Source organism: Oscillospiraceae bacterium (genome assembly GCA_031265355.1).
GTDB lineage: Bacteria > Bacillota > Clostridia > Oscillospirales > UBA929 > JAIRTA01.
Genome location: JAISCT010000002.1, coordinates 1 through 57,671, shown reverse-complemented (window position 1 = coordinate 57,671; position 57,671 = coordinate 1). Strand labels below are relative to the sequence as shown.

Here is a 57,671-nt window from a genome sequence, read left to right as displayed (position 1 = left end):
AGCGAGCCGGCGGACACGGTGGACGATGCCCACACCCCTGCCGCGGTCTTTCTGGCGCTGCTTGAGGCCTGTCGCAGCGAGGCCGACGACACAACACGCGGCGAAACCCTGCTGCTCGCCCTGCGACCCTACCTGCGCCCGGAGAGACGGGCTCAAGTGGAGCGGATTGCCGAGCTCGTCCGGCTCGCCCGTGCGGTGTACACCGGATACCAGACGACGTCTGGAGGCGAGAAGCATGCATAGCCGCTACCCCGAGACGCCCGTGCGGGACGCGGCGCCTGCCGCCGAAGCGCATCCGGCGCCGCCGAAACGCGCCCTGTCCGCGCAAAAAACACATGCCCCGGCGCCTAAGGCCCTTACCGGGCGGGACGCCGGGGATATCCTGCTGCTGCTTGTCACGCTGTTTCTGTGCCTTGAGAGCGAGGACGATGAAACCCTCGTCCTACTCGCGCTTCTCCTGTTCGCCGGACTTTGACTCTTGAACCATCAGTCTAGATTCATGGCAAGTTGTGCGTCCGGCAGCCGAAATACTTCGTCGGACGGCCGGTACGGCTCCACGGACTGAAGCACGCAGCTGTATTTCAAAATCCCGTCCAGCCTCTTCTCCATGCGGAGCAGAAAGCCGTTTTCCAAGGAGATCCACCAGGCATGCACATATTTGGACTTGGCCGCCTGCGACTCCACGAAGATACAGGGCTTGTTCTCCCACACGAGGTAGGAGGCGGAGAGGATCTCCGCCGGATCACAGGCAAGCAGCGGCCCATAGGCGGCCAAACCAGCCTCGTCCTCGATGGCGATGCTGCCACGCGCTGTCGGGTGGTACGGGCTCCCCTGCGACGCCCAGAGGAAGACGCGGGTCCGGCCCGTGAGCAAATTGGCGGACAACTGATGCTCGGCGTCGTAGATCTCCGCCCGAGTGTAGCCGTCCACCGCGAACACGCGCCGCTCCATCGGCCCCGAGCTGCCGCCTTCCCAGAACCACTCTACCTGCCAGACGCTGCTGTACTCGGGCGGTTGTTTCAGCTCGGAGAGGATCTGCTGGGCGTTGGTGCGGTCGATGTCCGCTACAAAGGCGGGCGGGGAGACGGGCGTCGGCAGAGAGAGCGTCGGCGAAACCCCGGGCGAGGACGGCGCCGGCTGCCACGTCGGCGAGGGGGACGGCAGGACAATCTCCGGCCCTACCGTCGTCGGAGCACGAAACAAGTACAGCGTAACAGACATCAGGACCACCACGACGATCACCGTGGGCAGCAATACAGTCAACATCCCTTTCCGGGTTCGGGACCTCCTTCGTCTCAACTCGATACTCCTCCCTTCGACGTTCCTCCCGCATCAAACACATCCGGCGGCGCGGCGCGCAGGCCATAGTGATACAAGACGGCCTCGACAATCCGCCGGCAAGCCTCACCGTCGCCGTAGGGGTTCACGGCTTTTGCCATTTTCGTGTACTCCGCCGCATTGTCCAGCAGTGTCGCCGCCATGGCCACGATGTCGCGCCGGTCCGCGCCCGCCATGCGTACGGTCCCCGCCTCCACCGCCTCGGGACGTTCCGTCTCACGGCGCATCACCAGCACGGGGCAGCCCAGCGCGGGCGCTTCCTCCTGGAGCCCCCCCGAATCGGTGAGGACGAAGTAGCAGCGCGCCATAAGGTTGTGCAGTTCATCCACCGGCAGCGGATCGATCAGATGGATGCGCGGTACATGGTCGAGGATCCGGTTCGCCGTCTCTCGGACCGCCGGATTCAAATGCACTGGCAACACGATGTGAATGTCCTGGTAACAGGTGACCAGATCGCGCAGCGCCCAGAAAATGTTGACAAACCCTTCGCCGTAGTTCTCCCGCCGGTGGGCGGTGACCAGAAGCACGCGCGCGTCCGACGGCAGGGCGGCCAACGCCGGTGTCCGGAAGCCGTAGTCGTCCCGCACCGTCAGCCGCAGGGCGTCTATGACCGTGTTGCCCGTGACAAAGACACCCTCCGTGACGCCCTCCCGGCGGAGATTCTCCCGGTTTTGCGCCGTGGGGCAGAAATGCAGATCGGCCAGCACGCCGACTAGGCGGCGATTGGCTTCCTCTGGGTAGGGGGCATACTTGTCGCCCGTGCGCAGACCCGCCTCAACGTGCCCGATCTTCACTTTGTGGTAAAAGGCCGACAGCGCGCCGGCCAAGGTGGTTGAGGTGTCGCCGTGTACCAAGACGAGGTCGGGACACACTTCGGCCAACAGCGCGTCCATGCCGGTAAGCGCTTTGGTCGTGATGGTGGAGAGGCTCTGGCTCTCCTCCATGATGTTCAGATCATAGTCCGGGGTAAGCGAAAACAGCGCCAACACGCCGTCCAGCATCTCCCTGTGTTGCGCGGTCACGGCGCAGCATGTCTCCACGCCGGGGGTCCGGCGCAGCGCCAGCACCAGCGGCGCCATCTTCACCGCCTCGGGACGGGTCCCGAAGACAGTCATCACCTTCAAGGGTGGCATAAAACGATCTCCTTCAAGTCTTCGAATTCGGGGGAGGCGGAGGGGACGCGGCAGAGGAGGCGCCGCCGCCCGCCGCCCGATCGTCTTCCGACGGTGCGGCCGGGGGAACGCCCTTTCGGTTCATACGGAACAGCCGGGCGCCCACGAGGACGGCGACGATGACCGCCAGCAGGAAATACATGGCCTTGAGCTCGCCCGACGTGGTGAGCAGCACGGCCGCGAGGCCCAAAATGGCAGACAGCGTATACAAAATAGCCACCGACTGTTTCTGCGAAAATCCCATGTCGATCAGCCGGTGATGGACATGACTCCTGTCCGGCGCGATGGGGCTCTGTCCGCTGGACAGCCGGCGCACAACGGCCATTACCGTGTCGAAGATGGGCAGCCCCAAAATCAAAAACGGCACGGCGAACGAGATGATCGTATAAAATTTGAACAGGCCCAGGATGGAGACACAGGCCAGCACATAACCGAGGAAAGTGGCGCCGGTGTCGCCCATGAACATCTTGGCGGGGTTTATGTTGTACGGCATAAATCCGACGCAGGCGCCGGCAAGCGCCGCCATGATGACGGCCACCTCGGGCTGGGCCAGCAGCAGGGCTATCACGAGCAGCGTAAGAGACGAGATAGCCGACACACCGACCGCCAGACCGTCCAGCCCATCGATGAGATTCACGGAGTTTGTGATGGCAACGATCCACAACACGGTGAGCGGCCAGGACAGCGCGCCCAGATCGATGTAGGAGGCGTCGCTGAAAAAGATCGGGTTTGAGAGAAACTCAACGACTACGCCGTGAAACACCGGGACCAGCGCAGCCACAATCTGCACAATCAGTTTGATCCAGGCCTTGAGACGCACGACGTCGTCGATGACGCCGAGCACAACGACAATGACAGAGCCAAGCAAAATCCCGCGCACGGGCCGGGAGACCTCATAAAATACCAAGATCGCCGCCAGTGTACCCGCAAAAATGGCGAGCCCTCCCAACCGGGGAACCGGCGTCTTGTGGATCCGCCGCCCGTCCCTCGGCACGTCGATGGCTCCGATGATGTGGGCAAACCGGCGCACGGCCGGGGAGGCGGCAAACGAAACCACGCCGCCCATTGCGAAAGTAAGCAGCGCCAGCAGCGGCACGGAGAGTTCCACCGGATATCACCCCTTCGGCAGAAACCCGACGGCGTGACGCACGTCGGCCATAGTCTTCTCCGCGATGGCGTATGCCCGTTCCCGGCCGCGCGCCATCTCGGCTTCCAAAAAACCAGGGTCCCGCAGCAACGCCTCCACCCGTTCGCGCACCGGGCGCAACAGCTCGGCGACGGCCTCTCCCACCGCCGGCTTAAAGACCCCGTACCCCTGCCCCTCGAACTTCTTCTCCGTCTCTTCGAGGGAGAGACCGGTGGCCAGCGCGTAAATGGCCATGAGGTTGGAGACGCCGGGTTTTTGGACTGTATCGTAGCGGACCTGCGCATCCGAATCGGTCACCGCTTTTTTGAACTTCTTCATGATGGCGTCCGGGGACTCCGTGAGCAAGACGTGGGACGCCGGATTGGGGTCGGATTTGTCCATCTTCCGCGTCGGGTCCGTGAGGCTCATGATGCGCGCACCCACCGGCGGGATGTAGGGCTCCGGCAATGTGAACACATCGGGGTGGACGCCGTTGAAGCGCACGGCGATGTCCCGCGTGAGCTCCACATGCTGCTTCTGGTCGCCGCCCACCGGCACGAGATGCGCCTGGTAGAGCAGGATGTCGGCGGCCATGAGCACGGGGTAGTCAAACAGCCCGGCGTTGATGTTGTCGGGGTGTCTGGCCGATTTTTCTTTAAACTGTGTCATGCGTGAGAGCTCGCCGAACATCGTGTAGCAGTTCAGCACCCAGGTGAGCTCCGCGTGCTGGGGCACCTGACTCTGTATAAACAAAACGTTCCTCTGGGGGTCGAGGCCGATCGCCAGCAGCAGCGCATAGAGCTCCCGCGTCTGACGGCGCAGTTCCTCTCTGTCCCGCCGGATCGTGATGGCGTGCATGTCGACCACGCAGTATACGCTCTCGTACTGCGGGTCGTCCTGCAAGGCGACCCAACTGCGAAACGCGCCAAGATAATTGCCAAGGGTCGGCGTACCGCTCGGCTGCACACCGCTCAAAATTCTCCTCTTCATCATATGCAAAAACCACGCCTTTTCTCATATCATCCCCGCCGCGCGGGGTCCGGTTCAGCCGCGCCCGGTCAGCAGCTCGTCCAGGGCCTCGCCGAAGAGCACCATACCGCGGTCGATCTGCTCGGGCGTGGGCATGGAAAAGTTGAGGCGAAACCCGGGAGAGGATCTCTGGTCGTCCACGGCGAAGGTCTGACCCGGCACAGCCGCCACTTTGCGCCGGCCCCCCAACCGGCACAGCGCCATGCCGTCGTACCCGTCCGGCAGTTCGCACCACAGGAAGAGCCCGCCGTCCGGGCAGACACTGCGCACCCGGTCGCCCCAGCCGCGCACATGGGCAAACATGCGGTCACGGCGCTGGACATACAAACGGCGGCAGTCCGCAATGTGGGCGTCCAGGTCGCACCGCTGCAAATACTCCGAAACCACCATCTGAAAGAACAGGTTGGTGTGTACATCAGAGACCTGTTTGGCCACGGTCATCTTGGCGACAATCTCGCGCGGAGCGCACACGAAACCCACCCGCATGCCGGGCGAGATCACTTTGGAATACGAACCGAGATAAATAACGCGGCCATCGGTGTCCAAGCTCTTAACGGCCGGCACGGGCACGCCCGAATAGCGCAGTTCAAAGTAGGGATCGTCCTCCACAATCAGCACATTGTACCGGTGTGCGAGCGCGAGCATCCGCGCCCGCCGGTCGGCCGGCAGCGTAGCGCCGCTGGGGTTTTGAAATGTCGGGATTGTATAGATAAATTTGGCCCGTGGCGTGTCCCGCAGCGTGCGCTCCAGGGCCTCCACGTCCATGCCCTGCGCGTCCATCGGCACGCCCACAAGTTTCGCGTTATACGCGCGCAGGGCGTTCAGCGCGCCGATGAAGCTTGGGTCCTCGCAGATGACGACATCGCCCTCATTGAGCAGCACCCGCGCCGCCAGATCCAACCCCTGCTGGCCGCCGCTGGTGATGATCAGGTCGTCGTCTGGGCCACCGACACCGCTACGCGCGCGCAGCCGGGCGGCCGTCTGCTCGCGCAGAGGCCCGTACCCCTCTGTGATGCCGTACTGCAGCGCCGGTCCGGGGCGGTCTCGAAAGAGGTCGGAGGCGATCCGCGCCATGTCATTGGCCGGAAACGTCTCGGGCGAGGGATTGCCCGCAGCCAGCGAGATGACGGTCGGGTCCTCTAGCACTTTAAAAATTTCCCGAATGGCCGAGGGCTGCACCCCCGAGATTCGGTCTGAAAATGTGTACTCCATACCGCGCCTCCCACCTGTCCTATCGTTTCAAACAAGACGCCCGCACCACCGCCGTCCCGCGCCCCCAACGTCACCATATCTGGCAGAAAACCCAAGATATGCAGACAAAATATGACCGTTCAGGCCCCGTGATCCCGCGTCCGGCATGTGCTATCTTTTGTATCATAGCACAAACCGATGCGGCTGGCAATCGTATCGGTGTGAATTTTTTGTACAAGCGGGCGGCGCTCATCGCGTTCTCAAGCGCGCCGCACGAAAACAAGGAGGGATCCGCATAGGGAAACCCTCCTTGTTTTCGTTCATATCACGCGGCGCTCATACGCTGCGCGGGCCGCCTCACTCGTGCGTGGATGTCGGCTCGGCGCGCCGGTCTTGTCGGCCGCGCCGCCGGCCCAGCAGGGCCAACACGCCGCCGCCGCCGGTCAACAACACCCCGAGGACCAGGAGTCCGCCCGCGACGTTCGCGCCGCCTGTGTACGGCATGCCTGTCGCGCGGCCGGCCGGCGGTGATGCGGCGCCTCCGTCGCCGGAAGGCGGCGCGCCGTCCTCATCGCCGTACCCGGGCGGGACGCCGTCGCCGGCGTCGTGGGGAGAAGGCGGAACGCCGCCGGACTCACCCGGCTCGCCTGGCGCGCCCGGTTCGTCGGGTGGCGGGGTGGTCTGGGCCGTCGGCGGCGGAGACGGGGTTCTGGACGTGTCGCCGGATGGGCCGCTAGGTGGGCTGTAGATGTTTCGGAACAGCGGCGGCGCCGCGGCCGAAACATCGGGGCGGTCGATCCAGGCAATCTCCACGGCGCCCTCGGCGCTTACGAGAACCCGCGCCACATAGGCGGTGCTGTCATAGGTCCACCGCGCGGTAGCGCCGGGCTCCTCTGTGAGCTTGAGATAATAAACGCCGGATACAAGGTTCTCGATCACGGGGAAGGTGAATGTCTGCGGCACATCTGCGGCGATCGCCCCCGCCGTTGAAGCTCTGCGGGTCGCTATCAGCCGTAAATCGCTCGGGCCTAGCGGCGTCCCAGCGGTATCGCGCACCTGAGTGAGCGTAAAGTTGAACACTTCCTGCGTGTCATGGCTGACGTTTTTGCGCCCCTGAATCTCGACGGAGTACAGCGGCCGATAAATGTTGTTGAACAGCGGCGGCACATTCTCCGAATACCGGGCGTCCAGCCAATCGATGCCGACGCCTCCGCCTGCGTTCACCGTGACCCGCGCAATGTGGACCGCGCTGTCGTAGATCCACCCGGAGACGTCTCCCACATCCTCGGTGAGCTTGAAATAGTAGGTGCCCGCGGTGACATTTTCGATCGCGGGGAAGGTGAACATTTGCGGCGTGCCGGCGGCGATCGTCCCCACCGTCGCGGCTTTGAGGGTCGCTGTCAACCGATCGTTCGGACCCATCGGCGTTCCCGCGTCGTCGCGCACCTGATCGAGCGCAAACCCAAACCGCTGGCTCGTGCTGCTCACGCCGCTGATAGACTTTCGTCCATGGAAAATTATGGAATATTGAGGGCGATAGACATTGACAAACACCGGCGGTACGTCGCTTGAGAAGTCTGTCCCCGGCCAACTGACCGCCGCGAGGCCTGTAGTGGGATCCACATCCACCCGCGCCACATAGGAGGTGCTGTCGTAGACCCAATCCGAGGCGGAGCCAACGTCTTCGGTGAGTTTGAAGTAGTAAGCGCCCGACGCACCCTCCGGGAAGACGAGCTCCTCGAAGACGAAGGTCTGGGGTACGCCGGCGGTGAGTGTCTCGCGGGTCTGCGCCTTTCTTTCGTCAAACAGCGGCGGCCCGTCCAGCGGCGTCCCCTGAAGATCGGCCACCTGTGTGAGCGAGAAACCAAACTGCTCCTCGGTGTTGCTCACGCCGCGGACGTCCTTGCGCCCGTGAATACGCACGGTGGAAGGCGGCTGATGATACACGTCAGTAATCGTGACCGTGACGGCGTCTGTCCCCAAACCCTCCGCACTCACCAGGGCTTTGTCGGCCTCGGCCGGCACGATGTCCGTGATCCGCCCGTCCGGCGCGATCTCCAGCGCGACCGGCGCGGTCAGGAGATCATGCCGGCTGTCCGGCACAGATTCCTCCGTCAGGTAATAGGTCCCCACAAACTGCGGGTAACTCGGCAGCCCGGCAAATGTGATACCCCCTTGGGCGTTTGTCCGAACAGAGCCGGAATCGTAATCGCCGCCCTCCCGGCGAAGCGAGAATTCGGCGCCCTCGATCAACGGGTTCCCAGGCGCCCCGCTCCGCTTGCGGATCGAGACGGACGGCGCGTTGGGGACATTGGAGAAAGTCACCGACTGCGAGGTCCCCGCCTGCGTCAGCAGTACGGGCGCCGTCCGTCCGAGCGTGAATACACCGCCCTCTGTGTTCTGATACAAAACCGTGTTGGTCACCCCAACCTCCGTCACCTGGTACTCGCTCAGGCGGAGGCCTCCGATGGCGAGGGGCAAACCGGCGGACAGGGTGAAGAGCCCCTCTCCGGCATTGTGGATCTGGTTCGGATCGATCCCCGTCAGGGCACCCAAATTCACGGGATTGCCGCGGCCGTCAGTCAGTCGGAAGACAAACGGCCCCGTGCTCTCGATCCCTTCCACTGTTTTTAAGATCGTCAGCGTGCCGTGGTCGACGTCCTGCAGAGGGCGCAATGCCTCGCCGTAGACGCTGGCCGTCACACCGTGGGCCAGGCCAATGAACGCCTGTACCGTCTGCCAGTCCTGCACCCCATCGGAACCCTGATGTACCAGGACCATCGGCATGTTCGTCACTGTGGCTTCCGTCCGCGCGAACGCGTGGAGAACCAGTCCTGCCAGGGAGTACCCCGCCGGCACACGCAGATAAAACGGCTCGCCGCGGACCACGTAGGGGCCCTCGTCGCTGCTCCCATACAGGGTGTCGTTCCTCACCCACGTATTGTCGAGACCGCTTGTAATTCCGATGCCGGCCGCGTCGATGCCGCCGCTCAGATCCAGAAAGATCTTGTCGTCGTCTTGCAGCGCGGCCCCCGACACGGTGAACGGGCCGTAATAGGTAGTTCCGTTCACTGCCGTTCCCTCATCCAACGCTCCCTCAATGGCAATCTCCAGGCGCGTGTCATTGAGGGGGGTGGGATTCGCGGCGTAGGCGTCCGCCGCTGCGATGAGCCGAGCCATCAGGGCCGCAAACTGCCTGTGCTGGATCCCTTTCGCGCTGAGAGGATTGCCGCCGCTGGCATCGAGGAAACTTGTGCTGAAATACACAACGTCCGGGTTTGTATAGTGCCAGATGGCCGCCTTCGTCGCCATGACCGCCGTTTCCATTTTGATGCCCGTCAGCGGCCCCAAGCTGTCCGCCAGGTCGTCAAACCTGCTGTTCAAAGCCGCCACGCTTTCCGACGTACCGGCGTACCCGTTGACCACCAGCCACAAGAGCTCGTTCCAGTGTACCTTGAGGGCGTTCGGGATCTGTTCCGGCGAGGCTGACACATAACCGGGCACTCTGTCGGTGGTGTACCCGCTCTCATACCTGGACGACCCGCCGGCGTCTGTATTGACCGTACCCGTGGCGTAGGAATGGAACGGTACTGCCGCATCCACGCAGTAAATCTGCCCGATGACTGTCTGGCCATTCAGCTCGACGCCGCCCAGCGGAATGTCTCCCCGGCCTGTCCACCAGTCGTCCAGCCCGGCGCCTGCCCGGTGACTGTAGAGAATCTGGATCTTGTCGTCGTAACGCAGCACAGCCGTGTAGTCGTTGGCGTCCGGCGCAGCCTCCGCGGGGAGAATCATCTGCGACAAGAGCAGAAATACCGCGAGCGCGCACGCGGCCGGCGTTTTCCCTGTTTGTTTCACAGTCGCTGTTCCTCCTTTTTTCGGAGCGTCGGGGAAACGACGCCCCTGTAGCCCATAATGGCGACCGTCCACATGAACGGCAATTCAGTGAATTACCATTATTATACTCCTAAAAAGCCGTGACGTCAATATATGTAAAAATTTGTATGTTCCTCTCCGATCGCGTCACTTTGCGTCGCAAACGAGTGTATCACGACTCAGCATTTAGGTGTGCATTTTGGGCGCCATTTATCTGTTAAATTTGTCACATTTTTACAATGCTGCAAAAGTGACTTGACAGGACTGCCACTTGAGTATATACTGTATATGTTTATTATATAACAGTTCGCGGAGGTGGTAGATTGCACGTAATCATATCGAACTGCTCTCCTCTGCCGATCTACGAACAGATCAAGGAGCAAGTGAAGGCGCAGATTCTATCGGGTGAACTGCCGGCGGACGAGATGCTCCCGTCGCTCCGGGGGTTGGCGAAAGATTTGAAAATCAGTGTGCTGACCACAACCCGGGCTTATAACGAACTGGAGCAAGAGGGATTTATCACCAGCCGTCAGGGCAAGGGGTTTTTTGTGATGCCCAGCGGCTCCATGCTCATCCACGAGCAGCTTGTGCGCGAAGTCGAACAATGCCTTACCGACGCGATCCAGGCGGCGCAGAGAGCTCGCCTGTCGGAAGAGGAAATCGTCAGTCTGCTGCGGCTTTTACTGGAGGTGTCAAATGGTGAATGAGATGTTGGAACTCAGAGGCGTTTGCAAGCAATTTCCCGGCTTTTTGCTGAACAATATCAGTTTTTCTTTGCCGAAAGGCTACATCATGGGACTTGTCGGCCCGAATGGTGCGGGCAAAACAACGACCATTCAACTGATCCTCAATATGTTTACACGGGACAGCGGCGAAATCTTGATGTTCGGCCAAGACAATATCCAAAATGAACATGCCATTAAGCAAGCGGTTGGCGTTGTATTTGATAGCAGTATCTATGTGGACACATGGACGGTACGCGACACTGAAAAAGCGGTGTCTATCTTCTATGACGACTGGAAACACGACGTCTTTGTGGATATGGCGCGCCGCTTTACCCTGCCGCTCCGCCAAAAAGTGAGGGATCTGTCGCGTGGTATGCAGATGAAGTTGATGTTGGCTTGCGCGTTTTCTCACGGCGCGAAACTGCTGATCTTCGACGAGCCGACCAGCGGGCGATCATTGATTTACGGTGTTTTATTCGCTTCTGTTATGTTCTCAGTGAGGATCGTTCCATTGCCATTTAAGGTTCTCAATCAAAATGAATCGTCGAAAAACACATACACCATGTTGCCTGTCCCTCTAAACAATATAATTATTGCTCGCTATTTGTCAATTTTCTTCGTGGGCAGTGCAGGGATTATCATAAGTACTGTAATCGCACAAGTTGCTTCGTTTTTTCTTCTTAAAGCCAGCATGAATATTGGCGAAATTGTTATAGGCATTGTTGTGGGTTGTGCTTGTGTTTTGATTTTATTGACATTACAGATTCCGTTTATATACAAGCAGGGAGTGATTCAGGGGCGAACCTCCGCACCCATTGTAATTGCATCAATTTTCCTCTTTGTATTTGGTTTCGGATATCGGAAATTGATCCAGCTATCGTTGGACAGGCTGCAGTTTGCAGTTGCATTTTGTATGCTTGCTGTTTTATTATCCATCGTCTCCATATCCATTTCAATTGACATTGCAAAAAAGGAAAAATGAGTGACGGCCGCAATCGAGGCACATCCTACTTGTAGGGCGAACCTATTAAGCAAATTTTAAGTGTATGGTATTGACACGGCACATAATTTTATGCTATTATGCGTATAGCAAGTAGCAAATGGTTTTAATGCGTAAATGACCGCGCGGAATTGTTGTGCACCATCGAACCCGTGCACTACACGGACACGTATACCCCCGTCCTCGTACGGGGCGGCGTCCCCGACGTCCCGCCACATCTCTCCGCGGACTTGTTCTGAAACCAACATGGAGGTCCACATATGCACCCGTATGAAACACCCGAAGTACAGGCAAAATTAAACGCCATCAAAGACGCGGTGTTACGCGCCGCACCTGATACAGAGGCGATTTATTTGTTCGGCTCATATGTCAACGGAACGCCGCACAAGGACAGCGACCTTGACATTTATGTCATTGTGCCGGACAGCGACACAAATCCGTTAGACACCGAAGTCGCCATAACAGGATTCCTGTACAGCGGTAGTTTTCGTATGCCTGTGGACTTAATCGTGAAACATTCTGGAAAGTTCAACCGCAGCAAGGAATACGCCACATTTGAGAAAGTCGTGGCAAGAACCCCTCGGCGTGTTCCCTTTTGGGAGTGCGCCGGGGGCGTTGTTGGACATGTGCGCCCTGCATACAGTAGCCTGTAAACTTATCTTTACACAGGGGGCTGCGGACAAAACTGTCCGCAGCCCCCTGTGTCGTTTAGGCATTACGCACCCAATAGATCCAAAAGCTGTGCCACCGTCTTTTTCCCAAAAGAGACCGTACCGCCGTCCAGCACAAGACAAGGGACACTCATGACCTTGTATTCGTCCTTTAGCGCGGAGAAGTGGTTGATGTCGTAAACCTCGGCGGCAACCTGCGGGTTCTCCGCAGCAATGCGCTGCGCCGCCATGACGAGTTCGGGACACATGGTACAGGAGAGAGAGACGAGGATCCGCATATGCACCGGACGGCGCAGGGCGCGGATCCGTGCCAGTGTGTCCGCCTCAAGCGCCTGCCCCGGCCCCGCCGCATTGTAAAGACCGACGACAAAAGAGTTGAATTCGTGCCCGCCCGGCACACCGTGGAAGGCAAGACCGGTGTCTGTACCGTCAGACTGGCAGATTCTTACAACGGGCGGTTCCGCTTCTTCCGCGGCCGCGAGGGAGAGCTTGTCCGTCAGCCCGGTCAGTTCCTGTAAAAAGCCGCGCAGTTCCTCCGACACGGGGCGATCGTCCAGCGCGGCCCGCAGGAGAAGCGGCCGCTCCATCCGCTCGAACACCCCGGCGAGCTGGGCGACGACCTCCGGTGTGAAGAAGCTCTCCGACACCGTGTCCGCCGCCGGCTCAGCCGCGCCGCGCGCCGGCGCCACACGCGAGACCGGCTGGCGGGGTACGCGGCCTGTCTCTTTTTGCAGACGAGCCACATAGCGCTCCAACTCGGTGGCCGCGACCGCGCCGTCCCCGGTGGCCGTCACCATTTGCCGCAAGTTTTTGACGCAGACGTCGCCCGCGGCGTATACGCCCTCCAAATTGGTCTTGCGGTTCGCATCGGTAGTGATATAACCGCGTTCATCCAACGTCACGACGCCCTTTACCAGCGCGGTGGCCGGCTCGTACCCGGCGAACACAAACAGACCGAAGGTCTCCCCCGCAGGCGGGCTGTACTCCCATACTTTGCCCGTGTCCAGGTTTTTCATCCGGGCGCGGCGCAGCGCCGTGTCCCCAAAGACTTCCTCCACAACGGTTCGATAGCGGACCTCGATGTTCTCGTTTTCCTTGACCGCATCGGCGGTCGCCTTGGCGCAGGTGAAATCCGCCTCCCGCACCAACACGGTCACCTTGCGCGCGTACTTGGTGAGAAAGACCGACTCCTCCGCCGCCGCAAACCCGCCGCCGACGACAAAGACGTCGAGACCGGTGAAAAATTCCCCGTCGCAGGTGGCGCAATAGGCTACCCCGCGCCCTTTGAACTCCGCTTCGCCCTGAAAACCCACCATGCGCGGGTGCGCGCCAGTGGCAAGGACCACACCGAACGCCTCCCGCGCGCCGCGCGAGGTGCGGACCGTCTTGACCGGCCCGTCCAATGAGAACCCCTCGGCCTCGGCGAGCAGAAACTCCGCTCCGAAGCGTTGCGCCTGCCGGCGCATGGCCAGTGTGATCTCCTCGCCGCTGCCGCGCTCGACACCCGGATAATTGACCACCTCCGACGTGATCGTGATCTGCCCGCCGAAACGCTCCTTCTCCACCACAAGCACCCGATACCGCGCTCGGGCCAGGTAGAGCGCAGCGGTCAGACCCGCCGGTCCGCCGCCAACGACGATCACATCGTAAAAATTGTCATCCATCAAAGCAGCCCTACGAGGTCCAGACTCGGTTTGAGGGTCTTCGCGCCGGGCTGCCACTTGGCCGGACAGACCTGATCGTCGTGCTCGGCCACAAACTGGGAGGCCTGCACCCGACGGAACAACTCGTCCGCATTGCGGCCGACGTTACCCGCGATGACCTCGTAGGCGACGACCTTACCCTCCGGATTCACGATAAAGCTGCCGCGCTCGGCAAGGCCCGCCTCCTCGATCAATACCTCAAAATTCCGCGCCAGCTGCCCGGTCGGGTCGGCCAGCATCGGGTAGTCAATCTTCTGGATGGTCTTGGATGTGTCGTGCCAGGCCTTGTGTACAAAATGCGTGTCGCAGGAGACGGAATGGATCTCGCAGCCGATTTTCTGGAATTCCTCATACTTGTTCGCGAGATCTTCGAGCTCGGTGGGGCAAACGAAGGTGAAGTCGGCCGGATAGAAGAAAAACACGGCCCACTTGCCCAGTACGTCCGCCTTGGTGATGGTCTTGAACGCGCCCCGGTGGAATGCCTGTACCGAAAAATCGCCGATTTCCCTGTTGATGAGTGACATAGAATATGACCTCCTTCAAAAATTTGGGATTTCTGTTTCTGTAGCTAGCGTACCATTCTTCTCTCTCCCTGTCAAGATTTCGCGGTGGTCCGGATAAAATAATGCAAAAATCTTCGGAAATATTACCTGACATCCCGCCCAGCGCGCGGCAAAACGCACAGAATTTCCAAAGGCGCCCAAATGAGCGATTACAAAAATCGCCACGGTAAATCCTCGCCAGAAGTAATTTATGTCAAAAAAGTGTCGATATTATCATTAGGGCACTTTTAACAACGTGGTGCTTGGTACTACATGGTTAAAAGCGGTAAAATTAACCAGTTTTGAGGGAGTTGACATCCATGAGAATATTGCAACCGAGGCAAACTCGGCGACTTTTGGCCATGGCGCTGGCCGCCCTGTTGGGGCTTTCCCTCCTCGCCGTCTACTCCGTGCAGGCAACAGGAGAGGACGGAAAGGATGGGGACATCCTCTCCGCCGGGTGGCTGGGCGAGGCGGGGCTGCACACGGAGACGGACGTTGACCTAGGTCAGAGCACCACATACCAGCTGGTCGTCAACCTGGCGCAGATCGCGAACGCCGGTGAAGAGGCCTTGTACACACTGGTGATCCACTATGAAAACCCCACCCCCGACGAAGGATCCGGTTTTGCCGTCGACACCTTGCCGGCCCCGCCGGAAGTGGTGACGGCGGACCCTGTCCAAAACCTCGAACACGGTACCGTCAGCTACACGCTCAGATGGGACGCACAGACGACTTCCTGCAACATACAACTGGTGTTCACCCCGCGCATTGGGGCCGCCGGCGGCCACCCCGGCGCCTATCCGGGCGAACAAATAAAGGTCTGGGCGGCGCTGTACCCGGCGTTGCCGGACAGCGATGCCATAACACAAACCGTGCCCGCCACGGCTGTCGCCCGGATGGGCTGTTTGCGCATAGATCCCACCATTCCTCCGGATACCTTGCCGCGTCTATATGCGGGCCAAGAAAACGAGGTCCTCATTGACTTCAGTTTCGTCAAAAGCACGGCCGTATATGTACGCCCGGTGGGAGCCGCCAGCACTCAACTGAGTTATGGCGGTTACGCGGCGGCCGGCTTGGTCCTGACGGATACAGAGGTCACTGTCGACTTCTCCGGCCTCAAACTCACCATCGGCTCCGAGACAAAGACATATGCGCAGTGGCGCGCGGACTGGGGGAGTCACCCACTGTTTACCATCCTGCGCGCCGCGCGGTATGACGACGTAAACGGCGCCGCCGCGTTGTCCGACGGCGCCTCTTGTACACTGCGCTGGGCCTCCGATATGCCGACCCACAGCAGCCATAACAACAACACGCCCGAGAGCGGATACGACCCCTTCCACGCCGCCTTTGTTCTGACGACAACCGCCGATTTTTCCCCGACCGACAATCCCTCTACCGCAAACATCGACCTGAGCGGCGTGCACATGTCCGGCCGGGCTCGGATAAATGGGCGGGGGCCTCATCTCCCATTTGGCTACGGCGCCAATCCGGCGCTCGCATCGGACGCGCTGATCTATCTCAAAGATACGACGACCCAGATCACCGCCAGTCCCCCGATCCTTGAGCTCCTGCTGGTTCGCTCGATCTCGGGGTCCGACCCCTCCACCCCCTATCTACAGCCGGATTCTGTCCAATATGCGCAGCAATACCAAAGCAAAGTGGACAAGGACTATCTCTACTTACAGGAACTCTGTAAGGTGGGCTTTCGCGTGCCGTCGGGGGTGGACGGAGATTTCACATGCCGGCTCAATGTGCCCCGCGGCGTAACCGTCACCGCAGTGCGCCTGCCGGCGAAAACCTTCGGCGGTGTCGTATACGCCGATTACGACACCCTGACTTACAATACAAAATCAGGCGACCAAAAGTCCTACGGCAGCGTCGCCGCTCGGCTGATCGACGACATTCAGCAGACGCCCTATGCCCTCCACACGCCCCATTATGAGCAGGGCTATGGCGGGTACGTCGACCTCACCTTCCACGGAATGCGGAAGGTGGACTTCATGGCCAACAACGCCATGATCCTGAGCAACTTTCTCTTCCAATTCGTGGGTATGACGGCGGGTATTACAGAGGATACGGTGTCCTTCGGTATAGAGGCGTATCGCGCCCATGACGACGACTGCCTCCTTGGCAAAGACTATCTGGTGACGCTGAACGGCGCCGCCAAGGCGGGCGAAAAAAATACCATCGAAGTCAAGGTGAATGAAAAATATTGGGCCGATATCAACCTCTCGCTGCCGGGCGATTACAACAATAAATTTCTCTTTGCGGATCGCAACGGCAGCCCCGTCATGGACAATGTCCCACTGACCGCCGCGTTTCTGGAGGACTGTTTCTGGCTGATGCAGCGAATCGGCCCCAGTGGATTCCCCTACTATGCCGTACAGACGCGCGTCCATTCCAATGTCTCCGTCCCCACTGTGGCAGGCGGGTTAATCCTGCAGGCGCCCGTCCTCTATGTGCCTGTCCCGAACGGGCTGCGGGTGGCGGATGTGAGACTCTACCGTTCCGCCGCATCGGGCGGCGCCCTCCAGATTCCGTCGTTTGACCCTCCAGTGGACGCCTACGGAAATGAGATCGCCCTCACCGCACGGACGCTTGCGGCCTTTGACGGAGAGCAATACCTTGAAATCAAGCTGCACAAAGCCCATGAGCCGGAGGCAGAGGTTGTTTTGCAGCGCAATTCCACCCTGCAGGGCGATGTCTACGTCGGTGTCCGCTATCAAATCCCGGCCGATTATCCGGGGACCTCCGTCTCTCTGAACGGAAGTCGCGTACTGGCCTCTTCCTGGAGCGCCGAGTTGCTCGGCGTGTCCTCCGGCAGCTCCTATGGAAGCGCCGTGAACGACGGTCTCAGCCATCTTTCCGACGCCGCGGCCCTGCCCGCGGCCGTAAACAGGGCCCGCGCGGTGCGCCGTCAGAACGTCTCCACCGAGACCCTCGCGCTGACCGGCGCCTCGCATGTCGCGGTCTATTCGGCGGTACGTACGGACGCGGGCACGGACGCGGAGAGCGACGCGGACGATCTCTACGCCTCTTACGACCCCAACAGGGGGGTGGATGATGTCACTTGGACCCTGCGGGCAGGAAGCACGGGCGAGCAGTTCCGCCTCGTCGTCTCCAACGGGACGGGCGGGGCCATTTCGGGGCACAACGTCGTGTACTTCATCCTCCCGCATGGGGTCGGCTGGCGCACCGCTCTGACAGATCGGCCCACCTTCCGGGGCACCGTGACGCCGGAGCTGAGCTGGGTCGGCGCCAGCTTTGACCCACATAAGCTCACCGCCAAGCCAGGCACCGCCGACGGTCTGTATACACTGGCGGAGATGGCGGCCTTCACGTGGGACGCCACGCCCCCGGCCGATTGGCGCAGCGTCACGGCGCTGCGCCTGACCTTCCCTGTACTGCCGGCGGGGGCGCTGCTCGCCATGTACGCGCCTTTTTCCATTCCGGCCATTCACTCTCTCGGCCAGGATACCCCGCGATATGACGACAAATCCTTTGGGCAGACGTTATATCACTTTGGCGACACCGGTTTTACCGGTCAGTTCGTCCGGACGGCCGCTCTCAAAATCCGCCGGACTGATCCGCCCGCCGTGCGCGATGTCCTCTCTCCGTCCGACGGTCTCGACGCCGACATCCCCACCGCACTCCAGCAGGCGGCTCAAACCGACCCTATCCCCGCCTGGTACGATGTGGCCGTGTACGATGACTTCACCGACGGACTCTCTCTCACGGAGATCCGAGTGGCGCACCTGCCCCATGGGGCGGACGATACGGAGAGCAATTGGGTCTCTTTGTCCATTGCCCCGCAGGAACTGCGTACGGAGCCCTATCAAACCGACCGGCGTGTCCCGGCGCTAGACGTCAAACACCGGCCCGGCCGCCGCATTGCAGTGACAAACCCGAGCGGTTACGTGCGCCAAGACAAACCCGGCCGTTACCAAATCACTTACGTGACCGGCCACGATGCCGATTTACAAAGGACAGAAGTGACGCGCCAGTTTGTTTTGCTGCCCCCCAACAAACCTTTGTTCCACATCGTCAACTATACGACACTGCCGGCCGACCCGCCGGCGGTCGATTCAGACACGGCGATTCCGGGTGTCGTCTACACTGTGTCTGTCCAGATGCCGGTCCGCGCCGAATACTGTTTTGACGGCTGGCTTCTCACCGCCGGGGCCGTCTCCGCGCGCAGTCCCGCCGAAGGCCTCTTCCCAGGCGGCACGGCAGCATCCAATCCCGGCCACTTCATCCCAATCTCCGATGTCACACTCACAGCCATCTGGCACGCGCTGACCGACGACGACGACGATGACGGCGATAACGACAGCGACAGCGATGATGATGGTAACAACGGCGACAGTGACAGCAACAACAACGATAACAACAACAATAACAGCAACAGCAACAGCGATAACAATAATAATAACAATAATAATAACAATAATAATAACAATAATAATAACAATAATAATAACAATAGCAATAGCAATAACAGCGGTCTCGATGGCGACAGCTCTGGCGGCGGCAACGACGGCGGGTCTGGCGACACCCCCGACACAGACGACGGTACAACCAGTGGTGAACCCGACAACGACGACACGGGCGGCCATGACGGCGGAGAGAGCGGCGGCGGTTCCGGGGATGGAACCGACGGCGCGCCGTATCAACCGGGTGGCACAGACCCGGAAGTTCCGCCCGCGCCGATCGTGCCCGGTCATGAACTGATTTTGCGTGACGACGGAGTCTATACGGAGTTCGACGACGCCGGTGTTCCCCTGGGCGAGTGGCACTGGGATGAACAACTGGATACGTGGATCTTTGAAAAATACCCACCCACCGCCATGCCCATTACCAGCGGCCGCAACCCGACGCTCCTTCTCTTCCCTGGCCTGCTTCTGGTCGGCATCGGGCTTGTGAGCGCGGTTTGGCCGGCCAATCGGAGACGAATCGGCACACACGGGCGGTAAACAATCCGGCCGTCCACAGGGCATCTCCCCGAAGACGACGGCGTCTCTGACAGCTTTGGATACACCGCGGCGGCGGATCGGTTCTCCCCTGGGACCGATCCGCCGCCATTTTTTGATGCTTTGCGCCGTATTTTTTATATATTCTGCCGACATCAGTTCCAAATGTCGCCGCACAGTGGGCAGGCTGTCCGAACCTGCCCGTATTTTTGATCACATTTTTGATCCGATTCTAGAAATTGAAATTTTTTCTTTAAATTGGTTTTTTATTCCTTTTTAAGTTCGATATTAGATATGTGGGGAGAGCGTATGCATCTCCCTGCCGTCGGTTGAGGCGCACGCCGCCCAAACCCTGTGTCGTTTGGATCGTGACAGGTACTTCAGATTGTGAATATGCATGGTTCAGGTGTCACTTGGACAGAGGAGATTTAAACATGTCGAATGCGATAAGGAAAGCCATTGGCGCCCTTTTGGCGCTCGCCTTTCTGGCGGTACTGATCCTGCCGGCCGCCGTGGCGGAGGGTGATGTAAAACCCCATGCGAATGAGCTCCAGCAGGTCGTCTCTCAGGGCGGACTGGACGGCGATGGCGGCTGGCAGGGCGACAGCACCGACGGCGTCTGGTTCCGTGAGACCATCGCGCCTGTCGTCGAAGAGGGCCATACGCTGGAAAATGTCTTTGATGTGACAGCTGAGGTCGTGACGAAAGAAGAAGTTGAAATGGTGACGACCGCGCAGCACGCGGCGGTGGTCATCAGCCTCGATCTGTCCGCCAGCATGAACACAGGCACCCGTATCGCCGATATGAAAACGGCAGTTCGAGGCTTTATCGAAACATATGCAAACAGCGCCAAGGACGATGAATGCAGGTACCTGGCCATCGTCATATTTGGCCAATATGCATACAGAATCGTCGATTGGACAGATGTAAGCGATGAAACAAATAGGACGACAGTTTTAGGTGCTCTTACAGGGGTTAACACCGCTTTTGCGCTTCCTTCTGGAGTTGGAGGCTCTTTCCCGCGTAATGACGGCGGTTATACAAACCTCTCCGGTGCTTTGCTTCTCAGCCATAACTTACTGGGCAACCTGCCGACCGAGATCTCTTTTTCCGCTCACAGCGGCGACAAAAACATCTATAATATTGTCTTTACAGACGGTCTGCCAACCGCAAAGTTTGGCAGGAGTAATGGTAATCACACATCTCCACTAGACTATAGCTCCAGCACGGAATGGATCGACTATGGTTCACTGGCCGCAAATCCCACAATCCCCGGCACAAATTACACAAGCGGCAACACCGAAGTCCAAATCATCGGCGCAGCCATTGAAAGCACGCACGGCGCCACCAATATGGCCGTTGCTTACGACTCAAGTACAGAGGTACTCAAAAAATTTGTCACCGATGCGCATCTCAAACAGGCAAATGACGCGGACGCGCTCAAATTGGTCTTCGAGCATTTTAGCGACACCGTTACGACGTCTTCCGAACCGTGGAGCGCCTCGTTCCCGTTGTGCACACCGTATCAATTCGTCTGTTTTACAGACACAGACGGTCCGCACAGCGCAATCATCGAATACAAAGACAATAAAATCAATTGGGATCTTTTGTCAGAACCCATTCCAACGCCCACGCCTGCCCCTCCTGAGGGGATCAACGATACCCCGGACGGCGGAACAACTTACTACTCTTACAGCAGAACATTCCGCGTGACCCTCGACACTTTGGCGGTGGGTTTTGTACAGGAAACATCTTTCGATGTGACGCAAGAAGGTACGGACTTGACTTCCTCTTATCTCTTTTACAAACCCTTCAGCTCAAACATTGACAACGTCAATTTTCAATACGGCTATTTCGAAGTCCCTTCCACCAAAGGGTACGCGGCTGATCTCACTTTTACAAAAATCATCTCCGGTTCCGAAGACGACGCGGCGTCCCCCGCGGGGTTCGTTTTCAGTCTCACACACAGTGAAGATTGCGAGGAGCCCGGCTGCAACCACGCGGACGCTTGGTTTGTAGAGGAGATCTCCGATAAGGCGGGCGCCGTGACGTTTACCGACATCCCTTCCGGGCACACATACACCATCACCGAGGTGCTCACAGAGGAGCAGGCGCCTCTTTATACCGAGCCCGACTCCGTCGCCGCAGGCGTACATTGGGGGACAAGCACGACGGACGGTCTCACAAATGGGACTTCTTTTGTCAACACCGTGAAACGCACTCATGGTTCAACTCCACCCCCTGAATCAACGCCCACTCAAAGTCCCGAACCTACTCTCACTCCTGAGCCCACTCCCACTTCGAGCCCTGAGCCTACTCCCACTGCAAGCCCCGAGCCCACTCCCACTTCGAGCCCCGAGCCCACTCCCACTTCGAGTCCCGAGCCCACTCCCACTTCGAGTCCTGAGCCCACTCCGACCGGCAGCAGCAGTAGCGGCGGCACGTCTCCGCGCACAAGTCCAGCGCCCTCTCCTTCTCCAACGCCAACGTCAACGCCGCCACCGCCGGACGACGCGGGCAACGGCCCCGACAGAACCGAGGAACCACCCGCGCCGCCCGAGGAGACCGGCCTCGAAGGCAGAGCCGTGGAACCGGCGCCGCCGGATGAACTCTCGGCCGCGCCGGAACCGATTCCGACCATACCCAGCAACACATTGGTCCAAGTGGACGACGCGTATGTGGAATACGACGGAGAAGGCGTCCCGCTGGGCGAGTGGCACTGGGATGAAGAACTGGAGGACTGGGTCTTCGACGAATACCCGCCTCTCGACGCGCCCATGCCCTTCACCGGCGGCGGCGGTGTGGACGCCTTCCTCTTCATCGGCCTTCTGCTGCTCGGCATCGGCCTCATACTCGCGGCCTGGAAACCGGGAGCCCCCCACGATAAGCATCCCCCGCTGCTTTGACGAAGGCACATCAAAACCTTACCGAGGGTTGGAACCCACAGAAGGGTTCCAACCCTCTTTGACGCCCGCTTGTCAATCTCAGGATTTTACGGTATAATTTGAGGCATCATAAGAAGAGAAACTGACAGGGGGGCCAACCGATGCCACGCATATTTCTGGTTGAGGACGACAGGGCAATCGCCAAAAATCTCATTCGACTGCTCCGCTCCGAGGATTTTACCGTCACCCATACGGTCACGCAGCAAGAGGCCCTGGCCGCGCTGGGCAGCGGCCAATTTGACCTGGCGCTGATTGACGTGTCCCTGCCCGACGGCAACGGCTTTGCGGTGTGTACGGCAATCAAAGAACAGCAGGATATTCCGGTGATCTTTCTGACTGCTTCCGGCGATGAGGCGAGCGTCGTCACCGGGTTAAACATAGGTGCGGACGACTACATCACCAAACCCTTTCGCCCACGGGAATTGATCGCCAGAATCGGCACTGCCCTGCGAAAGAGCGGACGCGCTAAGGCCACCTTTGAAATCGACGCCCTCCACGTCGATACGGCAAGCGGTCTTGTAAAAAAACACAGCAAAGAGATCTTTCTTTCCGCCTTGGAATACCGTCTTCTGCTGGTGTTTTTGAGCAATCAGGGCAACATCATTACCCGCAATCAGCTGTTGGACGAACTCTGGGACGCGGCCGGAGAATTTGTCAATGACAACACACTGACCGTATACGTCAAACATCTTCGCGAGAAAATTGAGGACGACCCCGCAAATCCGCAGATCATCCTGACCGTTCGCGGCGTTGGCTACAAGTTGGGAGGCCGGCATGTTTCGGAATAAAGAGTTTCGTCAGTTTGCCGCTCTGTTCCTTGTGCTGGCCGCCGCCGGGGTCACAGCTGGCTTCATCCTCCACACAGCGGCCGGTGTTCTTGTTATGACGAACGCCGTCGTCTTCGGAGTCGTTTTTTTTGTCTTCACCCGCGCGCGGTACCGCAGCCTTGCGCGGATTTCCCAGCAGATCGACCTCGTGCTTCACAACGCGGACCGCTTGGCGCTCGGCGATTTTGACGAGGGCGAACTCGCCGTCTTATACAGTGAAATCACCAAAATGACTTTGCGCATTCGAGAGCAGAACGAGGCGCTGACCCGGGACAAACAATACCTCGCCGATTCTTTGACCGATATTGCCCACCAACTGCGAACCCCGCTCACCTCCGTGAACCTTGTCTTGTCTTTTTTGGCAAAAGCCGACGACGAAAAAGAACGGCAGACCTTTGTCCGCGAAGCGGAGGAACTGCTTGTGCGCATGGACTGGCTGATCACCTCCCTGCTCAAACTCTCCCGCCTGGACGCGGGCGTGGTGATGTTTCAACGCGAGCCCATCCGCGTGGCCGAACTGGTCCAATCCGCGCTGCGCCCGTTGGCCATTCCCATGGAACTGCGCGGCATCGATTTGCAAACGGATGTGCCGGAAGACGCCACGATACAGGGCGACCGGGGCTGGCTCTCCGAGGCCGTGCAAAATATCTTGAAAAATTGTATGGAAAGTGCGGGCGAAAACGGCAAGATCGAGATCACTTGTGCAGACAACACCCTATTTACCGAACTTGTTATTCGCGACAGCGGTGCAGGGTTTGAAAAAGAGGATCTACCGCGCTTATTTGACCGATTTTATCGCGGAAAAAGTACAAATACAATGGGGTATGGGATTGGATTGGCCCTGTGCAAAATGATCATCACACGGCAGGATGGGACGATCGCCGCCAAAAACCACCCGCGGGGCGGCGCGGTGTTTGCCATACGGTTTCCCAAAGTGACGGATGTGTCATCTGAAAGTCACCGCCGTGTCATTTGACAGTGGTATAGTACTTGCATGGGCGCCTCTCACACCACTCGCCCGGCGCGGCGCCGGACTCTTTCGGCAGATGCGATGAAGGCGCCCGGATTCAGAAAGGCGGGGTATCTCTATGGAACTTTTGAAGATTGAAAATTTGTGCAAGATCTACGGCAATGGCGAAAATCAAGTCGCAGCGCTCGACCATGTTTCGCTCACGGTGGAAAAAGGGGAATTTGCGGCGATCATCGGGTCGAGCGGATCTGGAAAATCCACCCTGCTGCACATCATTGGCGGCGTGGACGTACCGACCAGCGGCAAGGTGTACCTTGACGGCCAGGATATATACGCCCAGAACAGCGAGAAACTGGCTATATTCCGCAGGCGACAGGTGGGGCTCATCTATCAGTTTTACAATCTTATTCCAACCTTGAACGTGGTGGAAAACATCACATTGCCCGTACTGATGGACCAGCGTGAAGTCAATCAGGAGCGGCTAAACGAGCTTTTGCGACTGCTCAGTTTGTCCGAGCGCCGCACACATCTCCCAAATCAGCTCTCGGGCGGCCAACAACAGCGCGTGTCCATTGGCCGGGCACTGATGAACGCCCCCATGGTCATGTTGGCCGACGAACCCACTGGAAATTTAGACAGTCAAAATAGGCAGGAAATCATCAATTTGCTAAAACTTAGCAATCAAAAATACAATCAAACTCTGATCATCGTCACGCACGATGAAAACATCGCCTTGCAGGCCGACCGCATCATCGGCATTTCAGACGGCAAAATTGTGCGGGATGAGAGGATACGGTCATGAATATTTTTAACAAAATCACCTTACAAAGTCTAAAAAAGAACCGTACGCGGACGGTTGTCACGATTGTCGGCGTCATCCTGTCCGTCACCATGATTGCGGGGGTAACGACGTTCATCTCCTCTTTGCAAAACTATTTGATTCAAGAAAAAATTGTGCAAAGCGGAGACTGGCACATCAAATTCACAGACGTAGACTTTGCTTTCTCGCAGAAAATAACCACAGACAGCAGGGTTAAAACCGCCGCGGTCGCGCAGAATGTGGGATACGCTCTGCTCCCGGGCGGTCAAAATCCGCTCAAGCCTTATCTCTTCCTCTCGGGGGTAGACGACACGGCCTTCAGCGCGCTCCCGATCCACATCAAGGCCGGGCAGCGTCCGCGAAACAGCGGCGAGATCTTGATTCCTAAACACGTTGAAACAAACGGCGGCGTCAGCTACAAGATCGGCGATAAAGTGACGCTGTCGGTGGGAAATCGCCTGCTCGGCGACAAAAAACTCGGCCAGCAGCATCCGTTTCAGAGTGGTGAAGCGGAAGACGCCACAGCGGAAATCTTTCTGCCCGAAACGACCAAAACGTACACCGTCGTCGGCATTTATGAAAGGCCGGGTTTTGAGGCATACCCCGCGCCCGGCTATACGGCGATCACAAAAATGGACTCCGCCTCCGTGGCCGAATCCGACAGTTTCACCGTCTTTACCGCGCTCAAAAGGCCCGGCCAAGTATATGACTTTGCCGAAAAGACGGCGGATGGCCGCAACTATGAATTGAATCAGATGTTGCTGCGGCTTATGGGCATTTCAAACAGCGACAATTTCAACAGAGTTCTGTATTCTTTCGCCGGCTTTTTAATTGTCATGATTATGGCGGGCTCCATTCTACTGATTTACAATTCATTTGCCATCTCAGTCAGTGAGCGCTCGCGCCAATTCGGTGTGCTTTCTTCTGTGGGCGCGACCAAAAAACAGCTGCGAAAGTCCGTGCTGTTTGAAGGCATTTGTATCGGGAGCATCGGCATTCCTATTGGGCTCCTCGCAGGTGTAGGCGGCATCGGCCTCACACTCCGGTTTATCGGCGGTATTTTCAAAAGCATCAGCCGTAGTACCACTTCCTTCTCCCTCTCTTTGTCCGTCCCCGCCCTTGTAACAGCGGCGGCGCTGGGCATTGTCACCATCCTGCTTTCCGCCTATATCCCGGCCAAAAGAGCTGTGAAGCAATCCGCCATCGAGACAATCCGACAGACAAATAATGTAAAAATCAATGCTAAATCTGTGAAAACCCCCGCAATAATCGGTCTTTTGTTTGGATTGGAAGGAACGCTTGCGTTCAAAAATCTCAAGCGGAACAAAAAACGCTATCGCAGCACCGTCATCTCGCTTTTCGTCAGCGTGGTGTTGTTCATTTCCACAAGTGCACTCGGATTATACCTCAAACAGAGCAGTGAAATTACAATCTCAGATTATGGATACGATCTCTCTCTCGACCCCTCTTTGCCGTCCGCTTACCGCGTGAAAACCGAGGATTTTCTGCGACTGTATGAAAACTTGAAACATGTCAATGAGGTGTATGACAGCAGCTATTATATCAACGCTGTTTATGACTGTAAAATTCCGGTGCACTTCTTTGAACAGAAAGACAATACGACGGACGAATCATATGATTCCGCGCTTCCCATCTTTTTCATCGAGGATTCCGTCTATTTGCGCTATCTGAGGGACCTGGGGCTTCCCGCGGAGGAATATACAGACGGACAGACCAAACTTCCGGCTGTCGCAAGTCTTACAACGTACAATCCAGCCAACAAACACTACGAGACATCCAACCTCTTTAACGCCGACGCCGTATCCATAGAAATTGTGCATGGCGAACATTCTGTCGGAGAACCACGCGCACCATACCCTGTCACCCTGACAATCGTGGATCAACTGCCCAAAGAGGTACCCCCCTCCATGTCCTTCGACTTTTGCGCCTTCGCACCCTATTCGTTGAAAGGCAGTCTGGATGGGCTGCAAGAGCCCGACAGCAATGGGCTGCACATGATCTTTTTGTCAAATGATCCGACGAAATCGGCGAATGAGATGGAAACGATCGTGAGTGAGGACGACCGTGTCTCGGGATACACGCTTTTGAATGTGGATGAAAGGCTGGCACAAAACCGAAATGCCATTCTGATCATCAACATCTTCACATATGGTTTTGTGATTTTAATCTCTCTCATCACGATTGCCAATGTGTTCAACACCATCTCCACCGGAATCCGCTTGCGCAGGCGCGAGTTTGCCATGCTCCGCTCCATGGGACTCGGCGATCGCAGCTTTGATAAGATGATGAACTTTGAGTGTATCTTCTATGGTCTCAAAGCTTTGCTGTATGGTCTCCCCGCCTCCGCAGTCATGACGTGGCTGATTTACAAGATTATTTCCATCGGTGTATCCCTTCCTTTTATCTTGCCATGGAGCGGCATTGCCATCAGTGTATTCAGCGTGTTTTTTGTGGTGTTTGTCACCATGATATACGCGGTGAACCAGATGAAAAACGTCAACGTCATTGACGCGCTGCGGGACGAAGTCATATAAAACCTGACACCTGAACCCCTATATCTCAATGCGCCTCTCTGGGCGACATACCTTTACACAGGCCGCACCCTTCGGGGTGCGGCCTGTGTTGTCTCCCCCCGCGCATCTCCCCACATACCTCCCTGCGCCCGTCTTCCTGTGACCAGTCACAAAATTGTGCCTACTTTACAGGCAGTACACACTGTACTTATAATGGATATTGCACAGAAGCGCGGCTGTCTCCGGCGGGTCCGGGCCTGCCGACCTTCTTGCATCCCGCGGCGCTGTGCGCCGCCGTACCCAGCCGGGTCAGAAGGGAGTTTTTATATGTCAAAAATTGTCACACTGGGTGAGCTTATGCTGCGCCTCGCACCCAAGGATTGTTTGCGTTTTTTCCAAGAACCGGAGTTTGAGGCCACTTTTGGCGGCGGTGAGGCCAATGTCGCCGTCTCGCTGGCGAATTTCGGCGATGACGCCGTCTTTGTGACGCGCCTGCCCGCCCACGACATCGGGCTGGCCGCGCGCAACTTCCTGCGGTCTTTCGGCGTGGACACCACCCACATCGTCTGGGGCGGCGAGCGCGTGGGGATTTATTACTGCGAAAAGGGAGCCTCCCAGCGCCCCTCGAAAGTGGTGTACGACCGCGCTCACTCCGCCCTAGCGGAAGCCGGCGCGGAGGACTTTGATTTCGACGCTATCTTCCAAGACGCCGACTGGTTCCATTTCACGGGAATCACGCCGGCGCTCAGCCCGCGGGCGGCCGATCTGTGCGCCGCCGCGTGCCGGGCCGCCCGGCGCCACGGCTGCACAGTGAGCTGCGATTTAAACTTCCGCAAAAATTTATGGACATCCGCTCAGGCGGAGCAGACGATGGGGCGACTCATGGCCGATGTGAACGTCTGCATCGCCAACGAGGAGGATGCCGAGCGCGTGTTCGGTATCCGAGCGGAGGGCAGCGACGTGGCGGCGGGGCGTCTGACACGGGACGGCTACCGTCAGGTGGCGGAGACGCTGGCCGTCCGTTTTGGTTTCAGCTTGGTGGCCATCACGCTTCGCGGCAGTCTGTCCGCCAGTGACAACACTTGGTCCGGTATGGTCTGGGAAAACGGGCAGGCTCATTTCGCACCCGAATACACCGTGCACATTGTAGACCGCGTCGGCGGCGGCGACAGCTTCTGCGCGGGGCTGATCCATGCGCGTCGAGCCGGGTGGCCGGCGGACGAGGCGCTGGCCTTTGCCGTGGCGGCCTCCTGCCTGAAACATACCATCCAGGGCGACGTCAATCGCGTCTCGGCGGAGGAGGTGCGGCGGCTGGCCGCCGGCGACGTCTCCGGACGCGTACAGCGGTAAATCGCCGCATCCACTACCGCGCTTTCACACAATCGGAGCGCGGTGATTTGGTGTGCCTAAAATTTTCTGTGCGCAAGCGCCACTCCGGACATCCTCCCTCATTTTTGGCTACTGTAACCAAATGTTATCACTATCTCTTCACAGCTGTGTGTCCGGTTACACAAAAGTGCGTACTTTACATTCTCAAAAATGTGTAATAAGATAATTTTGTAGTGAAATTGTTTGGCTATTTTGATGAGCTCTATCCGGGTGCGGCAAATCTCGCCTTGTGCCCGCATCCACTGTATCGCGCGAATTTGGTGTGAGGAGGCCTGATGGGTTGGACACCTACAGAATTGAGATGGAGGACGTCGTCAAGAGTTTTGGGGGCATCCACGCACTCAAAGGCGTCACGTTCCGGGCCAAGGCGGGGGAGATCCACGCGCTGGTCGGAGAAAACGGAGCGGGAAAATCCACGCTGATGAAGATTTTGGCCGGTGCGTACCAGAAGGACGCCGGCGTCATCCGGATCGACGGGAAAGAAGTGGCCATCTCGACGCCCAAACGCGGCCGCGAGCTCGGCATCGGGATCGTATATCAGGAATTTGAACTGGCCCCCGACATTACGGTGGCCGAAAACATCTTCCTGGATAAACTTTCGCACTCCTTCGGCCTCGTAAACTGGAAGGAGATCAACCAAAAGACAAAGGAGATCATCGACGGTCTCGGCTTTCACATCAGCCCCCAGGCGATCACAGGGGACCTGCCGGTGGCCTCCCAACAGATCGTCGAGATCGCGAAGGCCCTGGCGTTTCACGCGAAGATTCTGATCCTCGACGAGCCGACGGCTGTTCTCAGCGACAACGAAGTCGTCAAGTTGTTTGAAACCCTGATGAAGTTAAAGAGCGCGGGCGTCTGCATCATTTACATCTCCCACCGCATGCAGGAGATCTTCCAGATCGCGGACACGATCACTACGCTGCGGGACGGGACGGTCACGGGTTCGATGCCCCGGGAAGGCGCACAGACAGATGACGTCATCGAGCTCATGATCGGCGGGCGGCTCGGTGCCATGTTCCCCAAACGCGATGTGACGCTGGGGGAGGAGGTGCTCCGTGTGGAGAATCTCTCGGGTCCGCCTAAATTCTCCGACGTGTCGTTTTCCCTGCGGCGGGGCGAGGTACTTGGCATCGCGGGCCTCGTCGGCAGCGGGCGCACAGAGGTGCTGCGGGCCATCTTTGGGGGCGACGGCCGGCAGAGCGGGCAGGTCTGGCTGCGCGGACAGGCCGTCCATGTCCGGTCGCCGCACACGGGGGTGCGGCACGGCATTGCGCTGGTGCCGGAAAACCGGAAGGACCAAGGGCTGGTCATTGACAAACCGATCAGTGAGAACATGACGATGGCCGCTCTCCGCAAGGTTCTCGGCGCGTTGGGGGTGATCCTGTTCCAGAAGGAAAACGCCATCGCCAGAAATCTTTGCGGACGGCTGTCCGTCAAGGCTGGCGACGTCCGCGACAGCGTCAACAGCCTCAGTGGCGGCAACCAACAGAAGGTCGTACTGGCCAAGTGGTTCAACACGGAGTGCGACGTCATTTTGCTGGACGAACCCACCCGAGGCGTGGACGTCGGCGCGAAGACGGAGATCTACCGGCTGATCAACGAGTTCGCCGCCCATGGGCTGGGCGTTGTGTTTGTCTCCTCCGAGATGCCGGAGATCATCGGCATGTGCGATCGCGCGCTCGTCATGGCGAAGGGCGTCGTGATGGAGCAGCTCAAAAAAGAAGACCTGAGCGAAGCCAATATCTTACGGCTGGCTGTGGGTGGTGGGGTGCAATGATGAACAGAGAGGCAAAAGGATCCGATACGAACGAAAGACGCGGCGGCGCGGCGCTCATATCCAAATTTCATCTACGAAAAATGATTCCGGTCATCACGCTGGTGCTGCTGCTCAGCGTCTCCATTATGCTCTCCTCCTCGTTCCTGACGCCGATGAACATCTTCAACCTGTTGCGGCAGAACGCCGGTCTGGCCATTGTATCGATGGGGATGCTGATGGTGATTCTGACCGGAGGCATCGATCTCTCGGTGGGCTCGATGGTGGCGCTGGGCGCGGTGCTTGTGGCCACCTTCACCACGACAATGGGGCTGCCCGTGCTGCTGTCGATTGTACTGACGATTGCGCTCCTCATGGTGCTCGGCGCGTGCGCGGCTTATTTCGTATCGTTTAGGCGCATGGCGCCCTTCGTCGTGACGCTGGCCGTCATGACCGTCGCCCGGGGCCTCGCCTTCATGATCTCTCAGGGCAAACCCATCAACCTGAAACCGACCAATCCGCTGATCCGGTTCGGCAAAGGGAGTTTTTTGAACCTCCCGCAGACACAGGCGAAGCAAACCTTTCTCGCCGTTCCCTATCCTGTCTGGGCGGCGCTTGCCGTCTTCGCCGTCGTCATGCTCGTGCTGCGCTACACCTCCTTTGGCCGCCTGATCCGAGCGACGGGCAGCAATGAGTCGGCCGTGCGCCTCTCCGGCATCCGCGTAGGCGCGTACAAATTCTCCGTCTACGTCATCTCCGCCGGTCTCTGCGCCCTCGGCGGCGTGATCAGTGCCTCCCGGGCCGCGGTCGGCTCCGCTCAGTTCGGCGAGGGGTTGGAACTCGACGCCATCGCGGCCGTCGTCATTGGCGGCGCCAGCCTGACCGGCGGTTCCGGCACCGCCCTCAACACCCTGATGGGCGTGCTGATTTTGGGTCTCATCGGGAACATCATGAATCTGATGAACATCCCTTCGTATCCCCAACAGATCATCAAGGGCGCCATCATCATTTTGGCCGCGCTGCTGCAAAGCGGCAAACGGAAGGACGCGCTGTAGGCGCCCCCGCACAGCGCGCCGATCCCCCCATCCCCCACGGGTATTGGAGTGCCACGCACTCATACCATACACATTTTTAGGAGGGTTAATCATGAAGAAAACCACGCTGCTCGCACTCGCACTCGCCGCCGTCATGCTGCTCGGTCTGCTGACCGGCTGCGGCGACACCCAGGCTCCCGACGGCGGAGACCAGCAATCCGGCGGTCAGACCATCTCCGGCGATCTGAAGATCGGTCTGTCAATGCAGACGATGGGGTCCCCCTACTTTGTTTCGCAGAGCAAGGCCTTTGAAGCCGCCTGCCAGGCACAGGGCATCGACGTTGTTTCCGTTGACGCAAACGGCGATATGATCAAACAGCAGGCCGACATCGAGGACCTCGTCTCCCAGGGGTGCAACGCCATCGTCATCAACCCCGCGGACGCCCAAGGCGCTGTGGCCGTCGCCAACAGCGTCATGGAGCAGGGCATCCCCGTGTTCATCATGGACAACTCCATCGACCCCAGCGCACAATACGTCTCGATGATCCAGTCGAACAACTTTGCCATTGGAACACTGGTGGGCGAATGGCTCGCGCGGAAATTCGGCAATGAGGAGATCCGCATCGGTATGTTGAGCGGCAACGAGGGTAACTTGCTGGGTGTCGACCGCCGCATCGGCGTGGTCAAAGGCATTGTGGAAACCCAGCTCGCCTCCTCCAACCGGACCAACTTCCGCTTTTTGACCCAGGGCTGGGGCGGTTGGAACCAGGAGGATGGCCTAGCCGCCGCCGAGTCGATGCTCACCGCCGCACCGGACATCAACGTCATCGTAGCGGAAAATGACAGTATGGGTCTCGGCGCCGTCATCGCGCTGGAGAACGCCGGCCGGAGCGACGTGGTCGTCGTGGGCATCGACGGGCAGAAGGAATCGCTGGCGCTTGTGCAGAGCGGCCAGTACGGGGCCTCCGGCCTGAATGATCCGGTGGGCGTCGCCAACCTCACACTGGACACCATCATCCGTTACCAAAACGGTGACAAAAACATCCCGAAGCTGATCAACACGGAGCCCGCCGTCATCACCTCCGACAACGTGGCGCAGTACTACAATCCGAACAGCGACTTCTAAGCAGCGATCTCTGATTGATCCGTCCTCCTCGGGCCCCCTCGGGCCTCGACGCTCTTGACACATGTTTCCCCGCCCCGGGGGCGGGGAAACATGTCCCCTTTTGGCGCCGCATTCTGAAAGAAGTGAGAAGGAAATAATTTCCAGCCCTGTCTGGATACCGCGCGCCGGACCAAACGAGGCTGACTGCGAGGGAAGATACGTGAAAATGTTTATTGGGGGGCAACGTGCAGACGCCAGTGACGGAAAAACCCACGTTGTCTTAAATTCGGCCACCGGAGTCCCGCTGGACACCATCCCGGCGGCCACTGTCTCCGACATCGAGAGAGCCATCGACATCGCGCAGGAGGGAAAGCTCAGGTGGGCCGCCACGCCTCAATATGAGCGTTCGCGTATCTTGCAGCGCTGTGCCGATCTCATTGAGGAGAGACAGGAGGAACTGGCGACGCTGCTGTCCTCGGACATGGGCAAGATCATCCGCGAGTCCCGGCCGGAGATCCGCTGTTCGGCGCAGATCTTCCGGGGATTTGCGGAGCAGGCCAACCATCTCTACGGAAAGACAATGCCGGATTACCAGTACGGTTCGGAGAAGGACCTGATCTTCACGATGCACCAGCCGCTGGGCGTCGTAGCCTGCATCTCACCCTTCAACTACCCCGCGGAGCTCTGTTCCCACAAGATGGCCTCTTCGCTGGCAGCCGGCAACGCCGTAATTGTCAAGCCGGCTACAGACAACCCGCTGATCATCTTAGCACTTGTCGAGCTCTGCCTTGAAGCCGGCGTCCCGGGCGATGTACTGCAGTGCGTCACCGGCTCGGGCGCGCTCATCGGGGACCATCTGTCGAAACACCCGCACATCGACGCGATCACGCTGACCGGCAGTACGGAGGTGGGTCTCTCTGTGGCGAAAGCCGCAGCCGGCACCTTAAAGCGCGTCTTCTTGGAACTGGGCGGCAACGATCCCTTCATCGTGTACGAGGACGCGGACATGGACCTGGCCGTAGAAGAGGCCGTGCGCGGACGCGTACAGAACGCGGGACAGACCTGCTGCGCGCCCAAACGTTTCATCGTACAAAATTCGGTGCGGGCAGCCTTTGTGGACAGCGTCTGCGCACGCCTGCAGAAGGTCCGGCGCGGCAGTCCGCTGGACGAAAACACGGACCTCGGCGCACTGATCAGCGCGCGGGCCGCCCAGGGCGTCGAGGCGCAAGTGCGGCACACCGTGGCCCAAGGCGCCAGACTGGTCTGCGGGGGGCACGTCTTCGACAATTCCTACTTCGAACCCACCTTGTTGGACGACGTGACACTGCAGATGGATATCGCGCGCGACATGGAGGTCTTTGGCCCCGTGATGCCCGTCATCGGGTTCGACACGATGCAGGAAGCCATCGACGTCGCCAACGCCACCTGTTTCGGCCTCCAGGGCGGCGTGATGACGCGCGACAACAAAAAGGCCTTCCACACCGCCTCCGCTCTGGCGTGCGGCGGTGTGTGCATCAACGCGTCCGGCAATTTCCGCAACGTGGACCAACCGTTTGGCGGCTGGAAGATGAGCGGACTGGGCCGGGAAGGCATCAGCGTGACGCTGAAAGAGCTCACGCAGGAGAAATCTTTCATCTTAAAGGGCGTCCTCGCCTGAAAGGCGCGAAAGAAGTAAGATCTATTTGCAAGAGGAGGTTGGCCGTATCGTCAACGAACAGCGGGTTTCGTAAACAGCAAAAGATGCCCCAGAAAAGACAAGGAGGGTTCGGTATGAAAAGAGCAAGTTCTGTTCTCAAGAAGAAGTTGGCTTTGGTGTCATGCGTCATCATGCTCATCGGTCTTCTATCTGTGACGGCGGCGGCTGTCACCTACGCGGGCCAAGAGGCGGAAATCGCGCCGGACGTGAAGATTCTGGCCGTGAAGGACTCGACGGGCGTCACCGCCACGCTGAAGAACCTCACGCCGGCCAGTGTCAGCGCCAGTTTCATATTTGCGGTGTACGAGCCAGACGGCAAATTGAGCTATCACAAGCTATATTCGGTGACAGCCGAGGCGGAGTTGTCCGCCATTTCGAGGTTTGACTATGATACCGCCGCGCATCCGGATTATATCATCAAGCTTTTTGCCTGGGATATTCTCGGCCATGCGCCGCAGTGCAAAGATCTTTCCTCGGCGCGCTGCATCATCATTGACGACAGTGACGTCGCTTACGACGGCGTCAGACATGTCAGTGGGGACCCCGCGGTGACCGCATTTCGCTATGTGAAGCTGGATGAGCTGACAAAGCGCGGCGTGGCGTACGCGGCGGCAAAATCCGACGGCCAGTGGGCGCATGCCAGGGCTGGCAGCGTGGATGTCATCATCGCTTACAGATCGCCGGTGCACATTGGCGCCGCTTTGCCGAAGATAGAGACGGCGGACTTGCGCGCCCCCAACGGCAACAACCAGACAAGGGTCGTCATCACGCTGACCGAGTAAACGCCGTGTTCCCGGCGGACGTGACTGGAAAGGCTCCTGTGTAACAGCTCGATATGACAAACACAATAAATGGTTCAAGTGCCGAAAAAATCGGCTCGGCCTTCGGCAGACGCACTTCTGACACTTGAACCACAAATGGGAAAATGCGAAAGGAGCAAAACCCGATGAAACTGAAAAGTAAAATCATCAGTTTACTGCTGGCCGTGGCGATGGTATCGCTCCTCGCCCCGCCCACACTTTTGGTGGACACCGCGACAGCAGCGGACGACGCGTTCAAAATTGTGGATGTCCAGGTTCAAAATGAGAGAGTTGCTATCGTGTACCTGAACAATGAAGTGGGTACACATTTTGAGCAGTACGCCTTGGCCCGTTCGAATTATCTGACGTACTACTTGAAACTGGACGGCGAGTACCTGCACGACAACAAGCAAGTGAACGTCGGCGCGGACAGCCGGATTTACATCCGCGACGACAAGAGATCCTTCGAATTGGTGCTTGGCAGTTCGACAGGCACTCTGGATGCGTACAGCGGACCGACCTTTAAAAATGAGGGTGGAACCCTCCAGTTCGATTTCAAGAGCAGAGAATTCATCCCCTGGTATCACAATTGGGAAGAGGATCAGCAGGAACAGAGCGGCGACGTCTGGGTCAGAGACTGTAACGACAACCCGATGAGCGAAGAGGCGGTCGTCTATGCCGCCGGCAGTTATGCCGCCGCGCCGATCCTGGCCGTGGAAGAAATCAACATTTTGGACACCAGGGCCATCTACGTCAGGTTCAACCAACGGATCGTTCTGAGTGAAAACAACGCCGGGCAAAATATGACGGGCACCGACAGCCTGCTCAACCGCGCTTACGCCGGCGGCAGCAACCTCGGCAGCACCTACAACATCGTTGGCGGCGGTGCCACCCTGCAGGCCTCATATTCTTACCGCATCGACGCGGATCATCCCCTCGGTACAGTCGGCGAAGGCCGTGAATTCATCCTCTATTACAACGGGGATATCCAGAGCGGCGCCGAATATACCTACAGCTGGAGCGACGCCGATATCAAGGGACTCATCAACGCGGCCGGTCAGAACGGCACATCTGCTCTGGCGGGCGCGATCCCGGCGCTGGCGGCGGTACCCGCGAGTGATTTCAAATTGCTGAAAGCGGAACTCACCGAGTCGGAGAGCGGCAAATTTGAAATCGAACTCACATTTGACAGGCCTTTCGCCTACACCAGAATCGCGGACGCCTCTCGGTTCCGCACGGTGAACCAGGCCAACAACGTGGGCGCCTGGGCCAACAAGCTCTATGACGTCATAGACCCGGATCTGCCCGACGCGGATGGGAACAGAAATTATTATCAGGCGCTTTTTGAGACCGCCACAGGCATGTGCGGCACCGTGCTGACGACGGACGACCTCAAAGAAATTTTGACCTTCCACGGCGTCAAAGCGGGGGGCCGCGACTTCTTATCCGCTTTCCCCGGCGACGTCGTGATAGGTTATTTCAAAGACAGCCACACCATCGTCGTCAACAACAACAACAGGTTGGCGGTGACCCTTGACGCGGACGCCACGGTCTCCATCAAAGCCGGCGCGCTGGTGGGCTATGGAACAAGAGGAAGTTGGGGCACCCAAACCGTAACCAATCCGGGGCTTGCGAACGGTACGGTGGGCGTCATCAATCAAAGGACAAACGGCCCGCGCAACACGGTGATAGGCGACGTGGCCATTGTCAAGAGCGCCGAAATGATCCCCTATGCGGAGGATTACGACCCGAGCTGGGACAAGGGCGTCACGGCCACGGAAGACGTTGTAAAGTTTGGCCACAACGATGTGATGTACTTCCAGTACGACGGAGAAAAAGATCCCCTAATCGGCGGATTCGACTCCAGAACGCGCCACGCGATCAACATAAACAACACGACCGCCGAGGGCCTCGCCGGCAGCGATGGAGAAATGAAATATGTGGTGCAATCCACATATCCCTCCATTGTGCTTGAAAACAAATATGTGAAGGCGACCATCGTGCCGTCCCAGGCCGCGCGTTTCCTGCATTTTGTTTTCAAACCCACGGGGCATGACACGTTCTACAGCAACCCCGCGGCCACCAACTACAACATCCAGGGTTCGAATACGCTCTATCCGCCCGAAACGATCGGCGGCGGGACATTCGTGCTCGGATGGCTGTTTGTCTGGGGCGGCACATTCCCCGTCTTTGACGGCTGCGAACACGGGCAGATATGGACGAGCGGGTTCGATTACGAAGTCAAAGAGTATCCCGACGGCACCAAATCGGTCGTGTGCACCCTGAAGAATGACCAAAACGTGCAGATCAGCAGCGGCGGATATGTCCCGTCATCGACGAACACCAGCATCGGCAGCAATTTTACGCCCTTCGGAACGGGTCTTGAGTACACAATCGAATACAAGCTCGCCGAGGACAGCCCTGTGGTCGATATGTCGATCTCGGTAAAAAATCCGGCCCAGGTAGCCAGGACATACGAATATTACACCTGCAACACCTACGCGCCGGGCACGGTGAGCGAGTGGGGCCACGGAAGCATGAAGCACATCGACGCGGTCCAGCTTCTGCAGCATCAGGGCTACAACCAGATGGTCACGGTGAATACAGGTGAGCCCTCCAACGACAGGTCGACCACGGACGTCATGCCCTACGGCCCGCAAAATCTGACGGCCGCCGAGGCCACGGACGTGCTGCCTCAGTCCGTCAAGGACAGGATTTTCGGCAACAACATAGACGCCGGCCGCAGCAACGTCACGGGCTCTGTCACCAGGGCGGACTTCTACAAGTACGACACCATGCGTTACATGGTGAATCATTCCAACTCTACCAACTTCGCGAATGACCTGAACCGGCTGCCCCAAGCGGACTGGTCGGGCTCCGTCAACCTGAGCAACCTGGAAGGCGTCATGCGCTCCGGAAAGGATCTCATGAAGTCGACTCCGGGCATCAAATATTGGATCTGGAACTACAGGCAGATGTTCGACAACATACCGTTTGAGCGGGATTCGAACAACTCCGCGCGTCCCTACCTTGAGCCGTGGCCGGCCGCGGGCAACCAGTATTTCCAGAACAGGGCGATCAGCGCCGGCGAAACCCATCAGTGGGTGGAGTCCTACTATCACACATTTGGACTCGACATGGCGACGAACGCGACGCCGGACGCCTCGGCTCTCCTCAAGTTCTACAGAGAAGATCTTGTAGACAACAGGTACCGCCCGGTGGCCGAAGTCTACACGACGAAGCTCGAGAAACCCATCACAGCCGTGCTGAGAAGAAACGACAACGGCGAAGTCGTCAAAACCTACAGCTACGTCTCAAAGATCATGGCCCACGAGATCATCGAGGCTGACACGTTGGTCCCCGAAGGCACCAAAATCACATTGGAACTCTACGAAGGAAATACCGCGACGGGAGATCCTTTCTTCACCGCGTGGGCTGTGCAGGGCCAAGCGTTTGAAGCTGACAGGACGTCTCCGGTTACCGACGTGGTCATCTCCCACCAGGGTTCTATCGACATCCCGGGCCGTGTCGCCAGAACCGGCAACGCACAATACAGCGTAAGAGAAGTCTTCGCGTACAATGAGCCGTTCTCGGCCGACGGATTTGAGAAAGTTCTCTGGACAAAAGTTGGCGGAGATGTGGATGAAGTCACGATGGAGAGCGGCGCGACCGCCACCGCCCCCAGCCCCACAAACAACTGGTGGCACTCCTACGACTACATCACCCTGCGCGGACACGAGCCTGGCAGCTCGGTCGTCTTCCGGGCCACGGCCAAGGACGAAAACATTGCGAACCCGGCCAGCAGACCCTACGCCGAACTCACCGTAAATGTCAAGAAGCCGCTGTATCTCAAGATTCCGAACAACCCCGGCAATGCCGCGGGTTCCACCAACACGTACAACCGCAACATGTACTCGCCCTATCACTTCAATCTCGACATGACGGTCAACCTGACTGTAGCCAAACACGACGACGATGCCATAGACGGGCCCATCAACATCGAGGTGTGGGACCGGGCCAATGAGCGCGCCGCGCCGTTCATCTCGTTCCAGGTGGCCGGTCTCGGCACACATCCCCTGCAAATTCCTGCGTACACGCTGCCCCGCGAGGAGTACTACAAGATCGTGGCGCGGACTGCAAGCGGCGACGCCCTCGGGTATGAATACTTCAGAGTCGACGGGTACAGCCAAATTGACTGGTCCAAGGACGTAACCGCGAGCGGCGGCAATATCAACGTCAGGTATACCAAGAAAAACAGCAACGTGGCAAACACGATCGTTCTGGCGGAGGACGCCGCCGCCTACGTGAACGGGGTGCCGTGCTCCGTGAGCGTCGGCACCACAACGTCGGGCGCGAATTCCAATACGAACACACTGATCATTGCGGGCGGCAACGACGTCGCCGTGACCGGCCAAAATACGATCGAGGTTGTGGGCGTTGGGTTCGCGCAGTACCCGGGCTACACCTTCACAGTGAGCGATACGTACGTCAAGTAATCTTACACTTGGGCGCCTCTGCGGGCGACGTTCTACCGCCCGCAGAGGCGCCCTCCCCAAAAAGGAAAACGCGTTCCCTTCCGTTTGACGGATGGAACGCGTTTCCTTCTGGTAAGTCGTAGCGGACGAATCTTTATGCGGCGCGGCCTGCCGTCGCAGCGCGGGACTGCTTCGGGTTACACATCCGGAGCAGTTTCGTGTTTGCAAATCCGGCTCGCAGCGTGCATTTCCAAAAGGTATACCTTTTGGAAATGCGTTAATTATGGAAATATTTTACATTTCAATGGTCGAAATATACAAAAATTAATGAAAAAAGTTATTGACTTTTAAAATAATTTGTAATATATTAAATATACCGGTGCCTGTAGAGCGTTTTCCAAAAGGTATACAATAACAGGTGCCGGTGAGCGGTCGAAAGTCGCGCGGCTCAACGGCTGCTTTGTAAAATGAGCCGTGGGAAAGGGAGGCTGGCAGCATGCCAATCACACTGCGGGAGGAGCTGAACCGTCGTCTGCTAAACGGCGATTTCAGTTGCGAGAAGGAGCTCACCTTGTCACTCATCAGCGGCAAATGGAAAATCGTGCTGATCTGGCATCTGGCTCATGAGGGCCCGCTCCGATTTGGGCAGATGAGCCGCCTGTTCAGGGACATCAGCCATCGGATCCTGACCAAGCAGCTGCGCGAGATGGAGCAAGACGGTCTGATCATCCGCAAGCCCTATCAGACCCCGCAGCTGAAGGTGGAGTACCTGCTCACAGACCTGGGTTGGTCGATTATTCCTATCGTGGACGCGATGTGGGAGTGGGGCCGTGAGCACATGCACCACTACGCAGAAAAAGTCAAACGCGAGGAGCCGATTGTCAATTAGGGGTTCGACGACCCCTGGGTGTCTCCCATCACTTGACGGCGGCGCACAAGAAGAAAGGCATCCGAGAGCTTCTCAGCTTCCGGATGCCTTTCCTCGGATGATACAGTTCAAGTGTCAAAGGCCTCACGAATACACCCAGTAGCGGTGCCGCTCCCGCCGGCCGGCCGGGCACCAGCCGCCCGGCCGGCGGGGCTGTGCAACCAAATCAGGAGATGAAGTTAAGCGTTTTTCATGTGGGCGATGACGCCGCTCAGGATCTTCGCGGTCTCCTCGCGCGTGGCGTACGCCCGCGGGTCAAACTGCCCGTGCGCGCGGCCGGAGACGACGCCGATCTCTTTCAGCGCTTTCACGGCATCCAGCGCGTACGCGGCGACTTGCGCCTCATCGGTAAACGGAGTCCCTGTCGGCGCCGGGGTGGTTACCTCCAGCGCCTGCAGAGCCCGGTACACAATCGTGCACAGATCCTGACGCGTGATCCGGCGGTCGGGCGCGAAGGCGGTGTCGCTCACGCCCTGCACGATGCCGGTGGAGGATGCGATGTCGACGAATTCCTTGAACCAGTCGCCCTCATGCACGTCCGCAAACGCCTTCGGCGCCTCGCCGGCTTTGAGCGCCAGGCCCAACACGGCCATCTTCGTGAATTCGGCGCGTGTGATAATGCCCTTCGGGTCCAGCGTGCCGTTGGCGCGGCCGGCCAAGATGCCGGCGTCCACCAGTTCCTTGATATAGGTCCGCGCCCAGTCGGAGATCTCGGCGGCGTCCGGGAACTTCAGCCCCAACCCGTCGTCACCCGGCAGCGCCACGCCCGGACCGGAGACCGGCGGCGTAACGGGGTTAGCGGGTGTAACACTGGACGCTTTCTCGTAGGTGAACTGTGCCTTGGCGCCGCTCTGCGCGAGCGCAGCGTTGTCGGACGTGTCGCCCACCGTCACCGTGAACGTCGTGCCTTCCGCAACGGTCCACCTGTCGGCTCCCAGATATTCTTCATCCGCAATGGGCGTAGTCGGCGTCGCGTCGTTATCATTGTAATACTGCAAATCTCTGAGATTCAGCGTAAATGTCATAATCTCGCTCGCGCCGGGCGCCAGAAGGCCTGTCTTCGCATAGGCCTTGAGTTCCTTCATCGGGCGTTTTTCCATCTGGTAGGTGCTGGCGCCAAGGTACAGCTGCGCCACCTCTTGGCCTGGTCGGCTTCCCGTGTTCGTCACCTTGACCGAAGCCGTGATGGTGTCGTTCGGGTTGCTCGGATCGAACCTTGCCTTGCTCAACGTCAGATTGTCAAAGGAGAACGTCGTGTAAGAGAGCCCATGCCCGAACGGATAGGCCACACGGCCCTCTTTGCCGAAGGTGTCGAAGTAGCGGTAACCGACGTAGACGCCCTCGTCGTAGTAGGCGGGATCCGTGGCCCAGGTTTTGCCCTGGTGACCCTCGGCAGCCATGGCGATGGACGGGCTGTCCTCGTATGTAATCGGGAATGTCTGCGCCAGCTTACCGGACGGGCTGACCGCTCCGCTGAGGATGTCCGCGATAGCGTTGGCACCCTCCGTGCCCGGCAGCCACACGTCCAAAATCGCATCCGCCTTGGCTCTGAACTCCGCCGTGTTCACAGAGGCGCCAGCGTTGATCAGCACGATGAATTTCTTGCTGGCAGCCTTGAATGCATCCGCGTAGGCATTGAACACCGCCCTCTCCGTAGCCGAGAGATCAAAGCTGGACTGGGCGTTGTCCGCGCCCTCCGAGGATGTTCGGGAGAGGACGAAGACCCCGACATCCGCCGCTGCGGCCGCTGTAGCCGCCGTGGCCGTTGCCGTACCCGCAACATCTCTGTCCACCTCGGTACTCACAACGTCAAAGCCGGCGGCCTCCTCCAAGCCTTCTTTCAGTGTGGGCGCGTAGTCTGTACTCCAAGTGACCTGTGCGCTACCGCCTCCTTCAATAACCAGATCTGTCACCGCTGCGATGCCACCACCACCGAAGGCGCCGCCATCAAGACCGAGAGACGAGTCTTTTGCGACACCGCTTGTCACCAGCGCGAGTTTGGTGCCAGACGCCAGCGGCAGTGCACCGCCGTCATTTTTCAGAAGCACCATGCCTTCGGCCGCCGTGGCCCGGTTCACCGCTTTGGATGCGTCATACACACCCGAATCTTTAAATCCGGCTGAACGGGCGTCGATCACCGCGGTGGTCACCCCTTCGTATTCACCCTTGAATGCCGGGGTCTTGACCACAATCTTCAGTATATTCTTCACGCTGCGCTCGATCAGGGCAATGCGGCGGTCTCTCTCCGTTTCGGAAATGTCCGCCTCGTTGACCCAAGCGTAAACTCTCGTCTGATCGCGGTTGGGCTCCGCCAAGTCCATCTGAGCCTCGATGGAGTCCACCGGTGCGTAATCCGCACCCCAGTCGGACATGACCAACCCGTCGAATCCCCAGTCGTTGCGCAACACGTCCGTCAGTAGCCACTTGCTGGCGCTGGCATTGACGCCGTTTATCTTGTTGTACGCGACCATGTATGTCCATGGGGCCTCTGCGGCGGCAATCTCGAAGCCGCGCAGATAGATCTCCCTCAGTGCCCGCTGGGATACAACCATGTCGCCCCTCATGCGAGAGTTCTCCTGATTGTTGGCCGCGTAATGCTTCAGAGACACACCCACACCGGCCTTCTGCAACGCCCTCGTGTAAGCGGCGGACACAGAACCGGCCACCACCGGGTCCTCGGAATAATATTCAAAATCGCGCCCGCCCAGCGGGTTGCGCTGGATGTTCAGTGCCGGCGCCAGCATGATGTCCACTGCGTAATGCTTGGCTTCCGCCGCCGTTCTGGCCGCCACTTCCTCCATGGCCCCTGTACTCCACGTGGAAGCAAGGCCCGTGGGTGACATCCACACCGTCGCGTTTCTGCCCATGCGCACGCCGGCCGGACCGTCGGACAAGGCAATGGCCGGGATGCCGAGGCGCGGGATGGCCAGCGTGCCGCCCGCCACACCCGGATTTGTCAGGCTCGCAGGATTCATGCCGAGGCCGCCGAGAAGCAGTATCTTCTCGTCCAGCGTCATCTGGCCTATGACTGTGTCGATGTTGTTTTCCGTCAGCTTTTGCAGATTACTGTCTTCGACGTAATAGAACGTGACGGCATTGCTCTGTATGTCTGGCGAGTGATAAGCAATCGCCTTGATCACCAACGCAGTGTTTTCATCTACGGCGGCGGGGACCGCGACGGGCGCCGTGTACTGCGTGGTGCCCGCGACGCCTACGGCAGGCGCCGGGATCGCATCCACCTGGCTTTGAACCGGCGCGCCGTTTACGTAATCCACGGTGTTCGCGGTGTAGTAAATACTGATTCCCGCCTGGGTTGTCGTGAGCGCGATGCCACTCTCCAGATCTGTCGGCTGATACATACCGCTGCCCGGCGCCGTCGGGGCGACGGGATTGATGATGATCTCATCACTCACAAGGCTGCTCTCATAGGTATCGGGTTCCTCATCCTCGCTTGTTCTATGGTACACGATCGCCCGGAGTCTGCCGACCGCATCGGGTATGATGGCTAGCACCATGGAGCCGAATGTCGTGATCTCACCCTTACGGCTGTTGCCGGCCCCTCTTGCCGGGTCGGAACCGTCCGTAGTGTACCAAAACTCAACGGTCTCGGCTGCCACGTTGGCCGCGTTGATCCACGAGTGGGTGACGGTGGTGCCAAACCATCCGCCGCCAATCACCGGCAGTTCTTCCCACGTCGCCATGAGCGTAATGTCGGCCGTGACAAGCGTAGTGAAATTGTAGTCGGTGTCAGACAACTTCCAGCCTCTGAACACATACCCGGTGCGCACCGGCGTCTCCGCCGCGACTGCGCTACCGCTGTTCACCACTTTGATCAGTTGTCTGTTGGTTTTGTCCGACGCGGCTTCTTTGTAGCCGTAATCGAATGTAACCCGTCTCCTGTTCGCGATGGCGTAGGCACTGCTACCGTCGCCCTGGTTCAGGGGCTCCGTCATCGGGGTTTGGTTGTTTGTCACAAATTCGGTGTAGCCCGGGTTGATGCTCGCGTTCACCGGCACGGTGGTGGGCGTCGCGTCCGTCGTCCAACTGAGGCCGAAACCGAAGTCGTACTCGTTGTTTTCGGAGTCCTTGTAGGGAGCCATGTCGCGCGGGACGTCCTCGTACTGCTGCTCCACCTCGCTCATGTCCTTCGGGAACTGCATCGGCAGCAAACCCGTCGGACGAATCGCCTCCGGCGTACCGTCCGACTTGCCGTATGTCGTCGAACCCGTCAGGATGTCGAGTACCGCCGCTTTCTGTGATTGGAAACTCACCAAAATCGCGTCGGCGGAGGGTTCGATGTTCTCCAACACAGAGGGGTTCGACACGTCGTACACGACAATGACGGGTTTGTTGCTAGCCGCCGCCGCTGCGAGCCTCTCAAGCTGCCCCGTCGCCGTGTTGCTCGGCTGCGTTGTCTTGCCCTTGTATGAGCGGTTCCCAATGCCGATCACCGTGCCGTCCACATTCCGGATCGGCTCGCCCGCGACGCTGGTGGTCCGTGCCAATGCAGCCGTGTAGGGCTTGTAATCCAAGTTGATCGGCGCGTAACTGTTCACATGGGCGTCCATATCACGGCTGCCGCCACCCGAGGCCACTGAGGCCAAGAATACCAGTGACACCGTGGCGCCTGTCGCATCCGTTGCCGAGACGTTGCTCTCGCCAAAGTAGCTCTTTAGCAACGCTACAGTATTGTCGTCCGCGCCGGGGGCGTACACCTTCGCCGTCCTAGCCAGCGGAAGAACGTCGTCCTGATTTTTCAGCAGCACCATAGATTTAAGCTGCGCCGTATAGCCGGCCTTCATAAACGCGTCGTTTCCGACGGTATTCACGGTCTTTTCCGCGTCCAGGTACGGGTTTTCAAACAGGCCCGTGCGGAAGATGTTCTTCAGCAGACGGTAAGCCGAATCCCCAAGCTGCTCCAGCAGACTCGCCTTGTCGTTGGTGTCGGCGTCCTCGTACGCCTTTACGATCGGCGCTGTCGTGTTGAGCCCGCCAAACTGATCCACGCCCGCGTCCAGCAGCAGTCGCGCCCGCTTGGCCATGTTGCTGTAACTACCGTCCAGATCGATGTCCTGTGCGTCCGGGTAGTGGTCGTCCACGCCCCAGATCATGCCGGCCAGATCGCCGTCGAACATAAAGCCGCCGGCTTCGGTGGCCGGACCCACCACATTCCAGTCGGTGCAGACGACGCCCTCGAACTCGTAAGAATCCCGCAGCACGCCGTTGATCATATAGTCGCTGTAGGCGTTGGCCATGTTCAGTTTGGCAGCCGCGCCGTCCGATGAATTGGGCACGCTGCCAGGCACCTGCAGATATGAGATCGTGTAGTACGGCATCACCGCCGTGGCCATCTCTGTGCCGTCCTCCAGGCTGAGCGAACCGTCCACAAACGGGATCAGGTGCGCTTTCCAGTTCCCGCCGGGGAACACGGCGTACTTGCCATAGTTGTAATGCGCGTCGCGTCCGCCCTCGCCGGCGCCGCCGCCCGGCCAGTGCTTCATCATCGCGTTCACGCTCTGGTAGCCCCAGCCACCCGAAGACTCGTCGTTGTCGACACCGTCGTACACGTCGGCCACAGAGCCGCCCGTGTTGTTGTATGTGGTCTGGAAGCCATCCACGTAGGCCCGCGACATGGCGGAGGCCAGCTTTGGATCTTCGCCGAAGGTACCGTTGAACCGGCCCCAGCGTGGATCCGTCGCGATGTCGATCTGCGGGGAGAGTGCCGTGGCGATGCCGAGCGCCCGGTATTCGATCGACGCAATTTTTCCAAAAGTTTTGTTTAACGAAGTGTCAAAGGTCGCGGCCATGCCCAGGGACGACGGCCACTGCGATACGCCCGCATTGGCGGAATAGTATTCGACATTGGACGAACTGCTCGTACCGTGGCGTGGGTCGGAAGAGTTGTTGGCCGGAATGCCGTAGCCAAGTCCTTCAACGATGGACTGCACATTGTTGTTCCACTTCGCGTGGATGTCCATCTTCCCGGCCGCTGCGGAGCCCATGATCAGCACGTGCCTCAGGTCGTCATTCACCAGGAAGGTAATCTGATCCTGAGATGGCGCCTCACTGGTCCAGTTCATCTGGTGCGCGCTGTAGAGCATGAGACCCGCGATTTGCTGCACACCATCAGGATCGGCCTTGAGCTGCGCCGCCAGGTCCGCTGCGCGTTCTTCCGTGGTCAGCCGCCAATCCTCATAATCGTCCAGGTCCCCGTCTTTGTTCAGATCTTTGAAGATAGGATTGGAACCGTCCGGGACATACGCGCCAGCGTTAACTGTGTTTCCATTCACATCAATCAGCTCGACGCCGGAATAGGCGGAATAACCCAGCTTAACTTCCTGCCCACTTTTATAATTGCTGTCCTTTGTCACGATCTCTTTCACATTGTTGCTCGCCGGAATCCACTGTGCGTAAAATGTCACGTTGTCAGTGATCCCGGAAAACATCACCGGTCCGTAGAAGCCGCCGCCGCTGGTCTTGGGCGCCGCCCCGCGCCCTGGCGTGGCCGAGGTGTACCAGCCGGCGAAGATGTATCCATCTTTTGTGGGCGCGGTCGGGACCGCTACAGTGCCATCTACCGATGTCACCACTGGCGCTACATCCGAACCGCCTTGTGTGTCAAACGTGATTGTATACGGGGGATCGGCCGCGAAGGCCACAAGGCCTGTGGGTAAAAGGGTCAACACCAGCGCCAGACACAGCGCCAAAGCCAGTTTCCGCCTGAAAGATGTTTGCATAATTTTTCCTCCTTGTGTGCACTTTCCAGCTTGATTTTCATAGTCATGGGGCTTTTCACTTTCGTTCAATCCTTTTTTTGTTGCCTGTCTACTCGGTTTTCACGCTCTTTCCACACGTCTTTCTGTGGCGCCACCCCCATTCATAAACAACTCCGTGACACGCAATCTCCTCTTACCAATGCAATCGTTCTTGCCCAATCATGACGTGGATTTAGAGCGAACATATATGCTTTTATTTATAATATGTCTGCATGTCTACTCTAACGATGTAATGAAAAATTCTAACGATGTAATGAAAAATGTAAAAAGGTATACCTTTTGGAAAGCATCTAATGTGAATTCGAAACCTATAAACTTTTTTTATTATATTACAAATTAATATAAAAGTCAAGACTTTATTTGCTTATGTTTTGTATGTTTTAGCAAATTGAAGGCCCTCGGATTTTCACATTAGATGCTTTCCAAAAGGTATACGTTTCTATGCGTTCCACAACACGGCAATCGCCTCTGCCACAATCGATACCGGATTTGTATTCTCTCTTTGCCCCAAACAAAAAATAGAACTCCTGTCGTCTACAATACAACAGAAGTTCTGTTTTTTATTGCTTTTTCATTCTTTTGATCTACTACATCTTGTATCTCGACACTATATGTAGTAGATCGGCCTCCATCGGACGGTCAATGAGGCACCAAACGCCACTCGGCAGGGCTGCACAACCAGACAAGGAAAACAAGGATTTGGCGTACGCCTACGAGTCAAACTGCCCATGAGCGCACGAAAATAGCGTCGATCTTTTTCATTCTATTCCACAAGCGCCGCTCGATTTCGCCATTGACAAATCAATTTCAATCTTGTATAATAACAATATATTTCTTGGAAGGGGGCGATTGTCACGAGCGGAGCCATGTCACTTTATACAGATCAAGAGTTGGAACAAATGCTTAGAGATTTAGAGTCGGAACTTGTTGAACGAAAACGCTCTATGAAAGGCGACGTGCCGATTAAAGTGCGTCAAGCAATCTGCACGTTTGCAAATGATTTGCCTGACCATAAGAAGTCGGGAGTTATCTTCGTTGGTGCCAATGATGATGGTTCTCCATTTAATCTTCCAATAACTGACACACTCCTACGAAACCTCGGTGATATGAAAACGGATGGCAATATTCTTCCAATTCCGGTTATGTCGGTCGAGAAACGACATCTAAATGGGGCAGATATGGCTGTAATCACGGTTATGCCATCTGATATGCCGCCGGTAAAATATGACGGGCGAATTCACATCAGAGTTGGTTCGCGCCGCGCTTTGGCAAGTGAGCAGGACGAGCGAGTGCTGATTGAAAAGCGGCATCATAATATGCTGCCGTACGATTTGACTCCGGTCTATGAAGCAAAGCTTGGCGACCTTTCCCGTGCAGTGTTTGAAGATGAGTATTTGCCGTCGGCGTTTGCTGAAGATGTACTGGCGGAGAACGGCCGCTCCTACGAGGAGCGGCTTTCATCATGCAGAATGATTGTTTCTCCGGACGATCCGACGCCGACACTTGTGGGTATTTTAGCCTTAGGCAAAGAGCCACGACGGTTTATTCCAGGTGCGTATATTCAATTCCTACGGATTGATGGAACGGAACACGCTGATCCAGTGATTGATGAGGCCATGGTTAAGGGGCGACTGTCACAGTTAATTGAGTTAATCACTTACAAACTGGTGGCTCACAACCGCACTGCGGTAGACGTCACTTCCGGCATGCGCCACAAGTTTACAAGCGACTATTCGATTCCGGCAATTCAGCAAATCCTCTACAATGCCGTTATGCACAGAACGTATGAAAAAACCAATGCCCCAGTTCGTGTTTACTGGTTCAATGACCGGGTTGTGATTAACAGCCCCGGAGGTCCCTATGGAAATGTTACAATCGAAAATTTCGGGAGATCAGGAATTGCAGATTACCGCAACCCCAATATTGCCGACGTATTTAAGGTTTTTGGTTTTGTTCAAGGTTATGGACGAGGAATTGATATTGCTAAGATGGAGTGCCGCAAAATCGGCAGGCCGGAGCCGATTTTTGAGGTTAACCAAAGTGTTGTTGTCTGCACATTCAAAATGCAGTTGTCGGAAAGTTGAAGACAATGGCTGTATAGAGATTACACAGCGGGGGCTTTCTCTGTTCCTACATGGTAAACAGAGAAAGCCCCCGCTGTCATGAGCCGTCAAATCAGAAGAGTGAAGTTACGCGTTTTTGAAGTTACGCGTTTTTCACATGCGCCATGACGACGCTCAGGATCTTCGCGGTTTCCTCGCGCGTGGCGTACGCCCACGGGTCAAACTGCCCGTGCGCGCGGCCGGAGACGACGCCGATTCTCTCACATCCGGTTCGCACGGGCAAACAGGTTGCAGACAGCAGAAACCCACCCTTATAGGGGTGTTTCAATGCGGTTTACTGTTCGAGCATCTTTGCGCGGTCAAGCACCGCTTTCGAAATTGCATTGCTGCGATTTTCGTCAACCAGGGGAGACTGAGAGAATATGGCGGAAATCTCTTGCTCAATGCCCTCTAAGGCTTCAATATTGAACCAGCTCAGGTCTGCAACAAGCTTGATTTGTTCTTCGTGCGTTTCTTGAAACGGCTGACTTTTTCTCTGAGCGCCTATGTCGAGGACATTGTGCCACAGGGACGTCCCGCAGTCGAATATCGGCGCAAATCCAAGCCATTCCAGCGTATCCGCGTTGCGAATAAATCCAAAATTGTTATAGTGCCTATCCTCGTTCGCAATGATACAGTCAAGCGTCAACATTTTATCAATTGCCGTGCGTGTATTGGGTATGCCAAGTGTGTCACAGCAACGCAATAAGTGCGAAAAATCGGAATCTATATCGTTCATCTTTTTTGCATAAAATACATTCCACGCGGGAATAAACTCTGTGTCTGCAGAAAGAAAATTTTCACACAAACTGAGCGACTCACCGCCGTCGAATATCAGCGAATAAGGGACATGGACAATGCCCAGCCGCCGCATAATCTCGCTTGCTATAACCTCGTTATATGGTTCCTGCTTCCAAGGATCATTTCCGCCTTTAATAAGCGCGCGTTTTCCGTCGACAATAATCCATCTTTTCTTCAACCAACCGACCGATGTATTGTCGGGCGACATCAAATTTATCTTGTTTCTATCGGCGGGTTCATGTCCGAAAAGTATTTCGCCAACATCCTTTGAAAAATCGTTCTGAAAAAAGTTGATTTCCGCCCAAAGAAGTCCTGAATTCTTGGGACAAACCCAGTAATGATCGGACAAACTCAAGGCATGGCATTTGAGAATCAGATGTTCGGTTGAACTCCTGCCCAAACGGGTATACAACTCCCGAATGCCGGAACGGCTTGCGGGGATAGAACGACTCCTCAGCCAATCGTTTAGTTCCTCGCGGTCAATACCGCCTTTTAACGACTGGACCCCGAGCGGTATATGTTCCGGACTATGAACTGTGCCTATGTTCGTTATGGCGACCGCCGATTCATCGATCCTAATGTCTACAACCTCGACATTTTTGTGCATTAATGTGTAGTTCATGTGATGTCTGCATGTCCTCCTATCCGAAGATTATTTTCGCTGTGAACCCTTTCGCTTCCCCATCGAAAGACAAGGACTTCACAGCTTTTCCTTCCTGTTCCAAGGCAAGTTCTATGTGCTTTAATACGATGCCAAAATCAAATAAGTACAGCCGACCTGGGAGTATCTTTCCAACACCGCGCACATTCGCCTGTACCGTGACTTTGTTATCCGCAAACGTCAGCATCCACGGCTGAAAGTTTACGGCGGACGGCGCAAGTCTCGCGGCACGGCTTACTGGATTGTCAGCATTGCTTATGTCGGCGATTTTCTTTCGCTTGAACTCGCTTTCGGACTTGCGTAGTGGGACGTCCGTTTTGCCGAAACCGATTAAAATGCGGTAGTCTGACCGTTGTTCTTTCGGCGTCGCCATACCGCACCAGACGCTGCCGTGGCCATTTGCTTGAAGCCACAAATCTACACCCTGAAGTGTGTAGCCGATGTTTACAAGCGACAAGTCGTCCGCGCCGGCAAACGCCAAAATCGCGTACGGCGCGACGCCGCCTTTTATCCGACTGCTGTCCACAATTTCAAATCTCGCGCTTTGTGCAGGGAGTTGTTTTGCGGAGTTAGCGTGGTTTTCAATCTCTGCCAAAGCAGACGTATCAAACGCCTCATTTCGGTATTGCCTCACACTGCGACGGGCAAATATCATTTCATATAGGGTCATTTCTGATTGATTCACTGTGTCTCTCCTTTCGAGTATATCGCCGTATACGTCAGCTCGCCGCCAATGCGCTCCGACTTCATCTTGTCAACACTTTGGTATGTGAGACGCTCAAATTCTTTGGGTGTGATATCTGAATTTATGGCAAATATTATAACACTGATTAAACTATTTGTCAATATCCTTTTCGACATTTTAGGAGTTTTCAATAGAAACCGCCGCCACTGTAACAGCGGCGGCGGTTTCATGGGGTTTTTGCTGCATTATAGGGCGCGAAAGCAGAGACGGTGTCGGCGTATCATCAAGTATTGGTTTTCTTCTCACTCAATCTTCTTTCACAGCCTCCATAAATCGGTGCAGCACGGCCGCAAACTCGGCGCGCGTCGCGTTCCCACGCGGGTCAAACCGGTTGTTTGGCTTGCCGGCGATGATGCCCTGTGTGACCAACTTGGCCACGGCCTCCTTCGCGTAGTCGCCAATGCTGCTTTCGTCGGCAAACACACGGCCCTCGAGCGTGTCGGGCGGTACCTTTTGGGCGTAGCGTTCATAACGGTAGAGAATGGCCGCCATCTGCTCCCGCGTGATGTCGTCGTCCGGGCCAAACTGACCGCCCGTATAACCGAGTACGATCTCATGGTCCGCCGCCCATATCACCGCCTCGGTGTAATACTGGCCCGCGGACACATCGGGGAAGGGGTTGTCCAATTCAGAAATGTCAGGCGCCCCCTCTGTACGGTACAGCACGGTGACCACCATGCCGCGCGTCAGTGTTCTGCTGGGGCTGAACAACGTGGCCGACGTGCCGTTCATCAGGCTGTTTTCCCACACAGCGTACACGTCGCCGTAGAACCAATCGTCTTCACTCACATCCGTAAACGGGAAGGCCTGCGCAAGCGGCGTCTCCGTCTCGGGCGTCTCGGTGACGGCGCCACCTGTACTGCCACTGCCGCCGCCGGGATTGCTACCGCCGGGATTGCTGCCATCGGGATCGCCGCCAGAGGGGGCCGCATTGGGAACCACGGCGACTTTATTGCCGTCGGAGGGCGGAACAATATGCGTTTCAACACTGTCCGCGCCGGTTTTCCCGGTATAGGTGGACAGCCTGACCTCAGAAATGACAATGTCGGACGGCGCCGTGCCCGTACCGGTGTACTTGATGTTGACCGTACAAACCAGCGGGCCGGTGTAAGCATTCGTCGTAAGATTTGTCACGCCAAAATAGATACCATCACCCTTCGGGCCAGGGGAACCGATCGTTCCGGAGACATTGTAGGAAACACTGATGATTTCCACCGCCGCCGGCAAGGACACCAAGAAATCAACGCCGCCGAATGGCGCGTCCGGCTGGACAGTGATTTGAAAGCCGCCGCTTTGATCGGCGCCCAGGTTTACGGTGGCCGGCGCCAGCGAATAAGAAAGAGCGGCCGCGCTCGCCGCGGGCAAAAACAGACTGACCGTCATGACGGCGACTAGGACGGCGACACACTTGGTAAAAATCTTTTTCATGTTCATTGTATCCTTCTCTGATTCTTTATGGAGCGATTGGGCGTCTCTGATCTTCCAATTCTTTCCATATATGGAAACCGCCGCCGCTGCCACAGCGGCAGCGGCGGCGGTTTCATGGAGTTTTTCGCTACGCATGAAGAAGCGGTCGTTGTTTAGATTGCTTAGATGAAGCTGGAGATGATCATGATGTCGAGCAGGTCGATGATTCCATCGCCATTGGCATCATACTTCTGCGCGGCGCCCCACTTGGCATTGCCTTCTCCGACCAAGTAGTAGTTGTAGATGATCAGAGAGATGTCGGCCAGCGTGACCGCGCCGTCCGCATCTGCGTCATAGGGCGCAAAACGGGTGACAGCGCTGGCGGGATCCAGCTTGCAGTTGACTTGAACAGTGCTGTCGGGCGACGGCACCTCATAGAGAGAGACCGCTGTGAGCGCGCCGGTGATGTCGTCCGTGCCGTCGGCGGCAACAAAGCTTAACTTCAAGATCGGCGTGCTGACGGGCGCCGTGAACAGAGTACCCACTTGCAGCAGCGCGACGATTGCCCTGTACTCTCCGGTGGCCGGATTGTAGTTCTCGTACAGATAACTCGCGTCGGGAATCGCGATCTCGCTGCCGACATACTCCAGTCTGTCGGCATCAAATTGGGCGTTGACGCTGATCAGGTTGGTGCCAATGACGACGTTGTCCAGCGAGATGGTGTAGGCCAGCGCGCCGGCGCCGGCATAGGTCTGCGCGGCGGCGATGCCGGCGGTCTGCGCGGTGTCAACTACGGTTTTGCTGACGCTCTGCGTTTGGAGATTCCCCACCGGATACTCATACACGGGCAGTCCGTTGGGCTCGGTGAAGGATCTGAAATGCATGAGTTCGGTCAGAACCTCTTTGACGCGCTCTTCCGCTGTCTCACGCTGGTAGTAGCACGAGTTCTGCAGCTGGATGAGACGGCCGCCGGTGGCGCTGCCCATGATCCAGTTGATGCCGGACGGCTGGTCCAGATATCCGTCTCCGTAGGCACCCCAGTCATACATGAAGATGCCGTTGAAGCCCCACTCCCCGCGCACGATACCGTTGATCAGGTCGGGGTCCTGGTTCGGGTGCTCGCCGTTCACATGGTTGTAGCTGGTCATAATGGCCCGGGGGTTGGCTTCCCTCACGGCATACTCGAAGTTCCGGAGGTAAATCTCCCTGGCCGCGCGCTCGGTCATCAGGGTGTCTATGCTGGTGCGGGACCACTCCTGGTTGTTGGCGAAGAAGTGCTTCAAGGTAACCGCCACGCCACCCAGAGACTGGACGCCTCTGGTCATGGCGGCCGCAATGGTACCGGACAGGAACGGGTCTTCGGAATAGTACTCGAAGTTGCGCCCGTTCAGCGGGTCGCGGTGGATGTTCATGCCGGGGGCCAGCCATGTGGAGGCGCCGAAGTGTGCCATCTCGGAGCCCACGGCCATACCCGCGTCAAACACCAGGTCGGTGTTCCAGGTCTGCGCGTTCAGCGTGCCCTGCGGGAACATGGTGGCTTTTTGCGTCACGCCGCCGGCGGCGTTCAGGGTGATCCTCAGGCCGGCTGGGCCGTCGGGCTGCGAGCTCTGGGGCACGCCGAAGAAGTCGATGCCGAAGGTGTGCGCGGCCGAACCGGGCAGGATGTTTGCCGTGCCGCCGCCCCGGCTCAGGGCACACAGGTCCTCGGCGGAAAACTGCCTCACGAACGCGTCCATCGTGATTGCACCGTTGTAGACGTCAAGCAGTGTCTTCGGTGTGGAGCCCACGATTCTGCGCTCCCTGTAATCGGGCTGGTTCACGGCCAGCGCCTCCGTGGTGTTGCTGAAGGGGGTTCCCCAATCCTCCGGGAAGTCCGCCTCGTTGCTGACGAAGGATTTCTCGCCGGGGAAGTGGCCCGGACGGTCGGTGCCCGGGTTGACGGCGGTGGGAAACACGAATTTCGCCAGCGTCTGGGCTCTGGTCGCTTCGTCGTCGAACTTGGACAGCACAGGGAATTCCAAGTCTTCACGGCCGTTCTTGGGGGCGATCCGGCTCTCTACCTGGTCCACGATGCGCAACGCGGGCAGCGTCCAGGAGCCGGCCGATTCCACCTGTTTGACTGAAGTGCCGATGTAGAAGTCATAGGTGCCAGCGTCGAGAATCCAAGCTTCCAGATCCTCGCTGTAGGATGTCAGCCAGTAGACCGGGGTCTTGATGGTGATGGTCTGGCTCTGGCCGGGGTTCAGCTCGTCGGTCTTGGCATAGCCCTTGAGCTCTTTGGCGGGTTTTTCCAGTGTCCCGTCCGGCGCTCTCATGTATACCTGCACGACCTCTTTGCCCGCGCGGCTGCCGGTGTTGGTCACGGTCGCCGTCGCGACGAGCTCGTCGCCCACCACCGCGGCCGACAGGCCGGACAGGGCAAAGGTGGTGTAGGAGAGACCGTAGCCGAACTCGTACTTCACCGGGATGTCAAAGGTCTCATAGTAGCGGTAGCCCACGTAGATGTCCTCGGTGTAAGCCACGCCCGGGTAGTTCCCCCAGGTTGTGCTCAGCCCATTGCCGGAGATGGCCGCGTGATAGAAAGCCTGGGTGGTACCGCCGGCCTGGGAGTAGTTGTTCCTGGCGGGGGTGTCGTTGACGCTGTAGGGCCAGGTGTCGGCAAACTTGCCGGAGGGGTTCTTCACGCCGGTGACGACATCGCCCACGGCGCTGCCGCCCGCGTGGCCGCCCAGGCCGGCGAACAGCAGCGCGTCCGGCTGATACTCGTCGATCCAGCCCACGTCGGACACGGCGCCCTCGTTTAAGATGACGACCACCTTGTCGAAGGAGGCAAAGACGCGGTTGAGGTTCGCTATCTCAATGGCCGTGAGGTTGTAGGGGTTGTTGCCGCTGATGGTCCGGTCGCTGCCCTCGGAGGAGGTGCGGCCGATGACGTAGATGGCGATGTCGCTGCGCTCGGCGGCGGATTCGACAAGGCCGTCCAGAATGGCGACGTCGGTTTGCGTGGTCAATTGGTTGCCGGTGGCGCGGGTGTCATACCAATTTTTTACTTCTGCGTCCAGGATCAGGCCGGCGTCGGCCAGGCCGGCGTCGATCTTCTTAAGGTCGGCGTCGAGCGTGTTGACGTCGCCGGAACCGCCGCCGCCCTTGATGGTGTTTCTGGCGCAGACGCCGAAGACGGCCACGCTCGTGCCGGGCGCGAGGGGCAAAACGCCGTTGTTCTCCATGAGAACCATACCTTCGGCGGCGTTGCTGCGGGAGATGGCGACGTTTCTCGCAAATAGATCCGGGTCATACTGGGTGGGACCCGGGGTGATGGTTCCGGCAAACGCGCTGAGAGGGACCATCATGAGCAAAAGCGTGAGCACGACGGTAAAAGCCAGGATCTTCTTCATCAAATTTTCCTCCCTTTTTTGTTCAAAACTCTTCTTCATGATACTACGTTTACTCTTCTTTTGCGGCGATGAAACCGCGGTGAGTATCCTCAAAGGATTCCCAGGCTTTCCATCTGCCGCATCGGCTCCATGGCGGACGTATCGCCTCCTTCCGGATTTGTATTATGTACGGCCGTTGATTTTGAAGTCATCCCTCCCCGTCAAACCTTATGATTCAGTGAGGATGACGCGGGACTCATCTCACTCAATCTTCTTTCACTGCTTCCATAAATCTGTGCAGCACAGCCGCAAACTCGGCGCGCGTCGCGTTCCCACGCGGGTCAAACCGGTTGTTTGGCTTGCCGGCGACGATGCCCTGCGTGACCAACTTGGCCACGGCCTCCTTCGCGTAGTCGCCAATGCTGCTTTCGTCGGCAAACACACGGCCCTCAAGCGTGTCGGGCGGTACCTTTTGGGCGTAGCGTTCATAGCGGTAGAGAATGGCCGCCATCTGCTCCCGCGTGATGTCGTCGTCTGGGCCGAACTGACCGTCCGTGTACCCGAGTACGATCTCATGGTCCGCCGCCCATATCACCGCCTCGGTGTAATACTGACCCACGGACACATCAGGGAAGGGGTTGTCCAATTCAGAAGTGTCAGGCGCCCCCTCTGTGCGGTACAGCACGGTGACCGCCATGCCGCGCGTCAGGGTCCTGCCGGGGCTGAACCGCGTGGCCGACGTGCCGTTCATCAGGCTGTTTTCCCACATATAGTACACGTCGCCGTAGAACCAATCGTCTTCACTCACATCCATAAACGAGAAGGCTTGCGCAAGCGGCGTCTCCGTCTCGGGCACCTCGGTGACGACACTGCCCGTATTGCTGGGACTGGGACTCGGGGTGTAAGAACTGCCGCCGGACAAGACGGTCACGGTGGCATTACCCTGTTTGGTATTGTCAAATGTGGACGTCGCCGTGACCTGCAACGTACCGGCCGTTTCGCCGGCCGCCACGGTCAGAAGGCCGGCCGCGCTGATTGTCGTATCCGTGCTGACGTTGCCCGCTACCTGCCAGTTCACTGTCTCCGCCGCGCCGCCCACCGCGGCCACGGACGCGGTGAACTGCTGCGTCGTCCCTCTCGTGACGCTGGCCGTACCGGGCGTGACCGTTACGCCGGTGACAGC

36 protein-coding genes (1 of these 36 running past the window's edge) are annotated in these 57,671 nt (G+C 57.9%); 20 read left to right on the top strand and 16 right to left on the bottom strand.

Annotation, left to right across the window (positions count from 1 at the left end; translation table 11 throughout):
* Window positions 1-243: the 3' portion of a hypothetical protein gene (locus tag LBK75_00405; protein MDR1156758.1), read on the top strand. The gene continues 84 nt to the left of window position 1, outside the view; 243 of the gene's 327 nt are visible here — the last part of the coding sequence; the start codon falls outside the window, past its left edge; it ends in the stop codon at window positions 241-243.
* Window positions 236-475 (top strand): hypothetical protein, encoded by a 240-nt coding sequence (locus tag LBK75_00400; GenBank protein ID MDR1156757.1) that lies wholly within the window; start codon window positions 236-238, stop codon window positions 473-475. The genes LBK75_00405 and LBK75_00400 overlap by 8 nt, the downstream gene beginning before the upstream one ends.
* Window positions 476-486: 11 nt before the next feature.
* On the opposite strand, the gene LBK75_00395 is transcribed toward LBK75_00400, so the two are convergent.
* The 6 genes from LBK75_00395 to LBK75_00370 form a co-directional block, all read right to left on the bottom strand.
* Window positions 487-1,299: a hypothetical protein gene (locus tag LBK75_00395; GenBank protein ID MDR1156756.1), complete on the bottom strand. Its 813-nt coding sequence runs from the start codon at window positions 1,297-1,299 to the stop codon at window positions 487-489.
* Window positions 1,296-2,471, bottom strand: coding sequence for a UDP-N-acetylglucosamine 2-epimerase (non-hydrolyzing) (wecB, locus tag LBK75_00390; GenBank protein ID MDR1156755.1), 1,176 nt, complete (start codon window positions 2,469-2,471; stop codon window positions 1,296-1,298). The genes LBK75_00395 and wecB overlap by 4 nt, the downstream gene beginning before the upstream one ends.
* A 13-nt stretch (window positions 2,472-2,484) precedes the next feature.
* Window positions 2,485-3,618, bottom strand: coding sequence for an undecaprenyl/decaprenyl-phosphate alpha-N-acetylglucosaminyl 1-phosphate transferase (locus tag LBK75_00385; GenBank protein MDR1156754.1), 1,134 nt, complete (start codon window positions 3,616-3,618; stop codon window positions 2,485-2,487).
* A gap of 6 nt (window positions 3,619-3,624) precedes the next feature.
* The gene (gene trpS / locus LBK75_00380) at window positions 3,625-4,629 is read right to left on the bottom strand and encodes a tryptophan--tRNA ligase (GenBank protein ID MDR1156753.1); all 1,005 of its coding nucleotides are present in this window, start codon (window positions 4,627-4,629) and stop codon (window positions 3,625-3,627) included.
* A 51-nt stretch (window positions 4,630-4,680) separates the two neighbouring features.
* A complete protein-coding gene (locus LBK75_00375) occupies window positions 4,681-5,877 on the bottom strand; it encodes a PLP-dependent aminotransferase family protein (GenBank protein MDR1156752.1) in 1,197 nt (398 codons plus the stop codon).
* Between the two features lie 336 nt (window positions 5,878-6,213).
* Window positions 6,214-9,714 (bottom strand): Cys-Gln thioester bond-forming surface protein, encoded by a 3,501-nt coding sequence (locus tag LBK75_00370; protein ID MDR1156751.1) that lies wholly within the window; start codon window positions 9,712-9,714, stop codon window positions 6,214-6,216.
* A gap of 341 nt (window positions 9,715-10,055) precedes the next feature.
* Between LBK75_00370 and LBK75_00365 the strand changes: the two genes are divergently transcribed.
* The 3 genes from LBK75_00365 to LBK75_00355 all read left to right on the top strand — a co-directional run bounded on the left by LBK75_00365 (window position 10,056) and on the right by LBK75_00355 (window position 12,110).
* Entirely contained in the window at window positions 10,056-10,439 is a 384-nt protein-coding gene (locus LBK75_00365; GenBank protein MDR1156750.1) for a GntR family transcriptional regulator, read from the top strand.
* A 1-nt stretch (window position 10,440) separates the two neighbouring features.
* Window positions 10,441-11,439, top strand: coding sequence for an ATP-binding cassette domain-containing protein (locus LBK75_00360; protein ID MDR1156749.1), 999 nt, complete (start codon window positions 10,441-10,443; stop codon window positions 11,437-11,439).
* Window positions 11,440-11,717: 278 nt separating this feature from the next.
* Window positions 11,718-12,110 carry a nucleotidyltransferase domain-containing protein gene (locus LBK75_00355; GenBank protein ID MDR1156748.1) on the top strand — a complete coding sequence of 131 codons (393 nt, stop codon included), beginning with the start codon at window positions 11,718-11,720 and terminating at the stop codon, window positions 12,108-12,110.
* Window positions 12,111-12,172: 62 nt separating this feature from the next.
* Here the strand turns inward: LBK75_00355 and LBK75_00350 are convergent, their stop codons facing one another.
* The 3 genes from LBK75_00350 to LBK75_00340 are packed head-to-tail and all read right to left on the bottom strand — an operon-like array spanning window position 12,173 to window position 14,559.
* On the bottom strand, window positions 12,173-13,792 hold the full coding sequence (locus LBK75_00350) for an FAD-dependent oxidoreductase (GenBank protein ID MDR1156747.1): 1,620 nt from the start codon (window positions 13,790-13,792) through the stop codon (window positions 12,173-12,175).
* Entirely contained in the window at window positions 13,792-14,355 is a 564-nt protein-coding gene (ahpC, locus tag LBK75_00345) for a peroxiredoxin (protein ID MDR1156746.1), read from the bottom strand. Before ahpC ends, LBK75_00350 begins: the two co-directional genes overlap by 1 nt.
* Window positions 14,356-14,370: 15 nt before the next feature.
* A complete protein-coding gene (locus LBK75_00340) occupies window positions 14,371-14,559 on the bottom strand; it encodes a hypothetical protein (protein ID MDR1156745.1) in 189 nt (62 codons plus the stop codon).
* A gap of 134 nt (window positions 14,560-14,693) precedes the next feature.
* On the opposite strand from LBK75_00340, the gene LBK75_00335 reads away from it, so the two are divergent.
* From LBK75_00335 to LBK75_00270, 14 genes are all read left to right on the top strand, one after another.
* Entirely contained in the window at window positions 14,694-19,349 is a 4,656-nt protein-coding gene (locus LBK75_00335; GenBank protein MDR1156744.1) for a hypothetical protein, read from the top strand.
* A 431-nt stretch (window positions 19,350-19,780) separates the two neighbouring features.
* Window positions 19,781-22,252, top strand: coding sequence for a VWA domain-containing protein (locus tag LBK75_00330; GenBank protein ID MDR1156743.1), 2,472 nt, complete (start codon window positions 19,781-19,783; stop codon window positions 22,250-22,252).
* 140 nt (window positions 22,253-22,392) lie between these two features.
* Window positions 22,393-23,079, top strand: a complete 687-nt coding sequence (locus LBK75_00325) for a response regulator transcription factor (GenBank protein ID MDR1156742.1) — start codon at window positions 22,393-22,395, stop codon at window positions 23,077-23,079.
* Entirely contained in the window at window positions 23,066-24,094 is a 1,029-nt protein-coding gene (locus LBK75_00320) for a HAMP domain-containing histidine kinase (protein MDR1156741.1), read from the top strand. The genes LBK75_00325 and LBK75_00320 overlap by 14 nt, the downstream gene beginning before the upstream one ends.
* A 112-nt stretch (window positions 24,095-24,206) precedes the next feature.
* A complete protein-coding gene (locus LBK75_00315) occupies window positions 24,207-24,890 on the top strand; it encodes an ABC transporter ATP-binding protein (protein ID MDR1156740.1) in 684 nt (227 codons plus the stop codon).
* Entirely contained in the window at window positions 24,887-27,463 is a 2,577-nt protein-coding gene (locus tag LBK75_00310) for an ABC transporter permease (protein ID MDR1156739.1), read from the top strand. Before LBK75_00315 ends, LBK75_00310 begins: the two co-directional genes overlap by 4 nt.
* A gap of 306 nt (window positions 27,464-27,769) precedes the next feature.
* A complete protein-coding gene (locus LBK75_00305) occupies window positions 27,770-28,792 on the top strand; it encodes a sugar kinase (GenBank protein MDR1156738.1) in 1,023 nt (340 codons plus the stop codon).
* A gap of 319 nt (window positions 28,793-29,111) precedes the next feature.
* A complete protein-coding gene (locus LBK75_00300) occupies window positions 29,112-30,608 on the top strand; it encodes a sugar ABC transporter ATP-binding protein (GenBank protein ID MDR1156737.1) in 1,497 nt (498 codons plus the stop codon).
* Complete coding sequence (locus LBK75_00295) at window positions 30,605-31,639, top strand: ABC transporter permease (GenBank protein ID MDR1156736.1); 1,035 nt, start codon at window positions 30,605-30,607, stop codon at window positions 31,637-31,639. Before LBK75_00300 ends, LBK75_00295 begins: the two co-directional genes overlap by 4 nt.
* A gap of 91 nt (window positions 31,640-31,730) precedes the next feature.
* Window positions 31,731-32,744, top strand: coding sequence for a substrate-binding domain-containing protein (locus LBK75_00290; protein MDR1156735.1), 1,014 nt, complete (start codon window positions 31,731-31,733; stop codon window positions 32,742-32,744).
* A 199-nt stretch (window positions 32,745-32,943) separates the two neighbouring features.
* Window positions 32,944-34,380 (top strand): aldehyde dehydrogenase family protein, encoded by a 1,437-nt coding sequence (locus LBK75_00285; protein MDR1156734.1) that lies wholly within the window; start codon window positions 32,944-32,946, stop codon window positions 34,378-34,380.
* 113 nt (window positions 34,381-34,493) lie between these two features.
* On the top strand, window positions 34,494-35,201 hold the full coding sequence (locus LBK75_00280; protein MDR1156733.1) for a hypothetical protein: 708 nt from the start codon (window positions 34,494-34,496) through the stop codon (window positions 35,199-35,201).
* Window positions 35,202-35,365: 164 nt separating this feature from the next.
* A complete protein-coding gene (locus tag LBK75_00275) occupies window positions 35,366-39,715 on the top strand; it encodes a hypothetical protein (GenBank protein ID MDR1156732.1) in 4,350 nt (1,449 codons plus the stop codon).
* A gap of 475 nt (window positions 39,716-40,190) precedes the next feature.
* A complete protein-coding gene (locus LBK75_00270) occupies window positions 40,191-40,583 on the top strand; it encodes a helix-turn-helix transcriptional regulator (GenBank protein ID MDR1156731.1) in 393 nt (130 codons plus the stop codon).
* A gap of 218 nt (window positions 40,584-40,801) precedes the next feature.
* Here LBK75_00270 and LBK75_00265 read toward each other — a convergent pair whose 3' ends face one another.
* On the bottom strand, window positions 40,802-47,359 hold the full coding sequence (locus LBK75_00265) for a glycoside hydrolase family 3 C-terminal domain-containing protein (protein ID MDR1156730.1): 6,558 nt from the start codon (window positions 47,357-47,359) through the stop codon (window positions 40,802-40,804).
* A 905-nt stretch (window positions 47,360-48,264) separates the two neighbouring features.
* Between LBK75_00265 and LBK75_00260 the strand changes: the two genes are divergently transcribed.
* A complete protein-coding gene (locus tag LBK75_00260) occupies window positions 48,265-49,482 on the top strand; it encodes a putative DNA binding domain-containing protein (protein MDR1156729.1) in 1,218 nt (405 codons plus the stop codon).
* 121 nt (window positions 49,483-49,603) lie between these two features.
* On the opposite strand, the gene LBK75_00255 is transcribed toward LBK75_00260, so the two are convergent.
* The 6 genes from LBK75_00255 to LBK75_00230 all read right to left on the bottom strand — a co-directional run.
* Complete coding sequence (locus LBK75_00255; GenBank protein ID MDR1156728.1) at window positions 49,604-49,789, bottom strand: hypothetical protein; 186 nt, start codon at window positions 49,787-49,789, stop codon at window positions 49,604-49,606.
* Between the two features lie 6 nt (window positions 49,790-49,795).
* Window positions 49,796-50,923, bottom strand: coding sequence for an excisionase (locus LBK75_00250; protein MDR1156727.1), 1,128 nt, complete (start codon window positions 50,921-50,923; stop codon window positions 49,796-49,798).
* A 19-nt stretch (window positions 50,924-50,942) separates the two neighbouring features.
* The gene (locus LBK75_00245) at window positions 50,943-51,647 is read right to left on the bottom strand and encodes a hypothetical protein (protein MDR1156726.1); all 705 of its coding nucleotides are present in this window, start codon (window positions 51,645-51,647) and stop codon (window positions 50,943-50,945) included.
* A gap of 306 nt (window positions 51,648-51,953) precedes the next feature.
* Window positions 51,954-53,135: an S-layer homology domain-containing protein gene (locus LBK75_00240; protein MDR1156725.1), complete on the bottom strand. Its 1,182-nt coding sequence runs from the start codon at window positions 53,133-53,135 to the stop codon at window positions 51,954-51,956.
* 161 nt (window positions 53,136-53,296) lie between these two features.
* Window positions 53,297-56,509 carry a glycoside hydrolase family 3 C-terminal domain-containing protein gene (locus LBK75_00235; protein MDR1156724.1) on the bottom strand — a complete coding sequence of 1,071 codons (3,213 nt, stop codon included), beginning with the start codon at window positions 56,507-56,509 and terminating at the stop codon, window positions 53,297-53,299.
* A gap of 244 nt (window positions 56,510-56,753) precedes the next feature.
* The coding region (locus tag LBK75_00230; GenBank protein ID MDR1156723.1) for an S-layer homology domain-containing protein at window positions 56,754-57,671 on the bottom strand (918 nt) is incomplete at its 5' end.

Excerpts from the sequence above, each read along its gene's own strand:
- LBK75_00400 (MDR1156757.1), top strand. The coding sequence starts at position 236 with ATGCATAGCCGCTACCCCGAGACGCCCGTGCGGGACGCGGCGCCTGCC.
- wecB (MDR1156755.1), bottom strand. The coding sequence starts at position 2,471 with ATGCCACCCTTGAAGGTGATGACTGTCTTCGGGACCCGTCCCGAGGCG.
- trpS (MDR1156753.1), bottom strand. The coding sequence starts at position 4,629 with ATGATGAAGAGGAGAATTTTGAGCGGTGTGCAGCCGAGCGGTACGCCG.
- LBK75_00375 (MDR1156752.1), bottom strand. The coding sequence starts at position 5,877 with ATGGAGTACACATTTTCAGACCGAATCTCGGGGGTGCAGCCCTCGGCC.
- LBK75_00360 (MDR1156749.1), top strand. The coding sequence starts at position 10,441 with ATGTTGGAACTCAGAGGCGTTTGCAAGCAATTTCCCGGCTTTTTGCTG.
- LBK75_00355 (MDR1156748.1), top strand. The coding sequence starts at position 11,718 with ATGCACCCGTATGAAACACCCGAAGTACAGGCAAAATTAAACGCCATC.
- LBK75_00350 (MDR1156747.1), bottom strand. The coding sequence starts at position 13,792 with ATGGATGACAATTTTTACGATGTGATCGTCGTTGGCGGCGGACCGGCG.
- ahpC (MDR1156746.1), bottom strand. The coding sequence starts at position 14,355 with ATGTCACTCATCAACAGGGAAATCGGCGATTTTTCGGTACAGGCATTC.
- LBK75_00335 (MDR1156744.1), top strand. The coding sequence starts at position 14,694 with ATGAGAATATTGCAACCGAGGCAAACTCGGCGACTTTTGGCCATGGCG.
- LBK75_00330 (MDR1156743.1), top strand. The coding sequence starts at position 19,781 with ATGTCGAATGCGATAAGGAAAGCCATTGGCGCCCTTTTGGCGCTCGCC.
- LBK75_00325 (MDR1156742.1), top strand. The coding sequence starts at position 22,393 with ATGCCACGCATATTTCTGGTTGAGGACGACAGGGCAATCGCCAAAAAT.
- LBK75_00320 (MDR1156741.1), top strand. The coding sequence starts at position 23,066 with ATGTTTCGGAATAAAGAGTTTCGTCAGTTTGCCGCTCTGTTCCTTGTG.
- LBK75_00315 (MDR1156740.1), top strand. The coding sequence starts at position 24,207 with ATGGAACTTTTGAAGATTGAAAATTTGTGCAAGATCTACGGCAATGGC.
- LBK75_00310 (MDR1156739.1), top strand. The coding sequence starts at position 24,887 with ATGAATATTTTTAACAAAATCACCTTACAAAGTCTAAAAAAGAACCGT.
- LBK75_00305 (MDR1156738.1), top strand. The coding sequence starts at position 27,770 with ATGTCAAAAATTGTCACACTGGGTGAGCTTATGCTGCGCCTCGCACCC.
- LBK75_00295 (MDR1156736.1), top strand. The coding sequence starts at position 30,605 with ATGATGAACAGAGAGGCAAAAGGATCCGATACGAACGAAAGACGCGGC.
- LBK75_00290 (MDR1156735.1), top strand. The coding sequence starts at position 31,731 with ATGAAGAAAACCACGCTGCTCGCACTCGCACTCGCCGCCGTCATGCTG.
- LBK75_00280 (MDR1156733.1), top strand. The coding sequence starts at position 34,494 with ATGAAAAGAGCAAGTTCTGTTCTCAAGAAGAAGTTGGCTTTGGTGTCA.
- LBK75_00275 (MDR1156732.1), top strand. The coding sequence starts at position 35,366 with ATGAAACTGAAAAGTAAAATCATCAGTTTACTGCTGGCCGTGGCGATG.
- LBK75_00270 (MDR1156731.1), top strand. The coding sequence starts at position 40,191 with ATGCCAATCACACTGCGGGAGGAGCTGAACCGTCGTCTGCTAAACGGC.
- LBK75_00265 (MDR1156730.1), bottom strand. The coding sequence starts at position 47,359 with ATGCAAACATCTTTCAGGCGGAAACTGGCTTTGGCGCTGTGTCTGGCG.
- LBK75_00260 (MDR1156729.1), top strand. The coding sequence starts at position 48,265 with ATGTCACTTTATACAGATCAAGAGTTGGAACAAATGCTTAGAGATTTA.
- LBK75_00250 (MDR1156727.1), bottom strand. The coding sequence starts at position 50,923 with ATGAACTACACATTAATGCACAAAAATGTCGAGGTTGTAGACATTAGG.
- LBK75_00240 (MDR1156725.1), bottom strand. The coding sequence starts at position 53,135 with ATGAAAAAGATTTTTACCAAGTGTGTCGCCGTCCTAGTCGCCGTCATG.
- LBK75_00235 (MDR1156724.1), bottom strand. The coding sequence starts at position 56,509 with ATGAAGAAGATCCTGGCTTTTACCGTCGTGCTCACGCTTTTGCTCATG.